Origin of the sequence: Streptomyces sp. NPDC005963 (assembly GCF_040638655.1) — a bacterium.
Taxonomy (GTDB): domain Bacteria; phylum Actinomycetota; class Actinomycetes; order Streptomycetales; family Streptomycetaceae; genus Streptomyces.
Genome location: NZ_JBEXVD010000004.1, coordinates 342,818 through 398,112, shown reverse-complemented (window position 1 = coordinate 398,112; position 55,295 = coordinate 342,818). Strand labels below are relative to the sequence as shown.

The window sequence follows — 55,295 nt, the reverse complement described above, 5'->3', positions numbered from 1 at the left end:
CAAGACCCGCACCCGGACCCCCCAAACCCCAGCCCCCCAAAACCCGAGCAAACCCAGCCCGTCCGGCGCTTGAGGACGGAACCCCGCCACCCCCCAAGGCGGAACCCAACAAACGAGCCCCACCCGGACCAAGCGAAAGCCAGAACCCCCCGCACCCCAACCCCGGGCAAAGGCCCAGCGCCAGCCCCCCCACCCCCCAGAGCGGAGCTCAAAGAGCGGGCTTCGTCACGGAAGCACCCCCCGAAACCAGGAACTGCGTCGCAGCCAGTTCCCCGTACAGCGCATCCCCCGCCACCAGATCCGCGTGCGTCCCCACCGCGCGCACCTTCCCCGCGTCCATCACCACGATGCGGTCGGCCAGTGTCACGGTCGAGAGCCGGTGGGCGACCACCAGGACGGTCACTTCGCGGGCCACTTCCGCGACCACGTCGCGTAGGGCCAGCTCGTTCACCGCGTCCAGTTGGGAGGTCGCCTCGTCCATCAGGAGCAGTCGTGGTTTGCGCAGCAGGGCGCGGGCTATCGCGACCCGTTGGCGTTCGCCGCCGGAGAGTTTGGAGCCCCGGTGGCCCACGAGGGTGTCGAGCCCGTCGGGGAGACGCCCCACCAGCGTGTCCAGGCGTGCCTTCACCAGGACTTCCGCGATGTCCTCGTCCGTGGCGTCGGGTGCGGCGAAGAGGAGGTTGTCACGCAGGGTGCCTGCCAGGACCGGTGCGTCCTGTTCCACGTACCCCATGGCCGCTCGGAGTTCGGCTAGGGGCCAATCGCGTACGTCCTTGCCGTCCACCAGGACGCGTCCGCCGCCCACTTCGTAGAACCGTTCGATGAGGGCGAAGACCGTCGTCTTGCCGGCGCCCGACGGGCCGACGAAGGCGGTCATTCCACCTCCCGGGATGTCGAAGGAGACCCCGTGGTGGACCTGTGGCAGATCGTCCCGGTAGCGGAAGGCGACCTCGTCGAACATCACTGAAGCCGGTTCGGCGCGCTTCGCGGGCACGGGCCCGCCACTCCCCGTCTCCTCCGTCGCCAGTTGTTCGGCTTCGACGATGCGGGCGATGGCGGCCGAGCCCTGCTGGTACTGGGTGGCCGCCTCCACCATCCGTGACACCGGGTCGATCAGATAGAAGAGGAAGAGGAGGAAGGCGACGAGCGTCGAGATGGAGATCGCACCGGACGCCACTCGTGCCCCGCCGATCCCGAGGACCGCGAGGAAGGACACCTGGACGGCGAGTCCCACCGACGACCACGCCACGGACTGCCATTTCGCGGAGCGCACGCCGTATCGCCAGGCTTCGGTTGCTGCTGCGGTGACGACCGCGGTTTCGCGTTCTTCCGCGCCCGACGCCTTGACCGTACGGAATGCTCCGAACGCTCGTTCCAGAACGGTCGAGATCTCCGCCACGGCTTCCTGTGCCCGCTGGGTCGCCCGGGAGATCTTCGGCATCACCAGGGCGACGCAGCCTCCGATCAGCACGATCACCGCGAGCGTGACCCCGAGGAGGACCGGGTCCATGACGGCCATCAGCACGATGGTGGCGACGAATGCGATTCCTCCCGTGGCCGCGGAGACGATCGACTGGGTGGTCACGGCACGCAGCAGGGTGGTGTCCGATGTGACGCGGGACATTAGATCGCCCGGTTGGGTCCGTTCCATCTCGGGCAGCCGCAGTCGGAGCAGACGTCCGATCAGGGAGCGGCGGGCCGCCAGCACCACGGATTCCGCGGTGCGTTCCAGGATGTACGCCCCCACCGCCTCGATCGCGGTGCCGATGATCACCAGCCCGGTGAGCAGGAACAGTACGCCGGTGATCGACTCGTTGTTGCCGAGGCGATCGACGAGGGACTTGGCGGCGAGTGGCTGGGCCAATCCGGCCACGGTGCCGACGAGGGCGAGGGAGGCGCCGAAGGCCACGGTCCAGCGGTGTGGCTTGAAGTGCGAGTACAACGCACGCCAGGTTTCGCGGGCGGGCAACCGAACGGGCGCGGTGTCGCTCGTCGTGCCGGAGTCGGCGGGCGGTACCCCGTTCGCGGCGGTTTCGGCGGGGCGCGGGGTGGTTTTGGCGGTGCTCACTTCCACGATGACGCGAAATCCCCGCCCCCACCTGACTGGCGCGAGGCATCAACCGCCCCCCGCCGGGGCGTCAGCCCCGTACCCCGCACAGATGCAGCAGTGCGGCGATCTGCCGGTAGGGGTCGGTGCGCCCCGCGCGGTCCTCGGCGGCCAGGAGGCGTTCCAGCGCGGTGGCCGCGGGAATCTCGGTGTCCGCGCCTCGCTCGGTGAACACCTGTACGCCGTACCAGGCGTGCAGGGGGGCGGCGATGCCCGCCAGTGCCGCGGTCAGGGCCTGGAGCCGATCGGCCCGCTCCACGGTCCCGCCGCGGTCGGTCCGGACGTCCGAGTCGAAGGCGGCCAGTGTCGCGTCCCAGTCCCCGCTCAGTCCGGGGGCGAACGCCAGTGCGTCCCCGTTGCGCACGAGCAGGGAGAGCAGCCCGCCGGGCGCCAGCATCCGGGCGAGGCCCGCGAGCATGGCGTCAGGTTCCGGTTCGGACATCAGCACGCCGTGGCAGAGGACCACGTCGAAGCTGCCGGGCAGGAAGTGGACGCCGGTCTCACGACAGGCGCCTTCGATGAAGCGGACGCGTTCACGGATGCCGGCGGGTTCGGTCGCCAGGGACTCCTGGGCGGCCCGTAGCAGGCCGGCGTCGGATTCCAGTCCGGTGATGGTGTGCCCCGCGCGGGCCAGCCGGAGCGCTTGGACGCCCCGGCCCATGCCCACGTCGAGTATCCGCAGTCGCTGGCCGACCGGGTACCGCGCGGCCATCTGCTCGTCGAGTTGGCGGGCCACCAGTTCCTGGCGGACGGTTTCCTTCAGTCCGCCCCGCAGTACGGGGGCGAGCGAAGCGGTCCGTCCTTCCGGCCCGTCGGGCACGGTGACCGTACCCCCGGGGGTCTGGCTGCTCAGGGTCGCTCTCCACGCTTGACCTGCGGCTTCGGCAGGCGAAGCCGTCGCAGCTGGAGCGTGCGCATCAGCCCGTAGGCAACTGCGCCGCGCTTCGGCTCGTCCGGGTAGCGCTCGCGCAACTGCTTCTTCAGTCGGATGGCGAGCCCGATCGAGTCCACGACGATCATCACGATGACGCCCAGCCAGACCAGCAGAGCGATGTTCTGCATCTGTCGGTTCTGGATCAGGCTCATGATGAGGATCAGGACGGCGATCGGCAGGAAGAACTCGGCGATGCAGAAGCGCGAGTCGACGAAGTCCCGGACGAAGCGCCGCACCGGGCCCTTGTCACGAGCGGGCAGGTACCGCTCGTCACCGCTGGCGAGGGCCTCGCGCTGGCGGGCCAGATTGGAGCGGCGCGTCTCACGCGCACGCTTCATGGCCTCCTTGCGGTCGACCGGCGTGCTGGCGGCACGGCGTCGCTGGGTCTGGGCCTCACTGCGCTTGGGCGTGGGGCGGCCCTTGGGGGCCTCGGGATCGCGGGGCTGCTTGGAGAGGTCCGCCGTCACCTGATCGGTGGGGGCCTTCTCTGTCTTGGCACGGCTACGGAACACAAAACCCAAGGGTACGGGGTGGCAGGCATGGACCCAACGCCGGAGGGGAACGATCCGGCAACACCAAGCGTCTGTAGGGGGCAGAAGGGACAGAACGCGCATTGCGTGGAGTTCCCCTGGGGTTCCTGAGCTTTCCCTGACGGCCGTCTACTCCCTGCGCCGGATCGGAAGCTGTCCGCAGTCGTCCTTGGGGATGAGCGCATCAGCGCTCGAACAGTGCGGTAATGGATGTAGGGCCCGTACTGTGGGTTCTGTTGGAGTGCTGGAGCCGGAGTCCGTCAGAAGGGGGCGCGCGAAGCCCATGAGCGGTGTCATGAAGCGTATGGGGATGATCTTCCGCGCGAAGGCAAATAAGGCCCTGGATCGGGCCGAAGACCCGCGCGAAACCCTGGATTACTCATATCAGAAGCAACTGGAGCTGTTGCAAAAGGTGCGTCGGGGCGTCGCCGATGTGGCCACCTCGCGCAAGCGCCTCGAACTACAGGTGAATCAGCTCCAAGGCCAGTCCTCCAAGCTGGAGGACCAGGGCCGCAAGGCGCTGGCGCTGGGCCGTGAGGACCTGGCGCGTGAGGCGCTCTCCCGCCGTGCCGCGCTACAGCAGCAGATCAGCGACCTCGAAGTGCAGCACCAGACCCTTCAGGGCGAGGAGGAGAAGCTCACCCTCGCGGCTCAGCGCCTCCAGGCCAAGGTCGACGCCTTCCGCACCAAGAAGGAGACGATCAAGGCGACCTACACCGCCGCTCAGGCGCAGACGCGGATCGGTGAGGCGTTCTCCGGCATTTCGGAGGAGATGGGCGACGTCGGCCTGGCCATTCAGCGGGCCGAGGACAAGACCGCGCAGCTCCAGGCCAGGGCCGGGGCCATCGACGAGCTGCTCGCCTCCGGCGCGCTGGACGACCCGTCCGGCATGGCGAAGGACGACATCGCCGCCGAGCTGGACCGCATCTCCGGTGGTACGGATGTAGAGCTGGAGCTCCAGCGGATGAAGGCGGAGCTGGCGGGTGGCAGCAGCTCCTCCCAGCAGGCCATCGAAGGGAACAAGGGAGCCCCGCAGGACGCTTCCGGCCAGCAGCACACGAACAAGCCCAACTTCGACAAGAACTGATGGCGTTCGACCAGCCCCAACAAGCCCCAACACAATCTGCCCCGGCATAAAACGACCGCCAGGAGCCCAGCGGGACCGTCAGGTCCCGGTCGGGCACCCGGCACCAGCACTGCCCCGCACGTGCCCGAGTGACTTCGACCAGTAGGGACTCGTCATGATCGTACGGATCATGGGGGAGGGTCAGGTGAAGCTGGCTGACACCCACTTCGCCGAACTGAACAAGCTCGACGACGAGCTGCTCGCCGAGATGGAGCGGGGTGACGGTCCCGGCTTCCGCCGGACTCTCGGCGCGCTCCTGGAGCGCGTCCACGCACTCGGGGAGCCGCTGCCCGATGATGCTCTGGAGCCGTCGGAGCTGATCCTCCCGGCAGCGGACGCGACGTTGGAGGACGTGCGCGCGATGCTCGGCGACGACGGGCTGATCCCCGGACTCCCCGGCTGACCCGACCCCGGCCGACCTGATCCCCGGTGTCCCGAGCTCCCGTTTCCCGGGCTCCGGGCCGCCGGGGACCGCCTTCCCTTCCCACCTCCGGGCCCTTCCCGCACAGGTCGTACCCATGACCGCGGGAGAAGGGCAGGGGAAGCGCCTTACCCGGCCCTGGGGTCACGTCGTACCGTTCCTGGCGTGACCTCACTCGCCTCCGGCTTCGCCCGCTCCCAGCGCTGGCTCCGCGAGCACCCGTTGGCCCTCGACGGTTCGCTGGCCGTGACGGTCCTGATCTGCATGGTCATCGGATCCTTCGCCGAGCCCTACGGCAAGCACGGGCCCGAGTTCGGCGCCCGCACCCCCGAGCTGCGCAGCGTCCTGCTGATCGCCGTGGTCTCGGCCGCGCTCGTCCTACGACGCAGCAGGCCGATGTGCGTGCTCCTCTTCACCGGGCTGCTCTCCGTCATCGAGCTGATCGTCGGCGATCCCGCCGCCCCGGTGGTGATGAGCGCGGTGATCGCCCTGTACACCGTCGGTTCCCGTACCGATCGGCCCACCACCTGGCGGGTCGGGCTCCTCGCCATGACCGTGCTCACCGGCACCGCGATGTTCTTCGGCTCGACCCCCTGGTACACCCAGGAGAACCTGGGCATCTTCGCCTGGACCGGAATGGCCGCCGCCGCGGGGGACGCGGTCCGCAGCCGACGCGCGTTCGTCGACGCCATCAGGGAACGCGCCGAACGGGCCGAGCGCACCCGCGAGGAGGAGGCCCGTCGTCGGGTGGCCGAGGAGCGGCTCCGGATCGCCCGTGATCTCCATGACGTGGTCGCCCACCACATCGCCCTGGTCAACGTGCAGGCGGGGGTCGCCGCACATGTGATGGACCGGCGCCCCGACCAGGCGAAGGAGGCACTGGCGCATGTACGGGAAGCGAGTCGTTCCGCGCTCAACGAACTGCGTGCCACCGTCGGACTGCTGCGACAGTCCGGGGACCCCGAGGCCCCCACCGAGCCGGCGCCCGGCCTCGATGTCCTCGACGCCCTCGTCACCACCTTCCGACAGGCCGGCCTGCCGGTGGAGGTGGCCCGCGCGGACGACGGTGCCCGTCCGCCGTCAGCCGTCGATCTCGCCGCGTACCGGATCATCCAGGAGGCGCTGACCAATGTGCAGAAGCACGCCGGCCGGGAAGCGACGGCCGAGGTCAGCGTCATTCGGGTCGGGGCCACCCTGGAAGTCACGGTCCTCGACAACGGGAAGGCCCCGGAGCTCTGCCCGGCGGGCTGCGAGGAGGTCCATCCGGGGGGACCGCCGCCCGGCGCCGGCGCTCACCCGGAGCCCGGGGGAGGGGGCCACGGTCTGCTCGGGATGCGCGAGCGGGTCACCGCACTCGGCGGCCGGCTCAGCGCGGGCCCCCGATACGGCGGCGGATTCAGAGTGCAGGCGATACTGCCCCTCACGGTTCGTACGGGGGAGAACAGATGACGATCAGGGTGCTGCTCGCCGATGACCAGACGCTCCTGCGCAGCGCGTTCCGCGTCCTGGTGGACTCCGAGCCCGACATGGAGGTCGTCGGCGAGGCCGCGGACGGAGCGGAGGCGGTCGCCCTCGCCCGTGCCACGCGTGCGGACGTCGTTCTGATGGACATCAGGATGCCGGGCACCGACGGACTGGCCGCCACCCGCATGATCAGCGCGGACCCGGAGCTGTCCGCGGTCCGGGTGGTGATGCTGACGACCTTCGAGGTGGACGAGTACGTGGTCCAGTCGCTGCGGGCGGGGGCGTCCGGCTTCCTGGGCAAGGGGGCCGAGCCCGATGAACTGCTCAACGCGATCCGGATAGCGGCGGCGGGTGACGCCCTGCTCTCACCGGTCGCGACCAAGGGCCTGATCGCCAAGTTCCTGGCCCAGGGCGGCGACATGGACACCCAGGAGTCCGAGAGCTACTCCGAGCGCCTCGGCGCTCTCACCAGCCGGGAGCGCGAGGTGCTCGTCCTGGTGGCCGGTGGGCACACCAACGACGAGATCGCCGAACGCCTCCAGGTGAGCCCCCTCACCGTCAAGACCCACGTCAATCGGGCCATGGCCAAGCTCGGTGCGCGCGACCGGGCCCAACTGGTGGTCACGGCGTACGAGTCCGGACTGGTACGTCCAAGGGTGGAGTGATCCGGCTCCCTCCCGTACTCCAACCGCGGTATGCCTCAGATAAAGAAACGGGACCTGGGGCCGACAGTCGGGCCGATTCGATGGCTGATGGTATTAGCGGGGTTCTGGCGGTCCGTGCGCGCACGTCCGCCCCCGGTCGAACCCTCCGCTCCCTGCCTGCCGCGAGTCACAGAAGAGAGTCCCCATGTCCTGGCTGTCTCAGTTCAGCCTGAAACAACGCGCCCTGGTCGGGCTGATGTCGATCGTCGCGATCGTTTTCGGCGCGATTGCCATACCCCAGCTCAAGCAGCAGTTGCTGCCCTCCATCGAACTGCCCATGGTCTCGGTGCTCGCCCCCTACGAGGGCGCGTCCCCCGATGTGGTCGAGAAGCAGGTCGTGGAGCCGCTCGAAAGCTCCTTGGAAGCAGTCGACGGCATCAAGGGCATCACCTCCACGGCGAGCGAAGGCAACGCCGTGATCATGGCCAGCTTCGAGTACGGGGACGGCACCAAGCAACTCGTCGCCGATGTGCAGCAGGCGGTCAACCGGGCCAGGGCGCAGCTCCCCGACACCGTCGACCCACAGGTCATCGCGGGTTCGACGGACGACATCCCGACCGTCGTCCTCGCGGTCACCTCCGCCAAGGACCAGCAGACGCTCGCCGACCAGTTGGAGCGTACGGTCGTCCCCGCCCTGGAGGACATCGACGGCGTCGGACAGGTCACCATCGACGGTGTCCAGGACCTCCAGATCTCCGTCACGCCCGATGACGCCAAACTGGCCGGGGCCGGTCTGAACACCGCCGTCCTCGCCGAGGCACTGCGTGCCGGTGGAGCCACCGTCCCCGCGGGTTCGTTCAGCGAGGACGGCAAGAGCCGCACGGTCCAGGTCGGTGGTGGCTTCACCAGCGTCCAGCAGATCCAGGAACTGCGGATCCTTCCCCCGGCGCCCGCCAAGGGCAAGCCGGTGCGTCTGGCCGACGTCGCCACCGTCCAGCAGGCGCCCGCCACGGCCGTCTCCCTCACCCGTACCAACGGCAAGCCCAGCCTCGCCGTCCTCGCGACCATGGACAACGACGGCAGCGCCGTCGCCATCTCCGAAGCGGTCCAGGACAAGCTGCCCGAACTGCGCAGGGACCTCGGCTCCGGGGCCGAACTGTCCGTGGTCTCCGACCAGGGGCCCGCGGTCTCCAAGGCGATCTCCGGACTCACCACCGAGGGAGCACTGGGACTCCTCTTCGCGGTGATCGTGATCCTGGTCTTCCTCGCCTCGCTGCGCTCCACCCTGGTCACGGCGGTCTCCATTCCGCTGTCGGTGGTCCTCGCACTGATCGTGCTGTGGACCCGTGACCTCTCCCTCAACATGCTCACCCTGGGCGCGCTCACCATCGCCATCGGCCGGGTCGTCGACGACTCGATCGTGGTCCTGGAGAACATCAAGCGTCACCTCGGCTACGGCGAGGAGCGCGAGAGCGCGATCATCAACGCCGTCAAGGAGGTCGCGGGAGCGGTCACCGCATCCACCCTGACGACCGTCGCGGTGTTCTTGCCGATCGGTCTGGTCGGCGGCATGGTCGGCGAACTCTTCGGCTCGTTCTCCCTCACCGTCACCGCGGCCCTGCTGGCCTCGCTGCTGGTGTCGCTCACCGTCGTGCCGGTGCTCTCGTTCTGGTTCCTGCGCGCGCCCAAGGCGGTACGGGGACTGGACGCCGACGAGGCCCGTCGCATCGCCGAGGAGCAGGAGGAGCGCAGCCGACTCCAGCGGATGTACGTCCCGGTCCTGCGCTTCGCCACCCGGCGTCGTCTGACCAGCATCGGCATCGCGGTCGTCGTCCTGTTCGCCACCTTCGGCATGGGTGGGCTGTTGAAGACCAACTTCTTCGACCAGGGCGAGCAGGAGGTCATGTCGATCAAGCAGGAGCTGCCGGCCGGTACCAGCCTGGAGGCGTCGGACGCCGCAGCCAAGAAGGTCGAGCAGGTGCTCTCCGGCCTTGACGAGTTGAAGAACTACCAGGTCACGGTTGGTTCCTCCGGCTTCATGGCGGCCTTCGGCGGCGGCACCGGCTCCAACCAGGCGTCGTATCAGATGACCCTCAAGGACGCCGGCGACTACGAGAAGGTCCGGGACCGCATCGATGCGGAACTGGCCAAGCTCGACGGTGTCGGTGACACGACCATCGCCTCGGGCGACGGGTTCGGCAGCCAGGACCTGAGCGTCGTGGTGAAGGCGGCCAATCCGGACACGCTCAAGTCGGCCTCCGAGGCCGTGCGCAAGGAGATCGCCGGTCTCGACGACGTCACCGACGTCCAGAGCGACCTGGCGCAGTCCATCCCCCGGATCTCCGTCAAGGCGAACGCCAGGGCGGCGGAGGCCGGATTCAGCGACGCCACCCTCGGTATGGCGGTCGCCCAGGCCGTGCGCGGCACCCCGTCCGCCAAGGCGGTCATCGGCGACACCGAGCAGGACGTGGTCATCACCTCCGCACGACCTGCGAAGACCCTCGCCGAGCTGCAGAACCTGCCGCTGGGTGCGGTCAGGCTCGGTGCCATCGCCGAGGTCAAGCTGGTGCCCGGACCCGTCTCGATGACCCGCATCGACGGTGCGCGCGCCGCGACGATCACGGCCAAGCCGACCGGGGACAACACGGGTGCGGTCAGCTCCGCACTCCAGACCAAGCTGAACTCCCTGGACCTCCCGGAGGGTGCCACGGCGTCCATCGGCGGAGTCTCCGAGGACCAGGACGAGGCGTTCACCTCCCTCGCACTGGCGATGTTCGCGGCGATCGCGATCGTGTTCATGCTCCTGGTGGCGGCGTTCCGTTCGCTGATCCAGCCGCTGATCCTGCTGGTCTCCGTCCCGTTCGCGGCGACCGGCGCGATCGGACTGCTGCTCCTCACGGGGACGCCGATGGGCGTTCCGGCGATGATCGGAATGTTGATGCTGATCGGCATCGTGGTCACCAACGCGATCGTGCTGATCGACCTGATCAATCAGTACCGTTCGCAGGGGCTCGGGGTCGTGGAGGCGGTCATCGAGGGCGGTCGACACCGTCTTCGCCCGATCCTGATGACCGCTCTAGCGACGATCTTCGCCCTGCTGCCGATGGCCCTGGGCGTCACCGGAGAGGGCGGCTTCATCGCCAAGCCGCTGGCCATCGTGGTGATCGGTGGACTGCTCACGTCCACGCTGCTGACCCTGCTGCTCGTACCGACGCTGTACGCGATGGTCGAGCTCCGCAAGGAGCGCCGGGCCGACAAGCGTGCTGCCAAGCGCGTGAAGACGTCGGGCGAGGCGGCGGCCGGGGAAACGGACGCGCAGAGCGAGGAGCCGAGCCCGGCCAAGGTCTGATCCGGCGGCCCCCCCGATCGACGACGAACAAACGTGGTGCCCCGGCCTTCATCGACGGCCGGGGCACCACGTTTGTTCAGGGGGCTTCTTCAGGTGGCTACGGAAGGGCCAGCATCCGCTCCAGGGCGAGCTTGGCGAAGCTCTCCGTCTCGCTGTCGACCTGGATCTGGTTGACGAGGGTGCCCTCGGCCAGGGACTCCAGCGTCCACACGAGGTGGGGCAGGTCGATGCGGTTCATCGTCGAGCAGAAGCAGACGGTCCGGTCGAGGAAGACGACCTCCTTGTCCGGGTGGGCCTTGGCGACCCGGCGGACCAGGTTCAGCTCGGTGCCGATCGCCCATGCGGACCCGGCCGGAGCGGCGTCGAGCATGTTGATGATGTACTCGGTCGAACCGACGTGGTCCGCTGCCGACACGACCTCGTGCTTGCACTCGGGGTGGACCAGTACGTTGACGCCGGGGATCCGCTCGCGGACCTCCCGTACGGAATCCAGCGAGAACCGGCCGTGCACCGAGCAGTGGCCGCGCCACAGGATCATCTTGGCCGAGCGCAGCTGCTCGACGGTCAGTCCGCCATTGGGCTTGTGCGGGTTGTAGAGGACGCAGTCGTCGAGGGACATGCCCAGGTCCCGTACGGCGGTGTTGCGGCCCAGGTGCTGGTCGGGCAGGAAGAGGACCTGCTCGCCCTGCTCGAAGGCCCAGTCCAGGGCGCGCTTGGCATTGGACGAGGTACAGATGGTGCCACCGTGCTTGCCGGTGAACGCCTTGATGTCCGCGGAGGAGTTCATGTACGAGACGGGCACGACCCGATCGGCTATGCCGGCCTCGGTCAGCACGTCCCAGCACTCGGCGACCTGCTCGGCCGTCGCCATGTCGGCCATCGAGCAGCCGGCGGCCAGATCGGGCAGGACCACCTTCTGGTCGGCCGAGGTCAGGATGTCCGCGGACTCGGCCATGAAGTGCACGCCGCAGAAGACGATGTACTCGGCGTCCGGACGCGCCGCCGCCTCCCGCGCCAGCTTGAAGGAGTCACCCGTGACATCGGCGAACTGGATGACCTCATCGCGCTGGTAGTGGTGGCCGAGGACGAAGACCCTCTCGCCCAGCTTCTCCTTCGCCGCGCGGGCGCGCTCCACCAGATCCGGGTCGGAGGGGGACGGCAGATCGCCGGGGCACTCCACGCCGCGCTCGCTCCTGGGGTCGGCCTCGCGGCCGAGCAACAGGAGGGCGAGCGGCGTCGGCTGCACATCGAGCGACTCCGTACGGGGTGGGGCGGTGGTCACGACACACACCCTTTCTTTCTCTGCACAGACCTTTTCGTCTATTTGACGTTATCTATGATAACCGCTTCACGTCACTTTGACGATGGCCATTGCGTCGATGTGACGCACCCCCCTGTGCGGGCCGGTGCCCCCTCACGGCCGGGTGTGCGAGCATGAAGACAGACACAAGAAGGCCAAGGAAAGCCCCGGGCCCGGAATGAATCCGCGGGCCCGCCGGTTTGAACCGTCTGCAAGCAGTCTCCGTACTTCCCCTGCCTCTGGTGGGGAGACCCCATCCCGGGAGTGATGAAGCAGATGTCCGTATCGGACGAGACCACCACCGTGAACGACGGCATCCTCCTGTCCGAAGCCGCAGCGGCCAAGGTCAAGGCGCTGCTGGACCAGGAAGGTCGCGAGGACCTGGCACTGCGGGTAGCCGTCCAGCCCGGCGGTTGCTCCGGTCTGCGCTACCAGCTCTTCTTCGACGAGCGCTCGCTCGACGGCGATGTCGTCAAGGACTTCGACGGAGTCAAGGTCGTCACCGACCGGATGAGCGCTCCCTACCTCGGCGGCGCCTCCATCGACTTCGTGGACACCATCGAGAAGCAGGGCTTCACCATCGACAACCCGAACGCCACGGGGTCCTGCGCCTGCGGCGACTCCTTCAACTGAGTCACCCCCGAACGCACCGAGGGCGGCGGTCCCCGAGGGGCCGCCGCCCTTTGGCATGTACCGGGTTCGCTCAGCCGGACGAGCCGGCCCGCTCGACCGCCCCACCGGACTCGGCGTCCACCACCGTCCGGTCACCGAGCGGCCGATCCAGCGTCACCGTCTCCGTCAACTGCTTCGCCAGGGCGATGCACACCCTGTCCGGGTCCGGGGAGGATTCGGTGATCCGCACCTTCACCGCACCACCGCTCTCGACCGCCGTCGCCCGGTAGTCGGAACACACCCCGCCCCAGAACGTGACCGTCAGCGTGCGCCCGTCGACCGCGTACGACTCGATGCGCCCGGCGGGCCGCGGCACGGCGGGGTCCGCCACCGGCGCGGTGGGCTTGATCTTCTGCGGCGGCTTCGGAGGCCGGACCGGCTGCGCCGGACGGGTCTCCTCCTCCTTCTCCTGAAGGACCTCCGGCTCCACCGCGGGTTGCACGACGGCCGCCCCACCACTCACCCGGAATAGCCAGGACGGTACGAGCGCCTGGCCCTGCCCCACCGGCTGTGCGGACAGCCCGAACACCGCACCCGTCACCGTTCGCTGCACGGGCGTGACCGTGCCGCACGGCTGCACCGGCTTCTGAGCGCCTTCCAGCGGTACGGGAGTGGCACAGGCGGGCGGACCGCAGGGGACGTCCGAGGTCGACGCGTCCGGTCCCGGCAACGGAGTGGTGCACTCGGCAGTGCCCGCCGAGCTCGCTGTGCTCGCACCCTGATTCAGCCGGTCCAACGCCTCCTGGGCATCGAACACCGGGTGCTCGTCGGACTTCACCGGCTTCAACAGCCGCCCGCCCCCACCGACGACCAGACCGTCCGCGCCGATCTCCACCCCGGTCGTCCAGCCGTACGTGGGCAACCCGCCGACCACCGGGTCGGCATTCACGATCCGCACCGCCCCGCGCACCTGTCGTGCGTCCGTCCGGGCGTCGGCCTGCCCGAGGGCCTTGAGCAGGGGCGCGGCGGCCTTCTTCGCCACTGCCTCGCTCACCGGGACCCCCGTGGCGGTCCCGGTGTCCGGCTTCTGGCAGGTCGCACCCCGGGCGCAGTCGTCCCCGCTCGGAGCACTCCCGTACGCGCCGTACGTCCAGGCACCCGGCGCCTTGCGGTCGACCCGGAGCAACGGACCGGAACCATCGGTCCCGGGGCCGACGGTCCATGTCCCGCCGGTCAGCCGGGGGGTTCCCGACATCCCGAGCGCCGCCGCGAGCCGATCCACCTCACTCCGCTCGACCGTCCCGACCGCTCGGTGCACGGCCGCCCGCTCCGGTCCGGCGGGCAAGCGCGCGGCGCGGTAGTGCACGGTTCCGGAAGGAGGCGGCTCTCCGGGGGCGATTCCCGCTCGTTGCTTCGGGTCCGCTGAAAGCTGTGGCGGACGGGCCGCACTGCGATCGGAACCTTCCGAGGCCCCGCTGGAGCCCACGGTCGCCAGATAGGTGCCGCCACCGCCCGCGATCAGCAGCACCGCCATGGCGGACGCGACGAGCGGGGCGCGCCTACGGCGCACACGGGGTTCGCTGTTCTGGGTGCTGCTGCTCACCGCATCGCTCCTTGGCCTCATACACACCCACGGCGCGTGGGTGTGTATGGGACGGAGCCGACCGCCTGACGGTTCCCCCGGGACGGAGTTGGATCACTGCCCGTACTCGGGCATGGCCTCCACCAGTCGGGCCGAGGCACGCGACACCACGACCCCGTGGATGCTCGACGGCAACACGGGAGCGGGCAACACCGCCGCGGGCACCACCCAGTGGGGGGCCATTCGCGCACAGTCACCCCGCAACTGCGCAAGGGTGAACTCCGCGTCGCGGTCGGCAGCGCCGATGTGGTTCTTCATACCGGCACCGTACGCACCATGGTGAGAGGGAAAAAAGCCCTACTATTGGGTAGTTTTCGCCTTACGGCGAGACCTCGTCGACCGGGTAGCGTTAAGCGTCAACGCCACCCCTCCACAGGAGCGCCTCGCCGTGCGAATCGCAGTCACCGGCTCCATCGCCACCGACCACCTCATGACCTTCCCCGGTCGTTTCGCCGATCAACTGGTCGCGGACCAGCTCCACACGGTCTCCCTCTCCTTCTTGGTGGACACCCTCAACGTCCGCCGCGGCGGAGTCGCCGCCAACATCTGCTTCGGCATGGGGCAGCTCGGAACCGCACCCATCCTCGTCGGCGCGGCCGGGGCGGACTTCGACGAGTACCGCGCCTGGCTGGACCGCCACGGGGTGGACACCGGTTCCGTACGGATCTCCGAGGTGCTGCACACGGCCCGGTTTGTCTGCACCACCGACGCCGACCACAACCAGATCGGCTCCTTCTACACCGGTGCCATGAGCGAGGCGCGGCTGATCGAGCTCAAGTCCGTCGCCGACCGGGTGGGCGGTCTCGACCTTGCCCTCATCGGAGCGGACGACCCCGAGGCGATGCTCCGACACACCGAAGAGTGCCGCTCCCGGAACATCCCCTTCGCGGCCGACTTCTCCCAGCAGATCGCCCGGATGAACGGCGACGAGATCCGGATACTGCTGGACGGCGCCACCTACCTCTTCTCCAACGAGTACGAGAAGGGTCTGATCGAGTCCAAGACGGGCTGGAACGACGACGAGATCCTCTCCCGCGTCGGCCACCGGATCACCACCCTCGGCGCCCGCGGCGTACGCATCGAGCGCGCGGGTGACGACCCGATCGAGGTGGGCTGCCCGCAGGAAGAGGCGAAGGTCGACCCGACGGGCGTCGGGGACGCCTTCCGCGCCGGATTCCTCTCCGGGCTCTCGTGGGGCGTCGACCTTGAGCGGGCTGCACAGGTGGGCTGCATGTTGGCGACGCTGGTCATCGAGACCCTGGGCACCCAGGAGTACACACTGCGCCGGGCGCACTTCATGGACCGCTTCACCAAGACGTACGGCGACGAGGCCGGCACCGAGGTCAAGACCTACCTGGCCTAACCCACCCACCCCACCTTCAATACCCCCGCCCCGGCCCGTGCATCAGGCCGGGGCGGAGGTCCCGAAGCCCTGGTGGGTGAGTGTTCCAGGGCGCACTGTGTCTCTTCCGTACCTCTGCTCGTGGATCGGGCCGAGGACCCCGATACCTGTCGGCCGGCATTCTGGGGGGCGCGAACCCCGGTCTCTCTTCCGTACCCCTGCTCGTGGATCGGGCCGAGGACCCCTGAGCCCCTTGGCTGGTGTTCTGGGGGCGCGAGCCCCTGTCTCTCTTCCGAACCTGCACCTGCGGATCGGGTCGAGGGCCCCGTACCTGTTGGCTGGTGTTCTGGGGGCGCGCAGGGGGTGTCCCCGGAAGCGTTGGCGGCATCCAGAGCTGACGCCTACGGATCAGCCGCTGGCCGCCGACGCTGAGGAGTCACGCCCGAAAGCACCCCCACCACCCGCACCCCACCCCCAACCCGCACCCGGCCCCCCAAAACCCCCCACACCCCCAAACCCGAGCAAACCCAGCCCGTCCGGCGCTTGAGGACGGAACCCCCAGCCCCCCAAGGCTGAGCTCAAGGAACGGGCCCCGCCCGGAACAAGCGAAGGGACTCGTACCCCAGCCCCAGGCGAGGGCACAGCCCCGGCAAGCGCAGCCCGTCCGGCGCTTGAGGACAGAACCCCCAGCCCCCCAAGGCAGAACCCCACGAACAAGCTCCACCCCAAAAGCAGCCCCCCTCACACCACCCGCCTCACCCCATACCCCACCCCTCCTTCCCACCCCTCCACTTCCTCCTCACCCAGGTACTCCTGCCCCCGCATCGCACACCACGCCGGAATGTCCAGGCGCGCCGCCTCGTCGTCGGAGAGGACCCGCACCACCCCGCCGATGTGGACGTCCCCGATCACCTTCGCCAGTTCGATGACGGGAATCGGACAGAGCTTCCCCAGTGCGTCCAGAACCAGGACCTCGGTACCCCCGGCTTCCGCCCCGGACGCTGCTTCCGCCTCGGACCCGGACGCCACCCCCGCGCCGAGCGCCTCCCGAGCCCCCGCTGCCGCCCCTGCCGACGCCGGAACAGACGCCGGCGCCCCCAGCCGTTCGCGTACGGACGACACCACCGTCGGCAGGACGTCCAGGAAATGTTCCACGTCGGACGCCGCGGTCCCGGGGGGCAGTGAGACCCGGACGTTCCCCTCGCTGAGCACTCCCATGGCCCGCAGCACATGGCTCGGGGTGAGCGTGCTCGACGTGCACGAGGAGCCGGAGGAGACGGAGAACCCGGCCCGGTCCAGTTCGTGGAGCAGGGCCTCCCCGTCCACGTACAGACAGGAGAACGTCACCAGGTGGGGGAGGCGTCGTACCGGATCGCCCACCACCTCGACGTCGGCCACCACCTCGGGCACCCGGGTGCGGATGAGGTCCACCAGGCCTCGGAGGCGTACCGCTTCCGCCGCGGCCTCGGCACGGACGGCACGCAGTGATGCGGCGGCGGCCACGATCGCGGGAAGGTTCTCGAAACCGGGGGAGCGCCCCGACTCCCGTTCGTCCGCCGGCACTCCGGGTGCGAACCGGACCCCCTTGCGTACGGCGAGCAGTCCGACCCCGGCGGGCCCGCCCCACTTGTGGGCGCTCGCGGTGAGCAGCGACCAGCCTTCGGGCACCGGCCCCCACCCGAGGGACTGCGCGGCGTCCACCAGCAGCGGTACGCCGGCCGCACGACACGCGTCGGCGACTTCGCGCACGGGCTGTTCGGTGCCGACCTCGTGGTTGGCGGACTGAAGACAGGCCAGGGCGGTGCCTTCGCCCACCCCTCCGGTGGAGGCCCCCACGGACTCTCCGACGCGCTCCCCGCCACGCTCCCCCGCGAGTTCCGCGACGAAGGCGGCGACGTCCACCCGCCCGTGACGGTCCACGGGGACGGTGACCGCTGACTCCCCGGCCGCGTGGAGCACGGAGGAGTGCTCCACCGCGGAGACGACCACCCGGCTTCCGGTGCGCCGCCGCCCCGCCGTGGCTCCGGCGATCCCCAGGTGCACCGCATGGGTCCCCGATGGGGTGAAGGTCAACTCGTCCGGGCGGCATCCGACGGCTTCGGCCGCCGCTTCGCGCGCGGCGTCGAGCAGCAGACGTGCGCGGCGGCCTTCGCGGTAGAGCCGGGCGGGGTCCGCCCAGCCCTCGTCCAGTGATGCTTGGAGGGCCTGTCGGGCCACGGGGTGCAAAGGCGCGGAGGAAGCGGCGTCGAAGTAGGGCACCCGGCCACGCTAACCCGCCTCGCTTCCCGTCCTTCCGAACCCTCCGTCGTCTGGAAGGGCGTCAGATCTCCGTCGGTCGGGCCGACTCGGCAACCACGACGCGACCACGCCCACGCCCATGACGCGCCCACGCCCACGACGCGACCATGACACGCCCACGACATACGAGCACCGAGCGATGTGGACTCCGATCCTCCGGAGCTGATTCCGGTGACGCCCTCCGAATGTGAAACCGGCTCTGGATTCCGCAGCGATTCCCGTCGAAATCCGCGCGATATGCAGGGGGATTCCATCCCTTCGGGGTGTCGGACGGCGCGTTGGGCACCCTCCCCGCGCGACCCCAAATAGCGTCCAGTAGGGTTTGGTCCGCATAAACATCCAAACCCCTGCCCGCGTCAGGGCCGGCGACCGACCAGCGAGACGGCCGCAGCCGGTAGCGCGGGCCGAGACTCTCGGGAAGGCGCTACGTGAGTCCCAACGGCTCCGACCGCTCGTCGCGGCGCCCGATGCGGCGGAAGCTGCCGCAGGTGCTGACTGCGGGCCTAATCCTGGCGACCGCCACCGGTTGTACATACAAGGATTTCCCCCGCCTTGGTATGCCCACTCCGGTAACGGAAGAGGCGCCGATCATTCTCTCCCTCTGGCAGGGCTCGTGGGCGGCAGCGCTCGTCACGGGCGTGCTGGTGTGGGGTCTGATCTTGTGGAGTGTGATCTTCCACCGGCGTACCCGCACCAAGGTAGAGGTACCGCCCCAGACCCGGTACAACATGCCGATCGAGGCCCTGTACACGGTGGTCCCGCTCATCATCGTTTCGGTGCTCTTCTACTTCACCGCACGTGACGAGTCCAAGCTTCTCTCCCTCTCGGACAAGCCGGCCCACACGATCAACGTGGTCGGCTACCAGTGGAGCTGGGGCTTCAACTACATCGAGGATGTGGACGGCTCCCAGGGCGACGCTAAGACCGAAAAGAACCTGGAGGGGATTCCGGACAAGTTCCGCAATCAGTTCCCGGCCAATGCGGGCGGCGTGTACGACGCCGGCATCCCAGGTACGCGGAACCCCCAGACCGGTAACCCCGGCCCGACACTGTGGCTCCCCAAGGGAGAGAAGGTCCGCTTCGTGCTGACCTCCCGCGATGTCATCCACTCCTTCTGGGTCGTCCCCTTCCTCTTCAAGCAGGATGTGATCCCGGGACACACCAACGTCTTCGAAGTGACCCCCACGCAAGAGGGCACGTTCCTGGGCAAGTGCGCCGAGCTCTGTGGTGTCGACCACTCCCGGATGCTCTTCAACGTCAAGGTCGTCTCCCCCGAGCGCTACCAGCAGCACCTCAAGGAGCTTGCCGAGAAGGGGCAGACCGGTTACCTCCCGTCGGGCATTGAGCAGTCGACCCCGGCCAAGAACTCGGAGAAGAAGCAACTGTGAGCATCCTCAACGAATCCCAGGGTGCCGCCGCAGCTGACGACTCGTACGAGAACGAGCTGCCGGTACGGCGCAAGCAGCCCGGCAACGTCGTGGTGAAGTGGCTGACGACCACCGACCACAAGACCATCGGTACGCTCTACCTGGTCACCTCGTTCGTGTTCTTCTGCATCGGTGGCCTGATGGCGCTCTTCATGCGCGCCGAGCTGGCCCGTCCGGGCACGCAGATCATGTCGAACGAGCAGTTCAACCAGGCGTTCACGATGCACGGCACGATCATGCTGCTGATGTTCGCGACGCCGCTGTTCGCCGGATTCGCGAACTGGATCATGCCGCTTCAGATCGGCGCGCCCGACGTGGCGTTCCCGCGGTTGAACATGTTCGCCTACTGGCTCTACCTGTTCGGCTCCATCATCGCGGTGGCCGGCTTCCTCACCCCCCAGGGTGCGGCGGACTTCGGTTGGTTCGCCTACTCCCCGCTGTCGGACGCGGTCCGTTCGCCGGGCGTGGGCGCCGATATGTGGATCATGGGCCTGGCCTTCTCCGGCTTCGGCACGATCCTCGGTTCGGTCAACTTCATCACCACGATCATCTGCATGCGTGCCCCCGGCATGACCATGTTCCGGATGCCGATCTTCACCTGGAATGTGCTGCTGACCGGTGTGCTGGTCCTGCTCGCCTTCCCGGTCCTCGCCGCCGCGCTGTTCGCGCTGGAGGCGGATCGGAAGTTCGGGGCGCACATCTTCGATTCGGCCAACGGCGGAGCGTTGCTGTGGCAACACCTCTTCTGGTTCTTCGGCCATCCAGAGGTGTACATCATCGCCCTACCGTTCTTCGGCATCGTCTCGGAGATCATCCCGGTCTTCAGCCGCAAGCCGATGTTCGGTTACATGGGCCTGGTGGCCGCGACCATCGCCATCGCCGGTCTGTCGGTGACGGTGTGGGCGCACCACATGTACGTCACGGGCGGTGTGCTCCTACCGTTCTTCTCCTTCATGACCTTCCTGATCGCGGTACCGACCGGTGTGAAGTTCTTCAACTGGATCGGCACCATGTGGAAGGGGTCGCTGTCCTTCGAGACACCGATGCTCTGGACGATCGGCTTCCTGATCACCTTCACCTTCGGTGGTCTGACCGGTGTCATCCTGGCGTCGCCCCCGATGGACTTCCACGTGTCCGACTCGTACTTCGTCGTCGCGCACTTCCACTACGTCGTCTTCGGCACCGTGGTCTTCGCGATGTTCGCCGGGTTCCACTTCTGGTGGCCGAAGTTCACGGGCAAGATGCTCGACGAGCGGCTCGGAAAGATCACTTTCTGGACGTTGTTCATCGGATTCCACGGCACGTTCCTGGTGCAGCACTGGCTGGGTACGGAAGGTATGCCGCGGCGTTATGCGGACTATCTCGACGCCGACGGTTTCACCGCGTTGAACACCATCTCCACGATCAGTTCATTCGTGCTCGGCGCGTCGGTCCTTCCGTTCATCTACAACGTCTGGAAGACCGCCAAGTTCGGCAAGAAGATCGAGGTCGACGACCCGTGGGGCTACGGGCGTTCGCTGGAATGGGCTACTTCCTGCCCGCCCCCGCGACACAACTTCCTCACGCTTCCGCGCATCCGCTCCGAATCACCGGCCTTCGATCTGCACCACCCCGAGATCGCGCTGGTCGACCAGCTCGAAAACCGCGGTGAAGTCGACCAGGCCATCACCGATGGAAGGGAGGCCGCCAAGTGAAGATCCAGGGAAAGATGTTCCTCTGGCTGAGCGTCTTCATCCTCGCCGTGGCCGTCCTCTACGGCGTGTGGTCGAAGGAGCCTGCCGGTACGACCGCGCTCTTCCTTGCCTTCGGGCTGAGCGTGATGATCGGCTACTACCTGGCGTTCACGGCCCGGCGTGTGGACGCCATGGCCCAGGACGACAAGGAAGCCGACATCGCGGACGAGTCCGGCGAGGTCGGGTTCTTCGCCCCGCACAGCTGGCAGCCGCTCTCGCTGGCCATCGGTGGAGCGCTCGCGTTCCTCGGTGTGGCGGTCGGTTGGTGGCTGCTCTACTTCTCGGTCCCGATCATCCTCGTCGGCCTGTTCGGCTGGGTGTTCGAGTACTACCGCGGTGAGAACCAGAACCAGTAACACAGCGTCAGCGCATTACGGCCGGGCCCGGCTTTCCCGTCACTCGAACGGGGAAGCCGGGCCCGCCCATTTGGAGGCGTTCGGCGCGCCGTGGTGGACGGACCTTCTTAGCGTGTGGTTATGAACCAGACGCCCCGCACCCGCACCACCCTTCGCTGCACCCTTCTGGTCGTCTCCCTGGGGGCGGTCGCGATCGCGTGTGGCTTCTCCGACCCGAGCCCGCTGACCGGAAAGCCCTTCGACGCGGCCGAGCAGATCACGTTCAACACGCCCGCGGACAGCCGCAAGGCGAACCCTGACAAGCCGCTGGAGATCAACGTCAAGGGCGACGAGGGGCGGATCACGGACGTGACCGTCGTCGACGACTCGGGGCACCACCTCGGCGGTGAGCTGTCCGCCGACGGCAGCCGCTGGCGCTCCACGGGCGCACTGTCGGCGGGTGTGAAGTACACCGCACGGGTGGCCACGGAGGACTCCGAGGGCGCACCGGGCAGTCGTACCCTCGCCTTTGAGACATCACCCGCACAGCGCAAGCTGACGGTCGCCTTCGGCCCGGAGGCGGGCACCTACGGCGTGGGTCAGCCCATCACCGCCGAGTTGAGCCTTCCGGTCAAGGACAAGGCGGCCCGTGCGGTCATCGAACGGGCGCTCAAGATTGACTCAAAGCCGGCCGTCGACGGCGCCTGGCACTGGGTCGACGACCAGAAGCTCCACTTCCGGCCCAAGGACTACTGGCCGGCCGGGACCAGCGTCACCGCCGCCAGCAACCTCCAGGGCGTGAAGGTCGCCAACAGCCTCTACGGGGGCGCGTCCAAGGCGCTGAAGATCTCCATCGGGGACCGCATCGAGGCCATCACCGACGCCTCGTCCCACCACATGACGGTCAAGCGCAACGGAGAAGTGATCAACACCATTCCGGTGACCACGGGCAAGCCGGGATTCTCCACGCGCAACGGCGTCAAGGTCGTGCTCGGCAAGGAGTACTTCGTCCGGATGCGGGGCACGAGCGTCGGGATCTACGGCGACGAGGGGTACGACCTGCCCGTGTACTACGCCACTCGGGTCACGTGGAGCGGCGAGTATGTGCACGCCGCTCCGTGGTCGGTCGGATCACACGGGTACGCCAACGTCAGCCATGGCTGCACCGGCATGTCCACGGGCAACGCAGCCTGGTTCTACGAGACCGTCCGCGAGGGCGACATCGTCCAGGTCATCAACAGCTACGGCGACGACATGGACCCGTTCGGCAACGGCTTCGGGGACTGGAACCTGTCCTGGGCCGACTGGCGCCAGGGCAGCGCCCTCGTGGCCGGGACCCGGGACGGCAGCAATCCCGTCGATGCGGCACGGCTGCGTCCCCAGGTATAGGTCGCGTCCGACACTCCCGGCCCCACCGACTCCCGCGGGGAGTTGCGGCGCAGGAGCCCCAGGAGGCCCCTCACGCCTCTACTGCGAGCCTCTCACGCAGAAGTGAGGCCAGTGCACTCGCGAAGTCCACGGGGTCCACAGGCAGCGTCACAGCGGCTTCGGCGCGGCTCCAGGTCGCCAGCCAGGCGTCCTGCGGGCGCCCGATGAGGACCAGGACCGGCGGGCAGTCGAAGATCTCGTCCTTGATCTGGCGGCACACGCCCATGCCGCCCGCCGGCACGGTCTCGCCGTCCAACACGCAGACGTCGATCCCGCCCTGGTCGAGCCGCTTGAGGACGGCCGGCAGGGTTGCGCACTCGATGAACTCAACCGGGGGAACATCGGCCGCGGGCCTGCGGCCGGCGGCCAGCCGCACCTGTTCGCGGGTGTTGGCGTCATCGCTGTAGACCAGCACGGTGGCGGTCGGCTGCATCGTTCCTCCGCGTCGCTTGGATCGGGCTGTGGAGTCCGTTGCCGGACCCCTCGTTGGATCAGGTACCGATGGGCCGGATGGTACTCGCTCCAACTCCGTGCAAACAGCGGTTCGGACACTGCGACGATCGGCCGTTCGGGCAGCGCAGCGGGTACTGACACACCGAACGGCACCCCCGGGAGTGAGGGCGGGATAAGCGACCGACATAATGTCGGTCGTGGCGACAGCAACGACAGTAGAAACCGGGCACGCGCACCCGTCGGTCAATCGGCCGAACCTCACCAGCGTCGGAACCATCATCTGGTTGAGTTCCGAGCTGATGTTCTTCGCGGCCCTCTTCGCGATGTACTTCACCTTGCGCTCGGTAACGGGTGCCGAGTTCTGGTCCGAGAAGGCCGACCTTCTGAACTTCCCGTTCTCGGCGACGAACACCACGATCCTGGTGCTCTCTTCTCTCACGTGCCAGCTCGGCGTATTCGCCGCCGAGCGCGGAGATGTGAAGAAGCTGCGCAGCTGGTTCGTGATCACGTTCATCATGGGCGCGATCTTCGTCGGCGGTCAGGTGTACGAATACACCGAACTGGTCCAGCACGGGCTCTCGCTCTCGTCGGACCCGTACGGCTCGGTGTTCTACCTGACCACCGGCTTCCACGGACTGCATGTGACGGGCGGACTGATCGCCTTCCTGCTGGTCCTGGGCCGTACCTACGCGGCCAGGAGATTCACCCATGAGCAGGCAACCGCCGCCATCGTCGTGTCCTACTACTGGCACTTCGTCGATGTCGTCTGGATCGGCCTCTTCGCCACGATCTACTTGATCAAGTAACGGCGCGGGCGACACTGCCGGACGCAGAAGCCCGAAGCAGACACAGTCCAGAAGCATCGACGCAGAAAATCCTGACACCGGGGTAATCCGTGAAAAAGCTCTCCGCACGACGACGCCATCCGCTGGCGGCGGTCGTCGTCCTACTCCTCGCGCTGGCGGCCACCGGGGGGCTGTACGCCGCGTTCGCGCCTGCGGACAAGGCGCAGGCCGATGAAACCTCCCAGTCCCTCGCCATCGAGGAGGGCAAGAAGCTCTACACCGTTGGCTGCGCCAGCTGCCACGGAACCGGCGGTCAGGGCACCACTGACGGCCCGAGCCTCGTCGGTGTCGGCTCAGCCGCCGTCGACTTCCAGGTCGCGACCGGCCGCATGCCGGCCCAGCAGCCCGGCGCGCAGGTGCCGAAGAAGAAGAACGTCTACACGCAGGCCCAGATCGACCAGCTGGCCGCGTACGTAGCCTCGTTCGGGGCCGGTCCGATCACCCCCACCGAGAAGCAGTACAGCGCCAAGGGCGCTGACATCGCCAACGGTGGCGACCTCTTCCGCACGAACTGCGCCCAGTGCCACAACTTCACCGGCAAGGGCGGCGCGCTGACCGACGGCAAGTACGCCCCCACCCTGGAGGGCGTGAGCGCCAAGCACATCTACGAGGCCATGCAGACCGGCCCGCAGAACATGCCCTCCTTCCCGGACGGGGTCCTGCCCCAGAAGGAGAAGCAGGACGTCATCGCTTACGTCGAGGCCATGAACGACCCCGACAAGGCGTCCAGCCCTGGTGGTCTCTCGCTGGGTGGGCTCGGCCCCGTCAGTGAGGGCCTGTTCGCCTGGGTCTTCGGACTGGGTGCGTTGATCGCAGTTGCCGTTTGGGTCGCGGCCCACACCGCTAAGGCCAAGAAGTCATGAGTAGCCAAGACATTCCAGAAGAGAACCTGCCGCAAGAGCAGGGCGCTGCGCACGGCGCAGGGGGGCACGGGAACACCGCCGTAGCCCAGCGCGCGGACGACAATCCGTTCGCCGATCCGGGACTGCCGGCCCACAAGCCGCGCATACAGGACATCGACGAGCGGGCCGCCAAGCGGTCCGAGCGCGCCGTAGCACTGATGTTCACGCTCTCGATGCTGTCGACAGTCGCCTTCATCGCGTGCTTCGTGATCTTCCCCGTGGACAAGCTCGTCTACATCTGGCCGTTCGGCCGGGTGAGCGCGCTGAACTTCTCGCTCGGCCTCACGCTCGGCGCGGCGCTCTTCTTCATCGGAGCGGGCGCGGTCCACTGGGCCCGTACCCTGATGTCCGATCAGGAAGTCGCCGACGAGCGGCACCCGATCGCGGCGTCCCCCGAGGTCAAGGCCCAGGTCCTGGCCGACTGGGCGGCGGGCAACGAAGAGTCCGGCTTCGGCCGGCGCAAGCTGATCCGCAACACGATGTTCGGTGCGATGGCGCTGGTGCCGCTCTCCGGAGTGGTGCTGCTGCGTGACCTCGGTCCGCTGCCGGAGAAGAAGCTCCGCACCACGTTGTGGGCCAAGGGCAAGCAGCTCATCAACATGAACACGATGGAGCCGCTGCGGCCCGAGGACATCACGGTCGGTTCGCTGGTCTTCGCCATGCCCGAGGGTCTCCAGATGGACGACCACGATTTCCAGAAGGAGATCGCCAAGGCGGCCCTGATGATCGTCCGGATCCGTCCTGACGACATCAAGGACAAGCGCGAGCTGGAGTGGTCGCACGAGGGCATCGTCGCCTTCTCGAAGATCTGTACGCACGTCGGCTGCCCGATCAGCCTCTACGAGCAGCAGACCCACCACGTGCTCTGCCCGTGCCACCAGTCCACCTTCGACCTCGCCGACGGAGCCCGAGTGATCTTCGGCCCTGCCGGTCACCCCCTCCCGCAGTTGCGGATCGGTGTGAACACCGAGGGCAACCTCGAAGCACTCGACGGCTTCACGGAGCCGGTCGGACCTTCCTTCTGGGAGCGCGGATGAGCACCACGACAGAGTCCAAGGGCGCTGACAACCAGCGCAAGGCCCCGGCGGGCGAGCGCGTCGCCGACTGGGCGGACGGCCGGCTCGGGATCTACTCCCTGGCCAAGGCCAACATGCGCAAGATCTTCCCGGACCACTGGTCCTTCATGCTCGGTGAGATCTGCCTCTACAGCTTCGTCATCATCATCCTCACGGGTGTGTATCTGACGCTGTTCTTCCACCCGTCGATGAACGAGATCGTCTACCACGGCAGCTATGTGCCGATGCAGGGCGTGCGGATGTCGGAGGCATACGCCTCCACGCTGGACATCAGCTTCGACGTCCGCGGTGGTCTGCTGATCCGCCAGATGCACCACTGGGCCGCGCTGATCTTCGTCGCGGCGATGATGGTCCACATGATGCGCGTCTTCTTCACGGGCGCGTACCGCAAGCCGCGTGAGATCAACTGGCTGTTCGGCTTCCTGCTGCTCGTCCTCGGCATGTTCACCGGTTTCACCGGTTACTCGCTGCCGGACGACCTGCTCTCCGGCACCGGTGTCCGCTTCACCCAGGGCGCCATCCTGTCCGTACCGGTCGTCGGCACGTACATCTCGATGTTCCTGTTCGGCGGGGAGTTCCCAGGTCACGACTTTGTGGCCCGGTTCTACTCGATCCACATCCTGCTGCTACCCGGCATCATGCTCGGACTGCTCGTGGGCCACTTGATCCTCGTCGTGTACCACAAGCACACCCAGTACGCGGGTCCCGGCCGGACCGAGAAGAACGTCGTCGGCATGCCGCTGCTGCCCGTCTACATGGCGAAGGCCGGAGGCTTCTTCTTCCTGGTCTTCGGTGTGATCTCGGCGGTCGCCGCGGTGGCGACGCTCAACCCGATCTGGGCACTCGGCCCCTACCGTGCCGACCTGGTCTCCACCGGAGCCCAACCGGACTGGTACATGGGCTTCGCCGAAGGTCTGGTCCGAGTGATGCCCGGCTGGGAGATCAACGCCTGGGGCCACACACTGGCGCTCGGCGTGATGGTTCCGCTGCTGGTCTTCCCACTCGTACTGGGCGCGATCGCGCTGTATCCGTTCATCGAGTCGTGGGTCACCGGCGACAAGCGCGAGCACCACATCCTGGACCGTCCGCGCAACACGCCGACCCGCACCGGCTTCGGCGTGGCCTGGCTGACGGCGTACTTCATCATGCTCATCGGTGGCGGCAACGACATCGTGGCCACGCACTTCAACCTGTCGATCAACACGATCACCTGGTTCGTCCGGATCTTCTTCTTCGTCGGACCGGTCCTCGCGTTCATCGCCACGAAGCGCATCTGTCTCGGTCTTCAGCGCCGCGACCGCGACAAGGTGCTGCACGGTCGGGAGACCGGCATCATCAAGCGCCTGCCGCACGGTGAGTTCATCGAGGTGCACGAGCCGCTCAGCCAGGGCCAGCTGTACACGCTCACCTCGCACGAGCAGTACGAGCCCCTGGACGCCGGCCCGACGGTCGACGAGAACGGCGTCGAGCGCAAGGTCGGCCCGACCCAGCGGCTCAAGGTCAGCCTCAGCAAGGGCTTCTACGGCGAGGGGAACCAGATCCCGAAGCCGACCGCCGAGGAGTACAAGGAGATCACGAGCGGCCACGGCCACCACTGATCATCCGCATCTGTTGATCGCCACAGCAGGAGCCCCGTCCAATGATTGGACGGGGCTCTTTGCCGTTCCCGGCGCTGGATAGGGTGGGTCGTATCCATTCAGCCCGTGGACCCTGGAGCGGACCATGAACGTTGTGACCCCGGTTGGCGGCGACAGCGTGGCGGACCTCTCCTGGCCCGTCGTGCTGAACGCCCTCCTCGACAACCGTGACCTCAGTGCCCGCGCCACCGCCTGGGCCATGGACCGCATCCTCAGCGGCGAGGCCACCCATGTGCAGATCGCCGGCCTCGCGGTCGCCCTGCGCGCCAAGGGCGAGACCGTCGAGGAGATCTCCGGCCTCGTGCGGACCATGTACGAGCACGCCCATCTCATCGAGGTGCCCGGCCCGTGCGTCGACATCGTCGGCACCGGCGGCGATGGCGCCAAGACGGTGAACATCTCCACCATGTCCGCGATTGTCGTCGCGGGCGCCGGGGTCAAGGTCGTCAAGCACGGCAACCGCGCGGCGTCGAGCGCCTCCGGGGCCTCGGACGTCCTGGAGAAGCTCGGGGTGAACCTGGAGCTGACCCCGCAGCGCGTCGCGGAGGTCGCCGAGGAGGCGGGCATCACCTTCTGCTTCGCGGTGAAGTTCCACCCGGCCCTGCGGCACGTCGGCGTGGCCCGCAAGGAACTCGGTATCCGTACGGTGTTCAACTTCCTGGGGCCCTTGACCAACCCCGCGCGGGTGATGGCCCAGGCCACCGGGGTCGCGGACGCCCGGATGGCTCCGATCATGGCCGGGGTGCTCGCCGAGCGCGGTGCGTCGGCGCTGGTGTTCCGCGGCGACGACGGCCTCGACGAACTGACGACGACCGCCACGTCCCGCGTCTGGGTGGTCCGGGACGGATCGGTCCACGAGGAGCGTTTCGACCCGCGGGACATCGGCATCGACCTGGTGCCGGTGGAGGCCCTGCGCGGTGCGGACGCCTCGTACAACGCGGATGTGGCCCGACGGCTGCTCAACGGCGAGACGGGTCCGATCCGGGATGCGGTCCTACTGAACTCCGCGGCGGCGCTGGTGGCGCAGTCGCCGGAGGAGGGGACGCTCAACGACCGGTTGGCGGCCGGGGTCGCCCGGGCGGCCGAGTCCATCGACTCCGGGGCCGCTCGTGCCGCGTTGGAGCGCTGGGTGGCCGCCAGCAACGGCTGAGACGGTGCTTCGCCCGGTGGGCGTGTCGGGAGCCCCGGCACGCCCCCACGGTGGCAACCTCCCCCGGGGCGTCCGGAATGCGGAACGGGTTGCGGTATCGCGAGACACTGGCATACCGTCTTCTCAGGTCATGAGTGACAGCGATTACGGCCCCGGCCCGCTGTCCGGCAACCCTCCGTCCGTGGCGGGGTGCCCCGGGTGAAGACCAGGCCGTGGGCAGCGAGGCCCGCGGCAAGCGCGGACCCCTGCGAACCCTGGGGTCCTGGTCCTCAAGGGAGCAGTCTCGTGAGCAAGCGAATGCGATAGGGCTCTTCGCCCCTCCTTCAGCACACCCTCCACGCGGCCACACCCGCGTGCTCTGAGGCAATCCCCGTACGACGAGGGCCCCTTCGCCCTGCCCGCGTACGGGTCATGAAGACATTCAGCCTGTCATCACCGGGGAGATTCCGTCATGTCCGCACGCCCGAACACCGCTGTCGCCGCTGCCACTTCCGCCACGGACACCGATCCCGCCTGTGCCGCCCCGCTCCCCGTGCTCGGACGGGACGTGACCGTTCCCCTCGTCACCGGGGGTGAAGTCACCTACGCCGCACTCGACTACGCCGCCAGCGCCCCCGCCCTCCAGCGCGTCTGGGACGACGTCGCCGCCTATGCGCCGTACTACGGCAGCGTCCACCGCGGCGCCGGATACCTCTCCCAACTCTCCACCGATCTGTTCGAGAACAGCCGCCGGACGGTCGCGGAGTTCCTCGACTGCCGCAGCGCCGACCAGGTCGTGTTCACCCGCTCCACCACCGACTCGCTCAACCTCCTCGCCTCCTGCCTGCCCGCCGACTGCCAGGTCTTCGTCTTCGAGACCGAGCACCACGCCTCGCTGCTGCCGTGGCAGGACGCACAGGTCACCTACCTCAACGCGCCCCGCACTCCCGACGAGGCCGTCGCCACCCTGGAGCGGGCCCTCGCCGACCGCGATCCCTACGGGCCCGCGCTGGTCTGCGTCACCGGGGCGTCCAATGTCACCGGTGAGCTCTGGCCGGTACGCGAGCTGACCGCAGCGGCCCACGCCCACGGTGCCCGGATCGTCCTCGACGCCGCCCAACTCGCCCCCCACCACCGTGTCTCCGTGAGCGAACTGGACGTGGACTGGGTCGCCTTCTCGGGCCACAAGCTCTACGCGCCCTTCGGCTCGGGCGTGCTCGCAGGTCGCGCCGACTGGCTCCAGGACGCCGAGCCCTACCTCGCGGGCGGCGGCGCGTCCCGGCAGGTCGCGCGCCGAGCGGACGGCGGAGTCGACGTCGAGTGGCACACCACCGCCGCCCGGCACGAGGCCGGCTCACCGAACGTGATCGGCGTCTACGCCATCGCCTCCGCCTGCAAGGCCCTCAGCGAAGAGGGCTTCGACCGCCTCGTCGCCCGGGAGCAGCGCCTCGTCGCCACGGTCCGCGCGGGTCTCGCCGAGGTGCCCGAGGTCAAGGTGCTCTCCCTGTTCGGGGACGAGGCGCCGCGGGTGGGCGTGATCTCCTTCGTCGTCCAGGGCTGGAACAGCTCCCACTTCGCCGCCGCGCTCTCCGCCGAGTACGGCATCGGGGTGCGCGACGGACTCTTCTGCGCGCATCCGCTGGTCCGCACCCTGCTGGGCAGCACCCCGCAGGAGCCGGGGGAGTGCGGCGCACCGGACGAGACCCCCGGCTCGTTGAACGCGATCCGGGTCAGCTTCGGCGCCGGCACCCCCGACGAGCACGTGGAGCGGTTCGTCGGAGCCGTCAAGGAACTCGTGCGCGACGGCGCCCGCTGGAACTACCGCACCGAGGACGGCCGCTGCGTTCCCGACAGGACCACCGCCCCCTCCGTCTGACCGTCGACGCCCGCCGACAGACGCGTCCCGATCAGTACCATCCGCAGGGCGCGTTCGGTGGCGTCGGTGAGGAACTCGCCGCCGCGGCCGAGCGCCTCCGTCAGACTGACCGGTGCCGGCAGGATGGAGCCGTACGCGTCGACGCCCACCGAACGCACCTGGTGTGCGCCCTCGCCGATGGTGCCGGCCAGGGCCAGCACTTCACGTCCGTACCGCTTGGCGCGCCTGGCGACCTCGGCCGGGACCTTGCCGCGCGGGGTCTGGTGGTCCAGTGCGCCTTCCGCGGTGATCACCAGATCGGCCCGGGCCAACCGCTCGTCGAGGTCGAGTTGGTCCAGGAGCACGTCGAAGCGGGGCAGGAGCCGGGCGCCCAGGGCGGCGAGCCCGGCGCCGAGCCCGCCGGAGGCTCCCGTGCCCGGTCCGCCGAAGAGGTCGTCCCGTACCCGGAAGTCACGGGTGAGGACGGTCGCCCAGTGCTCCAGACCGGCCGACAACTGCTCCACCTGTGTGGGGGTGGCGCCCTTCTGCGGGCCGAAGACGCGGGCGACGCCGCGCTCCCCGCAGAGCACGTTGAAGGGATTGCAGGCGACCCGGATCTCGGTGGCGGCCAGGCGCGGATCGAGCGCCGAGGTGTCGATCCGGTCGAGGCGGGCCAGTTCCCGGCCGCCGAGGGGGAGTTCCCTGCCGTCGACGTCGAGCAGCCGCGCCCCCAGGGCCTGGAGCGCGCCCGCGCCGCCGTCGCAGGTGCCGGAGTCCCCGCAGCCGACGAGGATGCGGCGGGCGCCCGTGTCGAGGGCGGCTCGGATCAACTCCCCGACGCCATAGGTGGTGGTGGCCCCGGGATCACGCAGATCACGCGGTACGAGGGAGAGTCCGGCGACGGCCGCCATCTCCACCACGGCCGTGCCCTCTCCGTCTCCGAGCAGGGCGAAGTGCGTCCCGATGCGCTCGCCCGTGGGTCCGGTTGCGGTCAGCCGCACCAGCCGCCCGCCCGACGAGGACGCCAGCGCCTCGGCGGTGCCCTCACCCCCGTCGACCAGCGGTATCAGATCGATCTCCGCATGGGGGACGACCCGGCGCACACCCGCCGCGATGGCGGTCGCTGCGGACTGGGCGGAGAGGGATTCCTTGAAGCCGCTGGGGGCGATGGCGAATCGGATCAACATGGGTGGCACTCCTTGAGGGTGAGGGCGAGGGTGCGTCAGCGGACCGGCACGCCGAGGAGCGGCCAGACGGCGACGGCGAAGAGGAGCACGAGGGCCGCGGTCATCGGCGCCAGCACGGCGGACATCCGCAGCAGGTCACGCGGGGTGTAGGTGGGGATGCCCGGGATCTCGGCGAAGAGGGTCACGGGCTTGGCCGATGCGGGCAGGGTGTGGCAGAAGCCCGCAGCGGCGGTGGAGGCGAGGGCCGCGGCCACCGGGTTGACGCCCGCCCCGATGGCGGCGGCGACCACCAGCGGCACCAGTACCGACGACCGGGCCGACCGGGATTGGAGCACCAGGTGCGCCAGTGTGGACACGGCCACCACGACGGCCAGGAACAGCCACGGAGGCAGGTCCAGGGGCACCCCGGAGACCAGCCACTGCGCGGCTCCGGAGTCGGCGAGCGCCAGACCCATGGCCATGGTCGCGGCCATGAACAGCAGCAGGGCCCACGGCACCGTCTTCAGGGCGTCCTTGAGCCGTACGGTGCCCAGCGCGGGGGAGGCGGCGACGACCGCGCCGATCAGGGCGACGACGGCGGGCGGCACGCGGTGGAGCGGCTCGCTGCACCACAGGGCGACGACGGTGGCCAACAGGACGGCGCACCGGGTCTCGGCCGCTTCCCACGGGCCGGTGACGGGTCGGTCGCTGTGTTCCTGGATCTCGTCGGCGGTGATGTGCACGGGCCCCTTGCGATCGGCGCGCCGGGTCGTGGTGAACAGGACGACCTCGGCCGCCAGATGGGAGGAGACGACGGCCAGGGGCAGTCCGAGCAGCAGCCATTCGGTGAAGCCGATGCGTTCGCCCGCGGCCTCCCACAGGACCGACACCGTGATCAGGTGGGCGCCGGCGCCGATCAGCGTGGCGACGGCGGACAACAGGATGACGGTGGGGAAGAGGAGCGCCAACATGACCACCAGGCGCTTGCGTTCCTGGAGCGCCTTGGCGAGCGCCAGGAAGACGGGCATGGCGAGCGCGGCCCGTCCCGAGGTCGCCGGCACGGCGAAGGCGGTGACCACGAGGGCTGCGGTCGTCAGGTGCACCAACTGCCGTACGCTGCGGGCCCCGCCGACCAGGAACGCCGCGGCCCGCCCGGCGAGCCCGGTCCTGGCCACGGCAGCGGCCAGGACGAAGGCGCAGATCAGCAGCCAGACCGTGTCGTCGCCCAGGGTGCCGAAGAGGGCATCGCTGGAGATCACGCCGGTGGCGGTGAGCGCGAGACCCGCGCCGAGGGCGATGTAGGTGTCGTCGATCGGGGTGCCGATCCAGGCGCAGGTCGCCAGGGCGAACACGGCGAGCGTGATGCGGGCGTCGCCGCTGAGCTCCGGGAAGTTGCCGGGCACGACGAGCAGGGCGCAGATGCTCAGGGCCACGCAGAGGGTTGCCGCTTGGCGCAGGTTCAGGGTCACGTCATCGAGACTCCGCCCGTGCGGTGAGCGCTTCATGAGCCCTTCATGAAAGGAACTTCACGGAGCGCCTCTCCTGACAGGATGCAGAAATGTGCAGGTCAGAAGAGTTCTCGGGTGGGGCGGGCGGGGCGTGCCGCGCTTGGAGGGGGGCGTGTGCCGCAGGCGGTGAACAGCACGAAGGGCACCCCGTCGGGGCGGGGTGCCCGGTGGGTGGCTGCGCCGGCTACTCCGGCAGTCGGTAGCCCATGCCGCGTACCGTCTCCACCCGGTCGGCGCCGAGCTTCTTGCGCAGCGCACGGACGTAGACGTCGACGATGTTGGAGCCCGGGTCGAAGTCGTAGCCCCAGACGTGGGACAGGATCTGTTCCCGGGACAGCACCTGTCCCGGGTGGCGCAGGAAGAGTTCCAGCAGGACGAACTCCCGGGCCGTCAGATCCACCAGCCGTTCGCCGGAACGTGCTCTGCGGGTGCGCAGGTCGAGGGTGAGTTCGCCGTTGCGCAGTACGGTCACCTCGGGGGCCCTGGCCGCCGTGCGCAGCCGGAGCCGGACCCGGGCCAGGAGTTCCTCGAACCTGAACGGCTTGGTCATCCAGTCGTCGGCGCCGCCTTCGAGGCCGGCCACCGTGTCGCGTACGGAGTCCCTCGCGGTGAGCACGATGACCGGTACCGACACCCGGGCCTCGCGGAGTTGGCGCAGCACGGTGAACCCGTCCTTGCCGGGCAGGCCGATGTCCAGGATGACGAGGTCGAAACCGCCGGTGATGGCGTAGTCGTAGGCGGCTTCCCCGTCGCCGACGACGCTGGTGGTGAATCCGTTGGCCCGCAGGCCCTTTTCGACGAAGGACGCGATGCGCTCCTCGTCCTCGACGATGAGGATGCGGTTCATCTGACGGCCTCCTTCAAGTCCTTCACTTCCCTCAGTTCGTGGAGCACGAGGACGAAGGTCGCCCCGCCGCCCTCGGTGGGGCGCAGTTCGACCCGGCCGCCGTGGCCCTCCGCTATGGCCTTCACGATGGCGAGGCCGAGTCCGGCGCCGGTGGCGCGCGATCCGCGACGGGCCGTGCCGCGGCGGAACCGTTCGAAGATCACTTCATGGTCCTGGGGCTGGACCCCGGGGCCGGTGTCGGCGACGTAGAGTTCGATGCCGTCCGCGCGGGCGCGCGAACCGATGCTCACGCGCTGCCCGGGGACGGTGTGCTGGACCGCGTTCTGGGCGAGTTGGACCATGGCCTGGGTGATCCGCTGCGAGTCCAAGTAGCCTTCGGCGTCCACCGTTCCGGCGAGCTTCCAGTCCCGGTCCCCGAGCGCGCGGGCCTTGACGAACACATCGGCGGTCAGCTCGCCGAGCTGGACCGGTTCGGGGGAGACGAAGTCGGGCCGTTCGGCCTTGGCGAGCAGGAGCAGGTCCTCCACGATCCGGCTCATCCGCTCCAACTCCTCCATCACGATCCGTACGGTCTCCTCCCGTTCGGCCGGATCGTCGCCCATCAGCTCCAGATGCCCGCGGACGATGGTGATGGGGGTGCGCAGTTCGTGTCCGGCGTCGTCGACGAACTCGCGTTGCGCGGCGAACGCCCGCTCCAGCCGGTCCAGCATGGCGTTGAAGGTCTCGGCGAGCGCCGCTATGTCGTCGCGGCCCTGGACGGGTATCCGCTGGGTCAGGTCCTGTTCGGTGAGTTGCGCGGCGGTCGTCCGCACCAGCCGTACCGGGCGCAGTATCCGGCCGGCGACCACCCAGCCGATGCCCGTGGTCATCAGCAGTGCCACCGAGGAGATGGCGATCAGCATGGTGAAGACGTTGCCGGCCTTCTGCTGCTCGCCCTCGGGGTGGAAGGCCACGACGAACGCGGCCGGTGGGAAGCCGGCGCTCGCACCGATCTCGACCTTCGCCCAGCGCACCTCGCCCTGTCGTCGGTGGAGGGTGCCGGTGGCTTTGGAGGACTCGAAGACGGTGGTCAGCGAGCGCGGGTCCTCAGCCAGGGGGTGGTCCACCCGTCCCTCCCGGAACTGCATCTTCCGGGCCGGTGACTGGCCGTCGCGGCCGACCAGGCCCAGCAGTTCCTCGTCGGGGTCGGCGTACTGGCGCTCCAGGAAGAGTTTCAGGAGCGGTTCGGGATCGGTGAACCGCTGGCCGGTCAGCGGGTCGACGCCGTTGCGCGCGAGATTGGCGAACTCCTCCGCCTCCTGCGCGAGCAGATTGTCGATCCGGTGGTCCACGTCCCGCAGGAGGACGGAGCGGGTGGCGGCGGCGACCGCGGTCAGTGCCACCGCCATGACGACGATCAGCCAGAGGAGGATGCGCAGCCGGGCGGAGACCCAGGGGCGTCCGGAATCAGCCGTCATCACCGAAGTCGTCGCCGCCCGGGCCGTCGTCACCCTGCCCGCCCTGCTCATTGCCGTCGTCCTGGTTGTCGTCGCCCGAGGGGCTCCGGCTGACCGTGGGGCTCTCGCCGACCGGAGGCGGCGAGACCGTCTCGTCACTGGGGGCCGAGGGGGCGGTGGGGGGAGGCGCCGACGGGGAACCGCTCTCCAGCTCCACCTTCGGCGGTGCCTTGCGGTCGTCGGGGTTGTCCGTGAGGGCGTAGCTGGTCACCGCGATACCGAGGGGTATCGCGACGACTGCGGCGAGGGTCGCCAGGCGATGCGAGAAGACCATGATGTCGATGGTGGCGCCCCGCAAGTGGCCTCCGGATGAGGCGCAGATGAAGAATTCTTCATACGGGGTGCGGCTTGTCCGTCGTTGTGAGTGGCGGGCGTCGGTGCTCGGGAGTGTCGGGGTGGCGGCTCAGGCGTCCAGGCCGATGGCGAAGGCCGCTTCGAGGTCGTGCTGCGAGTAGGTACGGAACGCCACGTGGGTGTCGGTCGCCTCGACGCCTTCGATCTTGCTGATGCGGCCCGGGATCACATCCGCGAGATCGTCGTGGCGGGCGACCCGGACCATGGCGATCAGGTCGTAGGTGCCGGTGACGGAGAAGACCTCGCTGACGCTCTCCAGGGCGGCGATCGACTCGGCGATCTCCGGGATGCGGTCCACACTGGTCTTGATGAGCACGATCGCGGTGATCACGGTTGGCTGTCTCCCTCGGCGGCCGTGGTTTGGGTCTTCACTCTAGCCCGGCGCCCATAGCGCACCCAGGCGTAGCAGAAGCCGGTGCCGAAGCCGACGACGTGCGCGAGGTAGGCCACCCCGGGTCCGCCCGTGCCCGCCCCGGAGGCCGCCAGCCATTGCAGGGCGAACCAGAAGACCAGCACGATCCAGGCGGGGAAGCGCAGGGGCAGGAAGAAGAGGAAGGGGAACAGGCTCGTGACCCTGGCCTTCGGAAAGAGGAACAGGAAGGCGCCGAGGACGCCGGAGATCGCCCCGGAGGCTCCGACGAGGGTCTGGTCGGAGTCGGCATTGGTGACCGCATAGGCACAGAGCGCGAGGTAGCCGGTGGCCGTGTAGAAGACGGCGAACCCGATCGCCCCCATGCGTTCCTCGGTCATCGCGCCGAAGACATAGAGGAACAGCATGTTGCCGAGCAGATGCAGCCAGTTGCCGTGGACGAAGAGCGCCGTGAAGGGCGTCAGCAGTGCGCCGGAGGCACCCGTCATCAGTTCGGCGGGGATGACCCCCCACCTTTCGAAGTACGCGGCCTGCGCGGCGAGCAGCGCGTCCCCCGTCCCGTACGAGGCATTGACCCCGGATACGGGACTGACGAGGAAGACCGCACAGCAGACGGCGATCACCCCATGCGTCACCGTGGGCCCTGTCATGACACCCCGGATCGTCCTGAGGGTCACCCCCCGCCAATCGATCACGGACAGATCATGGCGTAGTGGTCGTGAACGGTACAGAGTGCCTCGCCGTGTCCCGGGGTAGGCGCGAGGCCATAGAGTGACAGGGAGTACACCCGCAGTTCGACGGCGCACCGCGGACCTCGCTTCCGTACCTGGAAATCCGAGACGGGACCATGGAGTCTCACACCAGTCTCAGCGAAGCCCAGTGAAGTCTGAGAGACAAGGACGGCACGATGACGACGACGGTTCCCCTGCCGACGGCCGGTACCCGCTGGCGCTGCACCCTCTGCGGCAATCTCACCCGCTTCGATGTCACCCGTTCCTCCAAGGTCGTCGAATACGTCCATCTGGATCTCGCCGGGGAGCCCACGGTCGAGGAGCGCCAGGTGCTCAGTGAGACCATCGAGTCCGTGCGCTGCCGCTGGTGCAACGCCGTGGACGAGATCGAACTCGTGGACAGGCCGGGTACCGGCTCCTGACGGGAGCGGGCGCGGCGCAGCAGGATAATGGGGTGACGGACCGTGGAGCAGCCTGATAGTGGCGCCGAACCGGCCTCCGCGGCCGGTGGCGCCGCCGAGGCGCTCGACCGACCGTTGCCGGAAGGCGTACGACGCCGGGTCGTGGCCCTGGTGTCGGACGCCTTCGGTGGTCTCACGGTGGGTGAGCTCCCCGCCCAATTGAGACAGTACGTGCGCTTCACCCCGTCCCGGCGCGCCAAGTTCGCCGGCAACGCCATGGCGGCAGCCCTGGAGAGCGACCCCGTCTTCCGGCAGCGCATCGGCGAACGGTTGACCGCGGCCCAACCCGAACTGTGCGCGGCCCTCACGGCCGGCTCGCCGCCCGCCGCCGCCGATCCGCTGGACGTGGCCGCAGCAGCCTACGTGCTGCGCCCCACCGGCTGGGTCAAGCTGGTCGCCGCGGCCGGCGAGGAGGCCCAGCGGGCCGATGCTGAGCGCGCCGACGAGGCGGGACGCCAGGAGCTGGAGCGGCTGCGCGAGGAGTTGACCGAGGCGCGGGCCCTGACCAAGAGCGAAACCGAGCGGCTGCGCACCGAACTCGAAGCGGCCCGCAAGGAGGCCGAATCGCTGCGCCGCAAGGTGCGGAGCGCCCAGAGCGACATCAAGCGGGGCGAGGCGGCCCTGCGGCAGGCGGGCGCCGAGATGGAGACCATCCGTACGGAGGCGACGGCCCAGGTGTCGGCCGCCGAGTCCGAGGCCCGCCGGTTGCGGGGGCGGCTGGGCGAGGCGGAGGCGGCCGTGGAGGCTGCCAGACGCGCCGCCAGGGAAGGCCGGTCGGTCGAGGACATGCGGCTGCGGCTGCTGCTGGACACCGTTCTGGAAGCGGCCCAGGGCCTGCGTCGGGAACTCGCCCTGCCACCGGCGTCCGTGCATCCCGCAGATCTGGTGGACGCGGTGGAGCCCGGCCGGATGTCACCCAAGGACATCGCCGCGCGTGCGCTGTCGGAGTCCGATCCGGCACTCCTGGACCAACTGCTGGCCCTGCCCCAGGCGCATCTGGTGGTGGACGGCTACAACGTCACCAAGACCGGCTACCCCACCATGCCGCTGGAGAAGCAGCGGCTGCGGCTGTTGGGGGGCCTTTCGGTGCTCGCCGCGCAGTCCGGTGCGGAGATCACCTGTGTCTTCGACGGCGCGGAGTTGGCTGCGCCGGTGCTGCTGGCGCCTCCGCGGGGGGTGCGGGTGCTGTTCTCGAAGGCGGGTGTCACGGCCGATGAGCTGATCCGTCAGCTGGTGCGCGCGGAGCCGCCGGGGCGGCCGGTGGTGGTGGTCTCCACGGACCGCGAGGTCGCCGATGGCGTGGCCAAGTCGGGAGCCCGCCCGGTGGCCTCCGCGATGTTGTTGAAGCGGCTCTCCCGCGTCTGAGTGATGCGTCCCTCGACGGGACCGTAATGATCACTTCAGTATGACAATCTTAGGCAATGTCAACTTGGGCGAAGTATGACCGAATTGGCGATATTTGCACGCGACAATCCGTCAAGATTGCTCACTGCGTGTGGATTAGGGGTAAAGAAAACGCTCAAGCGGCAAGATTTTTCCCAACAGGATTTGAAGTGATCACAAGAACATCACTAGGGTCAGGCGTCGAACCTTCGCACGGTTGATCATCCATCCGGGATGGCAGCGAAGGAACCGCCGCGTCTGCGCATCCAGCCGATTCCCGGGGGAGTTGTGTGCGCGGAGCCGGGGAATCGTCCCCACCGGCCCGGTAGGCGGCTCTGAGGCAGAAGGAGCTCGCCTTCGTGGCGTCCCACCGTCGTCCCAAGCAGCCGGGCCGCACCCGTGTGACCGTGCTCACCGCGACCGCCGCCGCAGCCGTCGCACTGACGTCCCAGACCGCTCAGGCTGACCCCAAGCCGAGCAAGAGCGAAGTCAAGGCCAAGGTCGACAAGCTCTACGAAGAGGCCGAGAAGGCGACCGAGAAGTTCAACGGCGCCAAGGAGCGCCAGGGCAAGCTCCAGAAGCAGGTCGACACCCTCCAGGACGAAGTCGCCCGCGGACAGGACGACCTCAACGACCTCCGGGACAAGCTCGGATCCGTCGCCAGCGCCCAGTACCGCTCGGGCGGCATGGACCCCTCGCTCCAACTCTTCCTCTCCTCGGACCCGGACACCTTCCTCGACAAGGCGTCCGCCCTCGATCACCTCGGCGACAAGCAGCAAGAGGCCATCGCCGAGATCCAGAACAAGCAGCGGGCCCTCGCGCAGCAGCGCAAGGAGGCCCAGGGCAAGCTCACCGACCTGGCCGACACGCGCAAGGAACTCGGCACCAAGAAGCGCGAGGTGCAGACCAAGCTCGCCGAGGCGCAGAAGCTGCTGAACTCGCTGAGCGTCCAGGAGCGCAAGGCCATCAAGGCCGAGGAGACCCGCGCCAACCGGGCCAACCAGCGCGCGGACCTCGGCGAGTCCAAGCCCGCATCGGGCCGTGCGTCCTCCGCCTTCGCGGCCGGCCAGAGCAAGATCGGTACGCCGTACGTCTACGGCGCATCCGGTCCCAACTCCTTCGACTGCTCCGGCTTCACCTCCTGGTCCTTCGCCCAGGCCGGCATCTCCATCCCGCGCACCTCCCAGGCCCAGGCCGGCATCGGCACGCGCATCAACTCGCAGAGCGACCTGCGCCAGGGCGACCTGGTCTTCTTCTACGGCGATCTGCACCACGTCGGCTTCTACGCGGGCAACGGCCAGATCCTGCACTCCCCGCGCACGGGAGCCGTGGTGCGCTACGAGTCCATCAACAACATGCCGTTCCAGTTCGGAGTACGGGTCTGAGGCAGGGCCGTCCCCTTCGACGGCCCGCCACGCCCAAGCCCCCCGATCGGGGGATTTCCCGCTCCCTTCGCTGACGCCGCGCCCTGCCGGTGACCTGTGGTCTCCCGGCAGGGCGCCGCTGTGTGCGCCGCACGAGGTCGTTGGTCGCCGTGTGTTCGCCGGGCTACTGTCTGCCGCGCAGCAGACCTCGTACGGCGCTCGCACGGTCTCCTTCCGTGCGGCGCTGTTCTCGTACCAGCGGATTCGGTCGGCGGATTCGTGCAGCGGAAGGGAGCGCGGCCCGTGGCGTCCCATCGACGACCCACCCACTCCGGTCTCACTCACAGTGCCCGGGTGACCGTTCTGTCCGCCGCGGCGGCAACGGCCGTCGCTGCGCTGGGGGCCGCCCCGGCGGGCGCCGATCCACAGACCTCCCCCGAGCGGGCACGAGCCGCGGTCGACCGGCTCTTCGAGGAGGCGGAGAAGGCCACGGAACGCTTCAACAGCGCCTCCGAGCGCGCCACTCACCTGCGTAAGGAGTTGGGCGATGTCCAGGACGGCGTCGCCCGGGGCCAGGAGCGCATCAACCGACTGCGGGAAGCCCTCGGCTCGTTGGCGGGTGCCCAGTACCGCTCGGGTGGTGTCGATCCGACCCTCTCCCTGCTGCTCTCGTCCGACCCGGACACGTTTCTCGCCCAGGCGGAGATGCTGAACATGGTCACGGAACGTCAGCACTCCGCCCTCCAAGACCTCCAGCGCGCACAGCGCAGCATCGGCCAGTTGCGTTCCGAGGCCGCCCGGGACCTCTCCGAACTCGAACGCAGCCGAGCGGCCGTCGCCCGCCACAAACGCACGGTGGAGCGCAAGCTCGCCCTGGCACAGAGACTGCTCAACTCCCTGCCGTCCGAGGAGCGCGGCGCGTTCGACCGGGCGTCCCGCTCGGGGCGCGACGTCCTGCCGGCGCTCTCCGGCGACGCACCGGCCTCCTCCCGGGCCGCCGTCGCGGTCCGGGCCGCCCGCAGCGCCGTCGGCCGCCCCTATGTGTGGGGCGCCAACGGACCGTCCGGGTTCGACTGCTCCGGGCTGATCCAGTGGTCGTACGCAAAGGCGGGCGTGGGGCTGCCCCGGACCTCCCAGGCACAGCGCTACGCCGGTCGCCAGGTGTCGCTGTCCGAGGCGCGCCCGGGCGATCTGGTGACGTATCGCGACGACGCCAGCCACATCGGGATGTACATGGGCAACGGCCAGGTGGTGCACGCGCCCTACCCCGGGGCCTCCGTCCGTTACGACCCGGTCCGGATGATGCCGATCTCCTCCGTCACCCGGGTCTGACCCACCGGGTCGGCCCGGTGGTGCACCCGCCGGGCCCGGGTGTTCCGTACCATCGGCTGGTGGCAGCAGACGGGCGCGGGCGGCGCCGGGCGATACGGATGACGGCAGGGCTCGGCGTCGCGGCCGTATTGACCCCCTCTCTGCTGGGTTGTGCGACGCCCGAGGCGTCCGACACCGTCCGCCGGGATGTGCAGCGCACGCTCGACGCGCGGGCCGCGGCGGTCCTCGCCCACGACGAGACCGCCTATCTGGCCCACCTCGCGCCGGAGATCACCGGGCTGTACGCCGAGGAGCGCCGGCAGTTCCGCAATCTCGCGGACGTGCCGCTGCGGTCCTGGACGTACCGGGTGGTCGACGTGGACCGATCGGGCGAGCAGGTCACCGCGCACGTGGAGCTCCGCTACCGCCTCGCCGGCTATGACCATGCACCGGTGACCTCCCAGCGCCAAGTACGGCTCGGCAAGCGCCACGGACGGTGGCGGGTCACCGCTGACGATCCCGCCGAGGGAAGTGCCCAGCAGCTGTGGCAGCAGGGTCGGGTGCGGGTCGTCCACGGCAAGCGCAGTCTCGTTCTGGGAGTCGATCAGAACGCCGACCGGCTCAAGGCGCTCGCCGACCGGGCGGATCGGGCGGTGCCCGCCGTGTCCGACGCCTGGCCGTCGCCGTGGCCGCGGAGGGTGGTGGTCCTGGCGCCCGCCTCGGTGGAGGCGTTAGGCGCCCTCCTGGGGGCGCCCGCAGCCGGCTACCGGGGGATCGCCGCGGTCACCACGGGGGAGACGGGGAGGGCCGGCGCCGTACCGGCGGACCGGATCCTGGTGAACCCGTCCGCGTACACCGTGCTCAGCGACTTCGGTCAGGACGCCGTGTTGACCCATGAGACCGCGCACGTCGCCACGCGCGCCTACACATCGCAGGCGACCCCGATGTGGCTGTCGGAGGGGTTCGCCGACTGGGTCGCCTATCGGGGTACGGGCCGCACCGCGAGCCAGACCGCACCTGAACTCCAACGCGCGGTCCGCCGCGGCGCGGTCCCGGCCGTCCTGCCCCGGGACGGCGAGTTCTCCTTCGGGGCGGACGCGGACGGGTTGGCCCGCGCCTACGAGGGCGGTTGGCTCGCCTGCGAGTTGATCGCCGAGCGCTGGGGCGAGCGGGGGCTGACCGGGTTCTACCGGGCCGTGGGCGCGGGCCGCACCCGGGCGGGCGCGATCGAGCGGGCCCTGGTCGACCAGTTCGGCATGACGCTGGAACTGTTCACCGTGCAGTGGCGCGCCTATCTGCGGGAGCGGCTGGGCGGCTGAGACCGCGATGGCTCCCGGCCGGGTCAGGACGACTGCAGCGCTGGTGCGGCAGCGGGTCCCGCGCTCGCCGGGTGCGGGTTGGACACCGTGCCCCGCCACAGCCGTACGCCCGCGGTCAGTGCGGCCAGCACCAGGAGACCGTTGCGCACCAGCAGCAGCCCCACCCCGACCGGATCGCTCGCCACCACCTCGGCGAAGTAGATCGGGAACTCCAACGTCGTCACCGCGGTCGCCAGCAGTACGAGGGCGGCGGGCAGCCCCATGCGGCTGTCCCGGCGGACCAGGCAGACGGCGGCCAGACCCACCAGCCAGATCAGGTACTGCGGGCTGATCACCCGGCTCGTGGTGGTGAACAGCAGGACGGCCGTGAACGCCGCGTCCGCGAGGGTCGTGGGACCGAAGCCGCGGGCCCGCCACCGCCAGTACGCCAACCAGCCGAAGGCGACGAGCGCGAGGGCCAGGGCGAGCGACGACACGAGCGGTACGTGCGGCCCGAGGAACTCGATCGACCCGTAGTTCAACAGGACGCGCCCGTCCCAACCGAACTGCCGGGCCACGTGGAAGACCAGGGCGCCCAGCGACTCCACCTCGGTGCCCCGGTCCCGCTGGAAGACCAGGAAGACCAGGGCCCCCGGCATCGCCGCGAGGAACCCCAGGGTCAGACCGGCCGCCGTGCCCAGGGCCGTCCCCCAGGCGATCAGGGTCGCCCGGCCCCGATCCACCCCGATCAACAGCAGCAGTGGCCACACCTTCAGCAGCGCCCCCAGCGCGGCCAGTGCACCCAGTGCCCAGGGCCGTCGTACGCCCGCCAGCAGGGCCGCCACGGCGACCGCGGTCACCATCAGGTCGTAGCGTGCGTACGCGGTCGGTCCCAGCAGCGGTACGCCCGCGATCCACACCCACGCGCCCCGACCGCAGTTGCCGGGCCGCCCGGCCGCGTACCGCAGCAGGACGAACACGGTCGCGTCGCAGAGCAGCACCAGCACGAAGAACGCCGCTGCGTAGTCGAGGAAGGGCAGGAGCGCGGGGGAGAGGATGGCGAGCGCCGCGGCCGGCGGGTACTGCCAGGTCACGTCGTCCAAGGGGAAGAAGCCGCTCTGCAGCGTCTCGGACCAGCGCCGGTAGATCACCGAGACGTCGGCGGTGACGTCCGGGCCCGGGAACGGGAGCACATGGAAGACCCAGAGCAGCAGCACCGCCCGGGTGAGCAACCACAGCGAGTCCTGCACCGGCGACGGGAACCGTCCACCCCTCATGCGCGCCTCATCCCGTCTTCCGATGGAACGGTGAAACGATCATGGTGCCCGGGAGATCGCGCCGGGGACGGTCAGACGAGGCCGGCGTTCGGGGGACAGTGCACGGTTCACACGGGTGGTGCACTCCCCGCCGCCCGGCTGCCCGACCGTCCGGGCGGTGTCGGCTCCTCGTGCGGTTCCACCGGGCGGGGTCGTTCGGCCCCTCGCGGGGATTTCGGTACTGTCGGCCACGATGCACAAGACCTTGATCGTGACCAATGACTTTCCGCCGCGGCCCGGTGGCATCCAGGCGTTCCTCCACAACATGGCGCTGCGGTTGGACCCGGAGCAACTCGTCGTCTACGCCTCCACCTGGAAGCGGGGCCACGAGGGCGCCGCTGCGACGGCGGCCTTCGACGCCGAACAGCCCTTCACCGTTGTGCGCGACCGGACGACGATGCTGCTGCCGACCCCGCGCGTCACCCGCCGTGCCGTGTCCCTGCTCCGGGAACACGGCTGCGGATCCGTCTGGTTCGGGGCGGCGGCACCGCTCGGACTGATGGGGCCCGCCCTGCGCAAGGCGGGTGCGAAGCGGTTGGTCGCCACCTCGCACGGCCATGAGGCGGGTTGGGCACAACTCCCCGCCTCCCGGCAGTTGTTGCGCCGCATCGGCGACGGCACGGACACGATCACCTACCTCGGCGAGTACACCCGCTCGCGCATCGCCGCCGCACTGAGCCCCGAGGCAGCCGCGCGGATGGTGCAACTGCCGCCGGGCGTCGACGAGAAGACCTTCCATCCCGAATCGGGCGGCACCGCCGTGCGCGAGAAGCTCGGACTCGCGGACCGGCCCGTGGTCGTCTGCGTCTCCCGACTGGTGCCGCGCAAGGGACAGGACACCCTCATCCGGGCTATGCCGAGGATCCTGACCGAGGTTCCGGACGCCGTGCTCCTGATCGTGGGCGGCGGACCGTACGAGGACGAGCTGCGGCGGCTCGCCGAAACCGTCGGGGTGTCGACCTCAGTGGTGTTCACCGGTGCCGTGCCCTGGTCGGAGTTGCCCGCGCACTACGGCGCGGGCGACGTCTTCGCCATGCCGTGCCGGACCCGGCGGGGCGGCCTCGACGTCGAAGGGCTGGGCATCGTCTATCTGGAGGCTTCGGCGACCGGGCTACCGGTGGTGGCGGGCGACTCGGGGGGCGCGCCGGACGCGGTCCTGGACGGGGAGACCGGCTGGGTGGTGCGCGGCGGCTCGCCGCAGGACGCCGCCGAGCGGATCATCGCCCTGTTGCAGGATCCGGAGTTGCGGCAGCGGATGGGGGAACGCGGGCGCCGCTGGGTCGAGGAGAAGTGGCGCTGGGACCTGCTGGCCGAGCGCTTGCGCGAACTGCTCTGACGCACACCGGGCCGGGCGGGCGTGCGTGGGGGCTGCAACGGCCCGGCGGGCTCGCCAGGGCCGGCCGGCCCGGGAACAGCCCCGCCGGGCCGGTCGTCCTGTGGACAGGGACTAGCCGCGGTAGATGCCCTCGATCTCGTCCGCGAAGTCTTTCGCCACCACATTGCGCTTCAGTTTCAGCGACGGGGTGATGTGCCCGGCCTCCTCGGTGAACTGGGCGGCCAGGATGCGGAACTTGCGCACCGACTCCGCCTTGGAGACCGCCGCATTGCCGTCGTCCACCGCGCTTTGGATCTCGGCCAGGACCTCGGGGTCGTCGCGCAGTACGGCGGCCCCCGCGGCCGACTTGCCGCGCTCGGCGGCCCAGCGGCCGAGGAACTCCTCGTCCAGGGTGATCAATGCGCCCACGAAGGGGCGCCCGTCGCCGACCACCATGCACTCCGCGACGAGCGCATGTGCGCGGATGCGGTCCTCGATCACCGCGGGAGCGACGTTCTTGCCGCCGGCGGTGACCAGGATCTCCTTCTTGCGGCCCGTGATGGACAGGAAGCCGTCCTCGTCGAGTGCGCCGATGTCACCGGTGTGGAACCAGCCGTCGGCCAGCGCCTCAGCCGTGGCCGTCTCGTTGTTCCAGTACCCCTGGAACAGGTGCTCGCCGTGCAACAGCACTTCGCCGTCGTCGGCGATCCGCACCACCGAACCGGGCAGCGGCTGGCCGACCGTACCGATTTTCTGCCGGTCCCAGGGGTTGAAGGCGGTCGCAGCGCAGGACTCGGTGAGCCCGTAGCCCTCCAGGACCGTGAAGCCGATGCCGCGGAAGAAGTGCCCGAGGCGCTCGCCCAGCGGCGCCCCACCGGAGATCGCGTGCTCCCCGCGCCCGCCGAGCACAGCCCGGAGCTTGCTGTAGACGAGCCGGTCGAAGATCTTGTGCTTGATCCGCAGCCCCCACGAAGGACCCTTGGCGGTGTCCAGCGCACGGCTGTACGAGATGGCCGTCTGTGCGGCCTTGTCGAAGATCTTGCCCTTGCCGTCCGCCTGGGCCTTGGAGCGCGCCCCGTTGTAGACCTTCTCGAAGACCCGCGGCACGCCCAGGATCAGGGTGGGCTGGAAGGAGGCGAGCTCATCGGTGAGGTTCCGTACGTCCGATACGCAGCCCAGCTTGATCGGGGCCATCACGGCCGCCACCTCGACCAGCCGCCCGAAGACGTGCGCGGCGGGCAGGAACAGCAGGACCGAGCACTCGCCGGTGCGGAAGAGGGGTTTCAGCCGCTCCACCGCGTTGCCGCACTCGGCGAAGAAGCTGCGGTGGGTGAGCACGCAGCCCTTGGGACGCCCGGTGGTGCCGGAGGTGTAGACGATCGTGGCCGGGTCGTCGGCCTTGGCGGTCCTGGTGCGCTCGTCGACCAGGGAGTCCTCGACGTCGGCGCCGGTCTTCACCAGTTCCGGCACCGCGCCGGCGTCGATCTGCCAGAGGTGACGCAGGGCCGGCAGCCGGTCCCGTACGGACTCCACGGCTGCGACGTGCGCCTCGCTCTCCACGATCGCGGCGACCGCGCCCGAGTCGGAGAGGATCCACGAGACCTGCTCGGCCGAACTGGTCTCGTACACCGGCACGGTCACCGCCCCGGCGCTCCAGATGGCGAAGTCCAACTGGACCCACTCGTAGCGGGTGCGTGACATCAGGGCCACCCGGTCTCCGGGGCGCACACCGGCCGCGATGAGCCCCTTGGCCGCCGCTCGCACCTCGGCGAGGAACTCCCGGGCCGTGACGTCCGCCCAGCCGGCGTCGACCTTTTTGCCGATGACCACCACATCGGGATGTTGCGCGGCGTTGCGGCGGATCAGGTCCGTCAGGTTTCCGTCCGACGGGACCTCATACAGGGCCGGAAGGCTGAACTCGCGCAAAACTGCTGCTCCTCATCGGGCTCCGGCGCCACGGCTCTGTGTACGCACCGGCTGCGGTCCAAGATCGGGCTGGTGCTCCTGGGGGTGACGCAGAAGTGGACTGCCCGGACGTTACCCACCGGTACTCGGTTCCGGGTAGGGGTTTCCGGCCAGATGTTCCCTGCGTCACATGTATATGGCAGTACTTCGCGCAGAGTAGTCCACTCCCTGCCGGACCCGAAAGAACGACCGGCCTGCCCCACTGTCCAGCCACCGCGACGCGTCCTAGGGTGACGGCCATGCGGGTCAATGTGATCAGTGATGTGCACGGCAATGTCGAGGGTCTCGTCAGGGCGGGCGACGGGGCCGACGCCCTGGTCTGTCTCGGCGACCTCGTCCTCTTCCTCGACTATGCAGACCGCTCCCGCGGCATCTTTCCCGATCTGTTCGGAGTCGAGAACGCCGAGCTGATCGTGGGTTTGCGCACGGCCCGCAAGTTCGACGAGGCCCGGGAGCTGGCCCGTGGGCTCTGGGCGGAACTGGGCGAGGACCGGGACAGCACCATCGAAGCCGCGGTGCGCCGGCAGTACGCCGAACTGTTTGCCGCGTTCCCCGTACCGACGTACGCGACCTACGGCAATGTCGATATCCCTGGACTATGGCCGGAATACGCCCATGACGGCACCACCGTTCTCGACGGTCAGCGGGCCGAGATCGGCGGTCTGGTGTTCGGATTCGTCGGCGGCGGGCTGCGCACGCCCATGCGCACCCCCTATGAAATCTCGGACGAGGAGTACGCCGCGAAGGTCGAGGCGCTCGGAGACGTCGACGTGCTCTGCTCCCACATCCCGCCCGATGTGCCCGAACTGACCTACGACACCGTCGCCCGCCGCTTCGAACGCGGCAGCTCGGCGCTCCTGGCCGCCATCCACCGCACCCGACCCCGGTACGCACTCTTCGGCCATGTCCACCAACCCCTCGTCGCCCGGATGCGCATCGGGGCCACCGAGTGCGTGAATGTGGGACATTTCGCCTCCACGGGGCGCCCCTGGACCCTGGAGTGGTGAACCCCACCCGGACCGCTCGGAGCACCCGACGACTTCACGCCAACGACGCCGTCAGGGCCGGGAGGGCCGCAGACGGACGACACCCCCGGTCGCGATAGCCTCTCCACCATCAAACACCGGTCCGTACCCGCACTCCAGGGAGCCGCAGCGATGGCGGAACACACCAGCTCAAGCATCACCATCGAAGCGGCGCCGGCCGAAGTGATGGGAGTGATCTCGGACTTCGACCGCTATCCCGAATGGACCGGCGAGGTGAAGCAGGCCGAGGTGATCTCCCGGGACGCCGACGGCCGCGCCGAACAGGTCCGGCTGGTCCTCGACGCCGGAGCGATCAAGGACGACCACACCCTCGCGTACACCTGGGACGGCAAGAACCAGGTCAGCTGGACCCTGGTCAAGTCACAGATGCTGCGGGCCATCGACGGGTCGTACACCCTCACCCCGCTCGGCGGCGACCGCACCGAGGTCACCTACCGGCTCACCGTCGACGTCAAGATCCCGATGCTGGGAATGATCAAGCGCAAGGCCGAGAAGGTCATCATCGACCGTGCCCTCGACGGACTGAAGAAGCGCGTCGAGAGCGGACCCACCCACTGATGCACCTGGTCCTCGTCACCGGACTCGGCGGCGCGGGCCGAACCACCGTCGCTGCGGCGACCGCCCTCGCCCTGACCCGACCGACGGCAGCGACACCCGGCGCCCGCCCGGCACGTGTCCTCCTGCTGTCCACCGAGCCTGGCACCCCCCTCGGCCTGCCCGTCACACCGGCACCCGGGCTGCACACGACCGAGATCGCCGACGGGCTGTGCGCCGTCGAGATCACCGCGGGGCTCTGGGCCGCCGCGCTCGACAGCGCCCCGCGCTTCCGTGCCGAGTTCCTCGCCTGGCAAGAACGCGGCGCGACCGCACTCGACCTCCTCGGCGCCACCAAACTCGCCGACGAGGAGTTGACCGAGCTCCCCGGCAGTGAGCAGTTCGCCCTGCTCAAGGCTCTGACCGCGGCGGCAGCCGGCGACTGGGACGCCGTCGTCGTGGACCTGCCCCCGATACACGAAGCCATCGCCCTGCTCGCCCTGCCCGAACAGCTCCGCCGCTATCTCCGCCGACTGCTACCCCCTGAACGCCAGGCCGCCCGCGCGCTGCGCCCCGTCCTCGCCCAACTCGCCGGGGTCCCCATGCCCGCGCAGTGGTTGTACGACACGGCCGCCGGCTGGGACGCCGAGCTCGCCGCGGTCCAGCGGGTGGTGACCTCACCGGACACGGTGGTGCACCTCGTCGCCGAGCCCGGCCCGGCCGCCGCCGACGCACTGCGGACCGCCCGTACCGGGCTCGCCCTGCACGATCTGCACGTCGATGCGGTGATCGCCAACCGGGTCCTCCCACGGCACTCCGCCGACCCCTGGCTCGCGGGACTCGCGGCACAGCAGGAGAAGACGTTGCACGAGTGGTACGGGGAATGGGGGCCGCACGTCCGCGAGGTCAGCCACACCGGACGGGAGCCCCGGGGCCTCGAAGCACTCCGTGATGTCGCCGCGGAACTGCTCCCCGACCATGCCGGCGCCGACACCCGCTGCCCCGCCGACACCGCTGGGAAGCAGGTCGTCGACCACCGCGACGAGGACGGCACCTTCGTCTGGGCCATCCCGCTGCCCGGGGCCAGGAAGGGAGACGTGCACCTCGTACGCCGCGGCGAAGAACTCGTCCTCACCGTCGGCCCCTTCCGCAGGATCGTTCCGCTGCCCTCCGCCCTGCGCCGCTGCACCGTCTCAGGGGCGGCACTGACGGAGGGCGCCCTCAGAGTCCGATTCACCCCCGACCCCGATCTCTGGCCGCGCACTCGCTGAACCGTTCGCGTCCGTTCGGGTAACGTCGAGGGTACGAACACCCATCGCCGGACCAACGCCCTGTGCAGGAGTACGCCATGAGCGATGCCACCGAGCGGCCAGCCGACGCCGACGCATGGGCCGACGCCTGCGCCGAAGACCTCGCGTCCGAGAAGGCCCGTCGCCGCGCCCAGTACGGCCCCCCGCCCGGATCCGCCGGCGATGAGCTGCGCAAACTCTTCGGTGTCGTGGCCGACAAGGTCAACGAGTTCCAGTCGTCCCTGCCCGGGGTCGCGGCCCAGAGCGCCGTACAGCAACTGGTGAATCAGGCGAAGTCCGCCGTCGAGCCGGTGTTGCAGCGCAACCCGCAGGTCTTCGATCACCTCGCTGCCGCCGGCGGTGAACTGCTCGCCGCCTACCGCTCGGCCGTCGAGGGCCAGGAGCGGCGGTGGACGCAGGGCACCGAGGAGCCGTCCGGGCCCTCGAAGAAGTCCGGCGATCCGCGCGACGACGAACCCGGTGGCGGCGAACACATCGACCTGGACTGATCATGGTCCTGCCGCCCTCGGGTACGGTTGGTGCCAGTGGCCATACCGGGAACTGAGGGGCACATGGGACTCACCATCGGCGTCGACATCGGCGGCACCAAGATCGCTGCGGGCGTTGTCGACGAGGCGGGCACGATCCTCAAGACGCACAAGGTGCCCACCCCGCCGACCCCCGGTGGCATCGTGGACGCCATCTGTACCGCCGTCGGCGCGGCGGGCGAGGGACACCAGATCGAGGCCGTCGGCATCGGCGCCGCGGGTTATGTGGACGACAAACGGGCCACCGTCCTCTTCGCCCCCAACATCGACTGGCGCCACGAGCCCCTCAAGGACAAGGTCGAGCAGCGCGTGGGGCTGCCGGTCGTCGTCGAGAACGACGCCAATGCGGCAGCCTGGGGCGAGTACCGCTTCGGGGCCGGGCAGGGGCACGACGATGTCATCTGCATCACGCTCGGTACTGGACTCGGCGGCGGCATCATCATCGGCAACAAGCTGCGGCGAGGGCGCTACGGAGTGGCCGCTGAGTTCGGTCACATCCGCGTGGTGCCGGACGGCCTGCTCTGCGGCTGCGGCAGCCAGGGGTGCTGGGAGCAGTACGCATCGGGCCGGGCGCTCGTCCGCTATGCGCGGCAGCGCGCCAACGCCACCCCGGAGAACGCCGAGATCCTGTTGGGACTCGGTGACGGCACGATCGACGGCATCGAAGGCAAGCACGTCAGCGCCGCCGCACGCCAGGGTGACCCGGTCGCCGTCGACTCCTTCCGAGAGCTCGCCCGCTGGGCCGGGGCCGGCCTGGCCGATCTCGCGTCGCTGTTCGACCCGTCTGCCTTCATCGTCGGCGGCGGTGTGTCGGACGAGGGGGAGTTGGTCCTCGAACCGATCCGCAAGTCCTTCCGGCGCTGGCTGATCGGCGCCCAGTGGCGCCCCCACGCCCAGGTGCTCGCCGCCCAACTGGGCAACAAGGCCGGCCTGGTGGGAGCGGCTGACCTGGCACGCCAGGGTTAGCACGCCCGGGCTCGGCACACGGCCATCGGCGCCGTCCCGTCCCGCCCTTCGGCCCAGGACCGGCATGACTGGTCCCGGCCGGGCCGAAGGGGGCGGGGCGGCGGCTATCCGGGCCAGCTCCCGGTCAGTCGACGGGTCGCGGTCGCCCCGCCGCGGTCCACGGCCGCCTTCACCACGGCGAACACCGCCCCCTGGAGCGCCGCGGCGATCAACACCTCACCCCAGCCGCGGTCCTCATCCGTCGGGCCGGGCGCCTTGTCCTCATGGCCGAGGCGCTTCCAGATCTGGGCGAAGGCCGCGCTGGCGAGCAGCCCCCCGAGCGCTCCGACCCCGGCACCCACCGGTTTGTAGAGCACCTTCGACACCTTCACCGGACCCTCCGACGAGCCAGCACCACCAGCACCACGGCTGCTATGCCCACCGTGAGCAGCGGTACCCGCCTCCTCCGGGCCGTCTCGGCGACCAGTGCCGTCGTCTCCTGGACGGGCGGCGGGGTGACCTCGCGCAACTTGTCGCCCACGGCCGTCGCCGCGTCCACCAGTTGGGTCCTGGCGGCTGCCGCCTTCACCTTGACCTGTTCCGGCACCTCGGCCTTCGCGACCAGTGCGTCAACGGTCTGTCCCAGCTGTTCCCGGGTGTCCAGCGCACGCGAGCGCAACTCCTCGGTGTCGAGGACATTGCGCCGGGGATGGGGGATGCCGTTCATGGTGTGCCCTTCCTTGCCTCTCGGGATGCAGGGGTGCTCGGCGGTGCCAGGGTCGTCCTCCGGACGGACCGATCCGCCCGGACGATCGCCAGCACCGCAGGACGCATGGCGGGTCGTACCGGTCATCACGTCCTCACCTTCCTGCCGGGGTCCGTGTCGCAGCGGCTACCCGAATCCCTCCGCATCAGACATCTCCCCCACCGCACCGCACGAGGTCACGGGCCCACCCCGCGAAGAAGACGGGTGGTGGCAGTGCCAGGGCGAGCCTGACGAATCGCGGGCGACTCCGTCGTAGGGTGCTGGCATGGCCACGGTCCTGCCCAACTCCCGTACCGAACCCGACGGTTCCGCCGTCGTTCGGGTCCTCAGCTACAACATCCGCTCGTTGCGCGACGACGAGGACGCCCTCGCCCGGGTGATCCGGGCCTGTGCGCCCGACCTCGTCTTCATCCAGGAGGCCCCCCGCTTCTTCCGCTGGCGCAAGCACGCGGCACGGCTCGCCGCGAAGACCGATCTCGTCGTCCTCAGCGGTGGCGCCACCGCTGCCGGGCCCCTGCTCCTGTGCTCACTGCGGGCGACCGTCGAGCGGACGCAGGACGTCCTGCTCCCGCTCGTGCCCGGCCAGCACCGGCGGGGATTCGCCACCGCCGTCGTCACGATCGGCGCTGCCAGACTGGGCGTGCTCAGCTGTCACTTGAGCCTGGCGGACGCCGAGCGCCATGCACAGGCTGGGCTGCTCATCGATCGGCTCGCCGCGATGGACGTGCCGTACGCCGTCGTCGGAGGGGACATCAACGAGACGCCGTCCGGCCGCGGCTTCCAGCGGATCGCAGCCAGTCTCCAGGACTGCTGGGCCACCGCGCCATGGGGCGGGGAGCACACCTTCGACCCGGGCCGGCCACGGCGCCGCATCGACGCGGTGTTCGCGAGTCACGGCATCGAGGTGCTCGGCTGCGGGGTGCCCGTCGAGCACCCCGGAGTGAGCGCGGCCGATCTGCGCGCGGCCAGCGATCATCTGCCCGTGCTGGCCGCGCTCAGGATCCCCGCCGTGCACCCCGCCTTCGCCAACTCCTGAGGCCGCCCAGCCCCGGCCCGCGGACGCTCCCTAGACGACCGCTCCCCGGCCGGGGTCGTCGTCCTCTTCGTCTCCGTGGGCCATCCTGGCCACCAGCGTCGCGAAGCCCCCGAGGAACCCACCGACGCACAAGGTGGTCAACCACCAGGTCATCTCCCACTGGAGCAGGACCGCGACCAGCATCAGCACCGGGCCGCCGATCACCGCCAGCCAGGCGAACTTCGCCGTGACGTCGGCCTCGGGCAGCGGAGGCGGCTCCGGGGGCACAAAGTGGCCTTCGTCGCTTTCGTCCCCCTCATCGCCCTGGTTGACGTTCGCTTCGTTCGGGTCGATCACCTGGTAGTCGCGGGGGCCCGCACCACCGACCCCGGGGGCGAAGGTGATGGAACTACCGAGCCCGGCCGCCTGGTCTTCGTCGGGCGACCGGTCGTCCCCCTTGCCCCGGGGCGACTCGTTCACCTCCCCTTCGAGGAGCGCGAGATCCTCCACCGACTTGAACGGCTTGGCGCCCGGCGGGTCCGCCGGCTCCTCCCCGTACCCCGCGACGATGGCGGCCCAGGCCGCCTCCTCGTCGATGGGCTGCGGCTCACGGTCCGCGTCATGCTGCTCAGCCACCGGCGGTGCTCCCCTTCCTCACGGCATTCGGAGCGAGCCGGTCGACGAACGCACAACTCTCGTGGAAGATCCGCTCCGCATCGTGGTCCAACGTCGCCACGTGGTAGCTCTGTTCCAACACGACCTCAGTGACGTCCGTGGAGGAGACCCGGCCGAGAATCCGCGCCGAGTCGACCGGCGGTACCACATGGTCCTCCAAACTGTGCAGGAGCACCATGGGCTGGGTGACCTGGGGCAGCTCGCCGTCGACGAGACGGAGGAAGCTCCGCAGGGAGTGGGCGGCGTGCAGCGGGACCCGGTCGTAGCCGACCTCGTGGGCGCCGCGCTTGGCGATGTCGTCGGTCAGGCCCTGGGTGCTCCGCACGAAATGGCGGACCACGGGCAGGGCCCGTGCGGCCACGCCGTGCACCTTGTTCGCGGGATTGACGACGACGACGCCCCGGACCGCGTCCCCGTGGCGGGCGGCCAGCCGCAGTGCGAGGGCCCCTCCCATGGAGAGTCCGAAGACGAAGACGACCTCACACCGGGAGATCAACTCGCGCAGCTCCCGGTCGACCTCCGCGTACCAGTCCTGCCACCCGGTCACCTGCATGTCCTGCCAGCGGGTGCCGTGACCCGGGAGCAGCGGCAGGGACACCGTCAGCCCCCGCTCCGCCAGGAACTCCGCCCAGGGACGCAATGACTGCGGTGAACCGGTGAATCCGTGGCAGAGAAGGACGCCTACCTCGCCGCCTTCATGGCGGTAGGGCTCGGCTCCGGGAAGGACCGGCACCGGGGTCTCCTGTTCTGTGTGGCACGAGGCATCGAAGGGGGTGCATCTCACCGTACGCGACCGGACTGACACCGACCAGGTCCATAAGTCCACCGGCGCGGGGGATGCACCGGCCCCGCAGTCACGTCGGGTTAAGGTCTGTTCGACAGCAACAGGAGGCATTCGAGTTGATCTACGGCGCAATGAAGTTCTCCATCGGAGGCTCGCTGAAGCTTGCCTTCAGGCCCTGGGTGGAGGGTCTGGAGAACATTCCCGCCGATGGCCCGGCGA

51 protein-coding genes and 1 riboswitch (1 of these 52 cut by a window edge) are annotated in these 55,295 nt (G+C 69.3%); of the genes, 30 read left to right on the top strand and 21 right to left on the bottom strand.

Annotated features, from left to right (window positions below):
• Positions 1-208: 208 nt before the first annotated feature.
• From ABZ348_RS09625 to ABZ348_RS09615, 3 genes are all read right to left on the bottom strand, one after another.
• Positions 209-1,969 carry an ABC transporter ATP-binding protein gene (locus ABZ348_RS09625; RefSeq protein WP_358931096.1) on the bottom strand — a complete coding sequence of 587 codons (1,761 nt, stop codon included), beginning with the start codon at positions 1,967-1,969 and terminating at the stop codon, positions 209-211.
• A gap of 169 nt (positions 1,970-2,138) precedes the next feature.
• On the bottom strand, positions 2,139-2,927 hold the full coding sequence (locus ABZ348_RS09620) for a class I SAM-dependent methyltransferase (RefSeq protein WP_358931057.1): 789 nt from the start codon (positions 2,925-2,927) through the stop codon (positions 2,139-2,141).
• Positions 2,928-2,956: 29 nt separating this feature from the next.
• Positions 2,957-3,553 carry a DUF3043 domain-containing protein gene (locus tag ABZ348_RS09615; protein ID WP_358931055.1) on the bottom strand — a complete coding sequence of 199 codons (597 nt, stop codon included), beginning with the start codon at positions 3,551-3,553 and terminating at the stop codon, positions 2,957-2,959.
• Between the two features lie 301 nt (positions 3,554-3,854).
• Between ABZ348_RS09615 and ABZ348_RS09610 the strand changes: the two genes are divergently transcribed.
• The 5 genes from ABZ348_RS09610 to ABZ348_RS09590 all read left to right on the top strand — a co-directional run bounded on the left by ABZ348_RS09610 (position 3,855) and on the right by ABZ348_RS09590 (position 10,575).
• Positions 3,855-4,658, top strand: coding sequence for a PspA/IM30 family protein (locus ABZ348_RS09610; RefSeq protein ID WP_358931053.1), 804 nt, complete (start codon positions 3,855-3,857; stop codon positions 4,656-4,658).
• A gap of 154 nt (positions 4,659-4,812) precedes the next feature.
• Positions 4,813-5,100 carry a hypothetical protein gene (locus ABZ348_RS09605; protein WP_358931051.1) on the top strand — a complete coding sequence of 96 codons (288 nt, stop codon included), beginning with the start codon at positions 4,813-4,815 and terminating at the stop codon, positions 5,098-5,100.
• A 183-nt stretch (positions 5,101-5,283) separates the two neighbouring features.
• Complete coding sequence (locus ABZ348_RS09600) at positions 5,284-6,567, top strand: histidine kinase (RefSeq protein WP_358931049.1); 1,284 nt, start codon at positions 5,284-5,286, stop codon at positions 6,565-6,567.
• On the top strand, positions 6,564-7,247 hold the full coding sequence (locus tag ABZ348_RS09595; protein WP_358931047.1) for a response regulator transcription factor: 684 nt from the start codon (positions 6,564-6,566) through the stop codon (positions 7,245-7,247). Before ABZ348_RS09600 ends, ABZ348_RS09595 begins: the two co-directional genes overlap by 4 nt.
• 184 nt (positions 7,248-7,431) lie before the next feature.
• The gene (locus ABZ348_RS09590; RefSeq protein ID WP_358931045.1) at positions 7,432-10,575 is read left to right on the top strand and encodes an efflux RND transporter permease subunit; all 3,144 of its coding nucleotides are present in this window, start codon (positions 7,432-7,434) and stop codon (positions 10,573-10,575) included.
• A 97-nt stretch (positions 10,576-10,672) separates the two neighbouring features.
• Here ABZ348_RS09590 and nadA read toward each other — a convergent pair whose 3' ends face one another.
• Complete coding sequence (gene nadA / locus ABZ348_RS09585; RefSeq protein ID WP_358931043.1) at positions 10,673-11,857, bottom strand: quinolinate synthase NadA; 1,185 nt, start codon at positions 11,855-11,857, stop codon at positions 10,673-10,675.
• 294 nt (positions 11,858-12,151) lie between these two features.
• On the opposite strand from nadA, the gene ABZ348_RS09580 reads away from it, so the two are divergent.
• Positions 12,152-12,508: an iron-sulfur cluster assembly accessory protein gene (locus ABZ348_RS09580; RefSeq protein WP_358931094.1), complete on the top strand. Its 357-nt coding sequence runs from the start codon at positions 12,152-12,154 to the stop codon at positions 12,506-12,508.
• Between the two features lie 70 nt (positions 12,509-12,578).
• Here ABZ348_RS09580 and ABZ348_RS09575 read toward each other — a convergent pair whose 3' ends face one another.
• Both ABZ348_RS09575 and ABZ348_RS09570 read right to left on the bottom strand, forming a co-directional pair.
• Complete coding sequence (locus ABZ348_RS09575) at positions 12,579-14,090, bottom strand: hypothetical protein (protein ID WP_358931041.1); 1,512 nt, start codon at positions 14,088-14,090, stop codon at positions 12,579-12,581.
• A gap of 93 nt (positions 14,091-14,183) precedes the next feature.
• Entirely contained in the window at positions 14,184-14,387 is a 204-nt protein-coding gene (locus ABZ348_RS09570) for a hypothetical protein (protein ID WP_358931039.1), read from the bottom strand.
• Positions 14,388-14,517: 130 nt separating this feature from the next.
• Between ABZ348_RS09570 and ABZ348_RS09565 the strand changes: the two genes are divergently transcribed.
• Complete coding sequence (locus tag ABZ348_RS09565) at positions 14,518-15,492, top strand: carbohydrate kinase family protein (protein ID WP_358931037.1); 975 nt, start codon at positions 14,518-14,520, stop codon at positions 15,490-15,492.
• A 720-nt stretch (positions 15,493-16,212) separates the two neighbouring features.
• Here the strand turns inward: ABZ348_RS09565 and ABZ348_RS09560 are convergent.
• On the bottom strand, positions 16,213-17,730 hold the full coding sequence (locus ABZ348_RS09560; protein ID WP_358931035.1) for an aminotransferase class V-fold PLP-dependent enzyme: 1,518 nt from the start codon (positions 17,728-17,730) through the stop codon (positions 16,213-16,215).
• Between the two features lie 467 nt (positions 17,731-18,197).
• Here ABZ348_RS09560 and coxB point away from each other — a divergent pair, with 467 nt between their 5' ends.
• From coxB to ABZ348_RS09540, 4 genes are all read left to right on the top strand, one after another.
• The gene (gene coxB, locus ABZ348_RS09555; RefSeq protein ID WP_358931033.1) at positions 18,198-19,157 is read left to right on the top strand and encodes a cytochrome c oxidase subunit II; all 960 of its coding nucleotides are present in this window, start codon (positions 18,198-18,200) and stop codon (positions 19,155-19,157) included.
• Entirely contained in the window at positions 19,154-20,890 is a 1,737-nt protein-coding gene (gene ctaD, locus ABZ348_RS09550; protein ID WP_329017621.1) for a cytochrome c oxidase subunit I, read from the top strand. Before coxB ends, ctaD begins: the two co-directional genes overlap by 4 nt.
• The gene (locus tag ABZ348_RS09545) at positions 20,887-21,285 is read left to right on the top strand and encodes a cytochrome c oxidase subunit 4 (RefSeq protein WP_358931031.1); all 399 of its coding nucleotides are present in this window, start codon (positions 20,887-20,889) and stop codon (positions 21,283-21,285) included. Before ctaD ends, ABZ348_RS09545 begins: the two co-directional genes overlap by 4 nt.
• Before the next feature lie 120 nt (positions 21,286-21,405).
• Positions 21,406-22,653 (top strand): Ig-like domain-containing protein, encoded by a 1,248-nt coding sequence (locus tag ABZ348_RS09540; RefSeq protein WP_358931029.1) that lies wholly within the window; start codon positions 21,406-21,408, stop codon positions 22,651-22,653.
• Positions 22,654-22,723: 70 nt separating this feature from the next.
• Here the strand turns inward: ABZ348_RS09540 and ABZ348_RS09535 are convergent, their stop codons facing one another.
• Complete coding sequence (locus tag ABZ348_RS09535) at positions 22,724-23,125, bottom strand: hypothetical protein (protein WP_358880090.1); 402 nt, start codon at positions 23,123-23,125, stop codon at positions 22,724-22,726.
• Between the two features lie 208 nt (positions 23,126-23,333).
• Between ABZ348_RS09535 and ABZ348_RS09530 the strand changes: the two genes are divergently transcribed.
• From ABZ348_RS09530 to ABZ348_RS09505, 6 genes are all read left to right on the top strand, one after another.
• Positions 23,334-23,951 (top strand): heme-copper oxidase subunit III, encoded by a 618-nt coding sequence (locus ABZ348_RS09530; RefSeq protein WP_250922800.1) that lies wholly within the window; start codon positions 23,334-23,336, stop codon positions 23,949-23,951.
• An 89-nt stretch (positions 23,952-24,040) separates the two neighbouring features.
• Complete coding sequence (locus ABZ348_RS09525; RefSeq protein ID WP_358931027.1) at positions 24,041-24,853, top strand: c-type cytochrome; 813 nt, start codon at positions 24,041-24,043, stop codon at positions 24,851-24,853.
• Complete coding sequence (locus ABZ348_RS09520) at positions 24,850-25,929, top strand: Rieske 2Fe-2S domain-containing protein (RefSeq protein ID WP_358931025.1); 1,080 nt, start codon at positions 24,850-24,852, stop codon at positions 25,927-25,929. Before ABZ348_RS09525 ends, ABZ348_RS09520 begins: the two co-directional genes overlap by 4 nt.
• Positions 25,926-27,566, top strand: a complete 1,641-nt coding sequence (locus ABZ348_RS09515) for a cytochrome bc complex cytochrome b subunit (RefSeq protein WP_358931023.1) — start codon at positions 25,926-25,928, stop codon at positions 27,564-27,566. Before ABZ348_RS09520 ends, ABZ348_RS09515 begins: the two co-directional genes overlap by 4 nt.
• A gap of 124 nt (positions 27,567-27,690) precedes the next feature.
• Complete coding sequence (gene trpD / locus ABZ348_RS09510) at positions 27,691-28,755, top strand: anthranilate phosphoribosyltransferase (RefSeq protein ID WP_358931021.1); 1,065 nt, start codon at positions 27,691-27,693, stop codon at positions 28,753-28,755.
• A gap of 126 nt (positions 28,756-28,881) precedes the next feature.
• Positions 28,882-28,999: riboswitch (SAM riboswitch) on the top strand.
• Positions 29,000-29,206: 207 nt separating this feature from the next.
• Positions 29,207-30,610: an aminotransferase class V-fold PLP-dependent enzyme gene (locus ABZ348_RS09505; protein WP_358931019.1), complete on the top strand. Its 1,404-nt coding sequence runs from the start codon at positions 29,207-29,209 to the stop codon at positions 30,608-30,610.
• Here the strand turns inward: ABZ348_RS09505 and ABZ348_RS09500 are convergent.
• The 7 genes from ABZ348_RS09500 to ABZ348_RS09470 form a co-directional block, all read right to left on the bottom strand.
• Positions 30,553-31,776 (bottom strand): glycerate kinase, encoded by a 1,224-nt coding sequence (locus tag ABZ348_RS09500; RefSeq protein WP_358931017.1) that lies wholly within the window; start codon positions 31,774-31,776, stop codon positions 30,553-30,555. The genes ABZ348_RS09505 and ABZ348_RS09500 overlap by 58 nt on opposite strands.
• A gap of 35 nt (positions 31,777-31,811) precedes the next feature.
• The gene (locus ABZ348_RS09495; RefSeq protein WP_358931092.1) at positions 31,812-33,224 is read right to left on the bottom strand and encodes an SLC13 family permease; all 1,413 of its coding nucleotides are present in this window, start codon (positions 33,222-33,224) and stop codon (positions 31,812-31,814) included.
• A gap of 223 nt (positions 33,225-33,447) precedes the next feature.
• The gene (locus tag ABZ348_RS09490) at positions 33,448-34,110 is read right to left on the bottom strand and encodes a response regulator transcription factor (protein ID WP_358931015.1); all 663 of its coding nucleotides are present in this window, start codon (positions 34,108-34,110) and stop codon (positions 33,448-33,450) included.
• Entirely contained in the window at positions 34,107-35,567 is a 1,461-nt protein-coding gene (locus ABZ348_RS09485; RefSeq protein ID WP_358931013.1) for an ATP-binding protein, read from the bottom strand. Before ABZ348_RS09485 ends, ABZ348_RS09490 begins: the two co-directional genes overlap by 4 nt.
• Positions 35,557-35,880 carry a small secreted hydrophilic protein gene (locus tag ABZ348_RS09480; protein WP_358931011.1) on the bottom strand — a complete coding sequence of 108 codons (324 nt, stop codon included), beginning with the start codon at positions 35,878-35,880 and terminating at the stop codon, positions 35,557-35,559. Before ABZ348_RS09480 ends, ABZ348_RS09485 begins: the two co-directional genes overlap by 11 nt.
• A 129-nt stretch (positions 35,881-36,009) precedes the next feature.
• Entirely contained in the window at positions 36,010-36,291 is a 282-nt protein-coding gene (locus ABZ348_RS09475) for an Lrp/AsnC ligand binding domain-containing protein (protein WP_358931010.1), read from the bottom strand.
• Positions 36,288-36,980, bottom strand: coding sequence for a rhomboid family intramembrane serine protease (locus tag ABZ348_RS09470; RefSeq protein ID WP_358931008.1), 693 nt, complete (start codon positions 36,978-36,980; stop codon positions 36,288-36,290). The genes ABZ348_RS09475 and ABZ348_RS09470 overlap by 4 nt, the downstream gene beginning before the upstream one ends.
• Positions 36,981-37,237: 257 nt before the next feature.
• Here ABZ348_RS09470 and ABZ348_RS09465 point away from each other — a divergent pair, with 257 nt between their 5' ends.
• The 5 genes from ABZ348_RS09465 (at position 37,238) to ABZ348_RS09445 (ending at position 42,899) form a co-directional block, all read left to right on the top strand.
• Positions 37,238-37,483 (top strand): hypothetical protein, encoded by a 246-nt coding sequence (locus ABZ348_RS09465; RefSeq protein ID WP_358931006.1) that lies wholly within the window; start codon positions 37,238-37,240, stop codon positions 37,481-37,483.
• A 42-nt stretch (positions 37,484-37,525) separates the two neighbouring features.
• The gene (locus ABZ348_RS09460; RefSeq protein WP_358931004.1) at positions 37,526-38,887 is read left to right on the top strand and encodes an NYN domain-containing protein; all 1,362 of its coding nucleotides are present in this window, start codon (positions 37,526-37,528) and stop codon (positions 38,885-38,887) included.
• Positions 38,888-39,264: 377 nt separating this feature from the next.
• Positions 39,265-40,290: an NlpC/P60 family protein gene (locus ABZ348_RS09455; protein ID WP_358931002.1), complete on the top strand. Its 1,026-nt coding sequence runs from the start codon at positions 39,265-39,267 to the stop codon at positions 40,288-40,290.
• A gap of 282 nt (positions 40,291-40,572) precedes the next feature.
• Complete coding sequence (locus ABZ348_RS09450; protein WP_358931000.1) at positions 40,573-41,601, top strand: NlpC/P60 family protein; 1,029 nt, start codon at positions 40,573-40,575, stop codon at positions 41,599-41,601.
• Positions 41,602-41,699: 98 nt separating this feature from the next.
• Positions 41,700-42,899, top strand: coding sequence for a hypothetical protein (locus ABZ348_RS09445; protein ID WP_358931091.1), 1,200 nt, complete (start codon positions 41,700-41,702; stop codon positions 42,897-42,899).
• Between the two features lie 23 nt (positions 42,900-42,922).
• Here the strand turns inward: ABZ348_RS09445 and ABZ348_RS09440 are convergent, their stop codons facing one another.
• On the bottom strand, positions 42,923-44,155 hold the full coding sequence (locus ABZ348_RS09440; RefSeq protein ID WP_358930998.1) for a glycosyltransferase 87 family protein: 1,233 nt from the start codon (positions 44,153-44,155) through the stop codon (positions 42,923-42,925).
• Between the two features lie 232 nt (positions 44,156-44,387).
• Between ABZ348_RS09440 and ABZ348_RS09435 the strand changes: the two genes are divergently transcribed.
• Positions 44,388-45,530 (top strand): glycosyltransferase family 4 protein, encoded by a 1,143-nt coding sequence (locus tag ABZ348_RS09435; protein ID WP_358930996.1) that lies wholly within the window; start codon positions 44,388-44,390, stop codon positions 45,528-45,530.
• Between the two features lie 111 nt (positions 45,531-45,641).
• On the opposite strand, the gene ABZ348_RS09430 is transcribed toward ABZ348_RS09435, so the two are convergent.
• Positions 45,642-47,435, bottom strand: coding sequence for an AMP-dependent synthetase/ligase (locus ABZ348_RS09430; protein ID WP_358930994.1), 1,794 nt, complete (start codon positions 47,433-47,435; stop codon positions 45,642-45,644).
• Positions 47,436-47,713: 278 nt separating this feature from the next.
• On the opposite strand from ABZ348_RS09430, the gene ABZ348_RS09425 reads away from it, so the two are divergent.
• From ABZ348_RS09425 to ABZ348_RS09405, 5 genes are all read left to right on the top strand, one after another.
• Entirely contained in the window at positions 47,714-48,481 is a 768-nt protein-coding gene (locus ABZ348_RS09425) for a metallophosphoesterase (RefSeq protein ID WP_358930992.1), read from the top strand.
• Positions 48,482-48,631: 150 nt separating this feature from the next.
• Positions 48,632-49,078: an SRPBCC family protein gene (locus ABZ348_RS09420; protein ID WP_358930990.1), complete on the top strand. Its 447-nt coding sequence runs from the start codon at positions 48,632-48,634 to the stop codon at positions 49,076-49,078.
• Entirely contained in the window at positions 49,078-50,325 is a 1,248-nt protein-coding gene (locus ABZ348_RS09415; protein WP_358930988.1) for an ArsA-related P-loop ATPase, read from the top strand. Before ABZ348_RS09420 ends, ABZ348_RS09415 begins: the two co-directional genes overlap by 1 nt.
• 77 nt (positions 50,326-50,402) lie before the next feature.
• Positions 50,403-50,852 carry a DUF5304 domain-containing protein gene (locus ABZ348_RS09410; RefSeq protein ID WP_358930986.1) on the top strand — a complete coding sequence of 150 codons (450 nt, stop codon included), beginning with the start codon at positions 50,403-50,405 and terminating at the stop codon, positions 50,850-50,852.
• Between the two features lie 63 nt (positions 50,853-50,915).
• Positions 50,916-51,857: an ROK family glucokinase gene (locus ABZ348_RS09405; protein ID WP_358930984.1), complete on the top strand. Its 942-nt coding sequence runs from the start codon at positions 50,916-50,918 to the stop codon at positions 51,855-51,857.
• A 104-nt stretch (positions 51,858-51,961) separates the two neighbouring features.
• Here the strand turns inward: ABZ348_RS09405 and ABZ348_RS09400 are convergent, their stop codons facing one another.
• Both ABZ348_RS09400 and ABZ348_RS09395 read right to left on the bottom strand, forming a co-directional pair.
• The gene (locus tag ABZ348_RS09400; protein WP_358930982.1) at positions 51,962-52,228 is read right to left on the bottom strand and encodes a DUF4235 domain-containing protein; all 267 of its coding nucleotides are present in this window, start codon (positions 52,226-52,228) and stop codon (positions 51,962-51,964) included.
• Positions 52,225-52,689, bottom strand: a complete 465-nt coding sequence (locus ABZ348_RS09395; protein ID WP_358930980.1) for a DUF3618 domain-containing protein — start codon at positions 52,687-52,689, stop codon at positions 52,225-52,227. Before ABZ348_RS09395 ends, ABZ348_RS09400 begins: the two co-directional genes overlap by 4 nt.
• 178 nt (positions 52,690-52,867) lie before the next feature.
• Here ABZ348_RS09395 and ABZ348_RS09390 point away from each other — a divergent pair, with 178 nt between their 5' ends.
• The gene (locus ABZ348_RS09390; RefSeq protein WP_358930978.1) at positions 52,868-53,638 is read left to right on the top strand and encodes an endonuclease/exonuclease/phosphatase family protein; all 771 of its coding nucleotides are present in this window, start codon (positions 52,868-52,870) and stop codon (positions 53,636-53,638) included.
• Positions 53,639-53,668: 30 nt separating this feature from the next.
• Here the strand turns inward: ABZ348_RS09390 and ABZ348_RS09385 are convergent, their stop codons facing one another.
• Together ABZ348_RS09385 and ABZ348_RS09380 are read right to left on the bottom strand one after the other, a co-directional pair.
• Positions 53,669-54,253: a hypothetical protein gene (locus tag ABZ348_RS09385; protein WP_358930976.1), complete on the bottom strand. Its 585-nt coding sequence runs from the start codon at positions 54,251-54,253 to the stop codon at positions 53,669-53,671.
• On the bottom strand, positions 54,246-55,025 hold the full coding sequence (locus ABZ348_RS09380) for an alpha/beta fold hydrolase (protein ID WP_358930974.1): 780 nt from the start codon (positions 55,023-55,025) through the stop codon (positions 54,246-54,248). The genes ABZ348_RS09385 and ABZ348_RS09380 overlap by 8 nt, the downstream gene beginning before the upstream one ends.
• Before the next feature lie 182 nt (positions 55,026-55,207).
• On the opposite strand from ABZ348_RS09380, the gene ABZ348_RS09375 reads away from it, so the two are divergent.
• Positions 55,208-55,295, top strand: partial view of a lysophospholipid acyltransferase family protein gene (locus ABZ348_RS09375; RefSeq protein WP_358931089.1) — the start only. 701 nt of this gene lie beyond the right edge of the window; the window shows 88 of its 789 coding nt (coding positions 1-88); it begins with the start codon at positions 55,208-55,210; the stop codon falls past the right edge of the window.

Coding starts and splice junctions, on each gene's coding strand:
- ABZ348_RS09420 (WP_358930990.1), top strand. CDS start 48,632: ATGGCGGAACACACCAGCTCAAGCATCACCATCGAAGCGGCGCCGGCC.
- ABZ348_RS09415 (WP_358930988.1), top strand. CDS start 49,078: ATGCACCTGGTCCTCGTCACCGGACTCGGCGGCGCGGGCCGAACCACC.
- trpD (WP_358931021.1), top strand. CDS start 27,691: ATGAACGTTGTGACCCCGGTTGGCGGCGACAGCGTGGCGGACCTCTCC.
- ABZ348_RS09605 (WP_358931051.1), top strand. CDS start 4,813: ATGATCGTACGGATCATGGGGGAGGGTCAGGTGAAGCTGGCTGACACC.
- ABZ348_RS09395 (WP_358930980.1), bottom strand. CDS start 52,689: ATGACCGGTACGACCCGCCATGCGTCCTGCGGTGCTGGCGATCGTCCG.
- ABZ348_RS09535 (WP_358880090.1), bottom strand. CDS start 23,125: ATGCAGCCGACCGCCACCGTGCTGGTCTACAGCGATGACGCCAACACC.
- ABZ348_RS09440 (WP_358930998.1), bottom strand. CDS start 44,155: ATGAGGGGTGGACGGTTCCCGTCGCCGGTGCAGGACTCGCTGTGGTTG.
- ABZ348_RS09490 (WP_358931015.1), bottom strand. CDS start 34,110: ATGAACCGCATCCTCATCGTCGAGGACGAGGAGCGCATCGCGTCCTTC.
- ABZ348_RS09580 (WP_358931094.1), top strand. CDS start 12,152: ATGTCCGTATCGGACGAGACCACCACCGTGAACGACGGCATCCTCCTG.
- ABZ348_RS09390 (WP_358930978.1), top strand. CDS start 52,868: ATGGCCACGGTCCTGCCCAACTCCCGTACCGAACCCGACGGTTCCGCC.
- ABZ348_RS09435 (WP_358930996.1), top strand. CDS start 44,388: ATGCACAAGACCTTGATCGTGACCAATGACTTTCCGCCGCGGCCCGGT.
- ABZ348_RS09445 (WP_358931091.1), top strand. CDS start 41,700: ATGACGGCAGGGCTCGGCGTCGCGGCCGTATTGACCCCCTCTCTGCTG.
- ABZ348_RS09590 (WP_358931045.1), top strand. CDS start 7,432: ATGTCCTGGCTGTCTCAGTTCAGCCTGAAACAACGCGCCCTGGTCGGG.
- ABZ348_RS09530 (WP_250922800.1), top strand. CDS start 23,334: ATGTCGGTCGTGGCGACAGCAACGACAGTAGAAACCGGGCACGCGCAC.
- ABZ348_RS09405 (WP_358930984.1), top strand. CDS start 50,916: ATGGGACTCACCATCGGCGTCGACATCGGCGGCACCAAGATCGCTGCG.
- ABZ348_RS09570 (WP_358931039.1), bottom strand. CDS start 14,387: ATGAAGAACCACATCGGCGCTGCCGACCGCGACGCGGAGTTCACCCTT.
- ABZ348_RS09410 (WP_358930986.1), top strand. CDS start 50,403: ATGAGCGATGCCACCGAGCGGCCAGCCGACGCCGACGCATGGGCCGAC.
- ABZ348_RS09480 (WP_358931011.1), bottom strand. CDS start 35,880: ATGGTCTTCTCGCATCGCCTGGCGACCCTCGCCGCAGTCGTCGCGATA.
- ABZ348_RS09485 (WP_358931013.1), bottom strand. CDS start 35,567: ATGACGGCTGATTCCGGACGCCCCTGGGTCTCCGCCCGGCTGCGCATC.
- ABZ348_RS09540 (WP_358931029.1), top strand. CDS start 21,406: ATGAACCAGACGCCCCGCACCCGCACCACCCTTCGCTGCACCCTTCTG.
- ABZ348_RS09500 (WP_358931017.1), bottom strand. CDS start 31,776: ATGTTGATCCGATTCGCCATCGCCCCCAGCGGCTTCAAGGAATCCCTC.
- ABZ348_RS09505 (WP_358931019.1), top strand. CDS start 29,207: ATGTCCGCACGCCCGAACACCGCTGTCGCCGCTGCCACTTCCGCCACG.
- ABZ348_RS09515 (WP_358931023.1), top strand. CDS start 25,926: ATGAGCACCACGACAGAGTCCAAGGGCGCTGACAACCAGCGCAAGGCC.
- ABZ348_RS09595 (WP_358931047.1), top strand. CDS start 6,564: ATGACGATCAGGGTGCTGCTCGCCGATGACCAGACGCTCCTGCGCAGC.
- ABZ348_RS09470 (WP_358931008.1), bottom strand. CDS start 36,980: ATGACAGGGCCCACGGTGACGCATGGGGTGATCGCCGTCTGCTGTGCG.
- ABZ348_RS09465 (WP_358931006.1), top strand. CDS start 37,238: ATGACGACGACGGTTCCCCTGCCGACGGCCGGTACCCGCTGGCGCTGC.
- ABZ348_RS09425 (WP_358930992.1), top strand. CDS start 47,714: ATGCGGGTCAATGTGATCAGTGATGTGCACGGCAATGTCGAGGGTCTC.
- ABZ348_RS09520 (WP_358931025.1), top strand. CDS start 24,850: ATGAGTAGCCAAGACATTCCAGAAGAGAACCTGCCGCAAGAGCAGGGC.
- ABZ348_RS09610 (WP_358931053.1), top strand. CDS start 3,855: ATGAGCGGTGTCATGAAGCGTATGGGGATGATCTTCCGCGCGAAGGCA.